This is a genomic window from Psychroserpens burtonensis DSM 12212 (genome assembly GCF_000425305.1).
Taxonomy (GTDB): Bacteria; Bacteroidota; Bacteroidia; order Flavobacteriales; family Flavobacteriaceae; genus Psychroserpens; species Psychroserpens burtonensis.
On the sequence record NZ_AUDE01000001.1, the window covers coordinates 288,358 to 346,028 of the forward strand.

At 33.4% G+C, this 57,671-nt stretch carries 48 protein-coding genes (2 of these 48 only partly in view); 28 read left to right on the plus strand and 20 right to left on the minus strand.

Translation table 11 applies throughout. From position 1 onward, the window contains the following. Window positions 1–225 carry the beginning of an aminotransferase class I/II-fold pyridoxal phosphate-dependent enzyme gene (locus H593_RS0101345; RefSeq protein ID WP_028870759.1) on the minus strand. The gene continues 927 nt to the left of window position 1, outside the view, so the window shows 225 of its 1,152 coding nt (coding positions 1–225); it begins with the start codon at window positions 223–225; its stop codon lies off the left edge, out of view. Window positions 226–233: 8 nt separating this feature from the next. After that, complete coding sequence (locus tag H593_RS0101350; RefSeq protein ID WP_028870760.1) at window positions 234–761, minus strand: hypothetical protein; 528 nt, start codon at window positions 759–761, stop codon at window positions 234–236. Between the two features lie 144 nt (window positions 762–905). Between H593_RS0101350 and H593_RS0101355 the strand changes: the two genes are divergently transcribed. The 5 genes from H593_RS0101355 (at window position 906) to H593_RS0101375 (ending at window position 3,224) form a co-directional block, all read left to right on the plus strand. Next, a complete protein-coding gene (locus H593_RS0101355; RefSeq protein ID WP_084142236.1) occupies window positions 906–1,415 on the plus strand; it encodes a DUF2975 domain-containing protein in 510 nt (169 codons plus the stop codon). A 2-nt stretch (window positions 1,416–1,417) separates the two neighbouring features. Continuing rightward, window positions 1,418–1,948: a DUF2975 domain-containing protein gene (locus tag H593_RS0101360; RefSeq protein WP_051229584.1), complete on the plus strand. Its 531-nt coding sequence runs from the start codon at window positions 1,418–1,420 to the stop codon at window positions 1,946–1,948. Window positions 1,949–1,950: 2 nt separating this feature from the next. Beyond that, the gene (locus tag H593_RS0101365) at window positions 1,951–2,430 is read left to right on the plus strand and encodes a DUF2975 domain-containing protein (RefSeq protein WP_084142237.1); all 480 of its coding nucleotides are present in this window, start codon (window positions 1,951–1,953) and stop codon (window positions 2,428–2,430) included. A gap of 2 nt (window positions 2,431–2,432) precedes the next feature. Continuing rightward, window positions 2,433–2,639, plus strand: a complete 207-nt coding sequence (locus tag H593_RS0101370) for a helix-turn-helix domain-containing protein (RefSeq protein WP_028870764.1) — start codon at window positions 2,433–2,435, stop codon at window positions 2,637–2,639. A 144-nt stretch (window positions 2,640–2,783) separates the two neighbouring features. Then, window positions 2,784–3,224 carry a LexA family protein gene (locus H593_RS0101375; protein WP_028870765.1) on the plus strand — a complete coding sequence of 147 codons (441 nt, stop codon included), beginning with the start codon at window positions 2,784–2,786 and terminating at the stop codon, window positions 3,222–3,224. 476 nt (window positions 3,225–3,700) lie between these two features. Here H593_RS0101375 and H593_RS0101385 read toward each other — a convergent pair whose 3' ends face one another. The 7 genes from H593_RS0101385 to H593_RS0101415 all read right to left on the minus strand — a co-directional run bounded on the left by H593_RS0101385 (window position 3,701) and on the right by H593_RS0101415 (window position 14,633). Continuing rightward, window positions 3,701–3,976 carry a FoF1 ATP synthase subunit delta/epsilon gene (locus tag H593_RS0101385; RefSeq protein WP_028870766.1) on the minus strand — a complete coding sequence of 92 codons (276 nt, stop codon included), beginning with the start codon at window positions 3,974–3,976 and terminating at the stop codon, window positions 3,701–3,703. A 78-nt stretch (window positions 3,977–4,054) separates the two neighbouring features. Beyond that, window positions 4,055–5,563: a F0F1 ATP synthase subunit beta gene (atpD, locus tag H593_RS0101390; protein ID WP_028870767.1), complete on the minus strand. Its 1,509-nt coding sequence runs from the start codon at window positions 5,561–5,563 to the stop codon at window positions 4,055–4,057. A 175-nt stretch (window positions 5,564–5,738) separates the two neighbouring features. Further along, complete coding sequence (locus tag H593_RS0101395) at window positions 5,739–7,328, minus strand: SGNH/GDSL hydrolase family protein (RefSeq protein ID WP_028870768.1); 1,590 nt, start codon at window positions 7,326–7,328, stop codon at window positions 5,739–5,741. A gap of 11 nt (window positions 7,329–7,339) precedes the next feature. Then, the gene (locus H593_RS0101400) at window positions 7,340–10,114 is read right to left on the minus strand and encodes a TonB-dependent receptor (RefSeq protein WP_028870769.1); all 2,775 of its coding nucleotides are present in this window, start codon (window positions 10,112–10,114) and stop codon (window positions 7,340–7,342) included. Between the two features lie 198 nt (window positions 10,115–10,312). After that, complete coding sequence (gene glmS / locus H593_RS0101405; RefSeq protein ID WP_028870770.1) at window positions 10,313–12,160, minus strand: glutamine--fructose-6-phosphate transaminase (isomerizing); 1,848 nt, start codon at window positions 12,158–12,160, stop codon at window positions 10,313–10,315. Window positions 12,161–12,165: 5 nt separating this feature from the next. Beyond that, entirely contained in the window at window positions 12,166–13,812 is a 1,647-nt protein-coding gene (gene bamH / locus H593_RS0101410; protein WP_028870771.1) for a BamH family beta-barrel-assembly machinery protein, read from the minus strand. A gap of 11 nt (window positions 13,813–13,823) precedes the next feature. Next, window positions 13,824–14,633 (minus strand): glycogen/starch synthase, encoded by an 810-nt coding sequence (locus H593_RS0101415; RefSeq protein ID WP_028870772.1) that lies wholly within the window; start codon window positions 14,631–14,633, stop codon window positions 13,824–13,826. Between the two features lie 109 nt (window positions 14,634–14,742). Here H593_RS0101415 and panC point away from each other — a divergent pair, with 109 nt between their 5' ends. The 12 genes from panC (at window position 14,743) to H593_RS0101475 (ending at window position 32,693) form a co-directional block, all read left to right on the plus strand. Next, on the plus strand, window positions 14,743–15,594 hold the full coding sequence (gene panC, locus H593_RS0101420; RefSeq protein WP_028870773.1) for a pantoate--beta-alanine ligase: 852 nt from the start codon (window positions 14,743–14,745) through the stop codon (window positions 15,592–15,594). 13 nt (window positions 15,595–15,607) lie between these two features. Beyond that, a complete protein-coding gene (gene panD, locus H593_RS0101425; RefSeq protein WP_028870774.1) occupies window positions 15,608–15,958 on the plus strand; it encodes an aspartate 1-decarboxylase in 351 nt (116 codons plus the stop codon). A gap of 4 nt (window positions 15,959–15,962) precedes the next feature. Next, complete coding sequence (locus H593_RS0101430; protein ID WP_028870775.1) at window positions 15,963–16,916, plus strand: lysylphosphatidylglycerol synthase transmembrane domain-containing protein; 954 nt, start codon at window positions 15,963–15,965, stop codon at window positions 16,914–16,916. A gap of 36 nt (window positions 16,917–16,952) precedes the next feature. Continuing rightward, window positions 16,953–18,092: an alpha/beta hydrolase gene (locus tag H593_RS0101435; protein WP_028870776.1), complete on the plus strand. Its 1,140-nt coding sequence runs from the start codon at window positions 16,953–16,955 to the stop codon at window positions 18,090–18,092. A 92-nt stretch (window positions 18,093–18,184) separates the two neighbouring features. Further along, the gene (locus H593_RS18300) at window positions 18,185–19,360 is read left to right on the plus strand and encodes an alpha/beta hydrolase (RefSeq protein ID WP_051229585.1); all 1,176 of its coding nucleotides are present in this window, start codon (window positions 18,185–18,187) and stop codon (window positions 19,358–19,360) included. Window positions 19,361–19,555: 195 nt separating this feature from the next. Further along, window positions 19,556–20,914, plus strand: a complete 1,359-nt coding sequence (gene radA, locus H593_RS0101445; RefSeq protein WP_028870777.1) for a DNA repair protein RadA — start codon at window positions 19,556–19,558, stop codon at window positions 20,912–20,914. Between the two features lie 307 nt (window positions 20,915–21,221). Next, on the plus strand, window positions 21,222–25,058 hold the full coding sequence (locus H593_RS0101450) for a LamG-like jellyroll fold domain-containing protein (RefSeq protein ID WP_084142238.1): 3,837 nt from the start codon (window positions 21,222–21,224) through the stop codon (window positions 25,056–25,058). A gap of 86 nt (window positions 25,059–25,144) precedes the next feature. Continuing rightward, window positions 25,145–25,777 (plus strand): hypothetical protein, encoded by a 633-nt coding sequence (locus tag H593_RS0101455; RefSeq protein ID WP_028870779.1) that lies wholly within the window; start codon window positions 25,145–25,147, stop codon window positions 25,775–25,777. A 408-nt stretch (window positions 25,778–26,185) separates the two neighbouring features. Further along, window positions 26,186–29,659 carry an isoleucine--tRNA ligase gene (ileS, locus tag H593_RS0101460; protein ID WP_028870780.1) on the plus strand — a complete coding sequence of 1,158 codons (3,474 nt, stop codon included), beginning with the start codon at window positions 26,186–26,188 and terminating at the stop codon, window positions 29,657–29,659. A gap of 3 nt (window positions 29,660–29,662) precedes the next feature. Continuing rightward, window positions 29,663–30,043, plus strand: coding sequence for a TraR/DksA family transcriptional regulator (locus tag H593_RS0101465; protein ID WP_028870781.1), 381 nt, complete (start codon window positions 29,663–29,665; stop codon window positions 30,041–30,043). Window positions 30,044–30,176: 133 nt separating this feature from the next. Then, window positions 30,177–30,794 carry a lipoprotein signal peptidase gene (locus tag H593_RS0101470; protein WP_028870782.1) on the plus strand — a complete coding sequence of 206 codons (618 nt, stop codon included), beginning with the start codon at window positions 30,177–30,179 and terminating at the stop codon, window positions 30,792–30,794. A 15-nt stretch (window positions 30,795–30,809) separates the two neighbouring features. Next, window positions 30,810–32,693, plus strand: a complete 1,884-nt coding sequence (locus tag H593_RS0101475; protein WP_028870783.1) for a hypothetical protein — start codon at window positions 30,810–30,812, stop codon at window positions 32,691–32,693. A 2-nt stretch (window positions 32,694–32,695) separates the two neighbouring features. Here the strand turns inward: H593_RS0101475 and H593_RS0101480 are convergent, their stop codons facing one another. From H593_RS0101480 to H593_RS0101495, 4 genes are read right to left on the minus strand one after another with little or no spacing between them, the layout of a single operon-like run. Further along, window positions 32,696–33,259, minus strand: a complete 564-nt coding sequence (locus H593_RS0101480; protein WP_028870784.1) for a 5-formyltetrahydrofolate cyclo-ligase — start codon at window positions 33,257–33,259, stop codon at window positions 32,696–32,698. Further along, window positions 33,246–34,229 carry a succinylglutamate desuccinylase/aspartoacylase family protein gene (locus H593_RS0101485; protein ID WP_028870785.1) on the minus strand — a complete coding sequence of 328 codons (984 nt, stop codon included), beginning with the start codon at window positions 34,227–34,229 and terminating at the stop codon, window positions 33,246–33,248. The genes H593_RS0101480 and H593_RS0101485 overlap by 14 nt, the downstream gene beginning before the upstream one ends. Window positions 34,230–34,231: 2 nt before the next feature. Next, a complete protein-coding gene (rimK, locus tag H593_RS0101490; protein ID WP_028870786.1) occupies window positions 34,232–35,101 on the minus strand; it encodes a 30S ribosomal protein S6--L-glutamate ligase in 870 nt (289 codons plus the stop codon). Window positions 35,102–35,147: 46 nt separating this feature from the next. Beyond that, window positions 35,148–35,582 (minus strand): ATP-dependent zinc protease family protein, encoded by a 435-nt coding sequence (locus tag H593_RS0101495; protein ID WP_028870787.1) that lies wholly within the window; start codon window positions 35,580–35,582, stop codon window positions 35,148–35,150. Between the two features lie 105 nt (window positions 35,583–35,687). Between H593_RS0101495 and uvrC the strand changes: the two genes are divergently transcribed. Together uvrC and H593_RS0101505 are read left to right on the plus strand one after the other, a co-directional pair. After that, the gene (uvrC, locus tag H593_RS0101500) at window positions 35,688–37,481 is read left to right on the plus strand and encodes an excinuclease ABC subunit UvrC (RefSeq protein WP_028870788.1); all 1,794 of its coding nucleotides are present in this window, start codon (window positions 35,688–35,690) and stop codon (window positions 37,479–37,481) included. Between the two features lie 44 nt (window positions 37,482–37,525). Then, entirely contained in the window at window positions 37,526–39,715 is a 2,190-nt protein-coding gene (locus H593_RS0101505; protein WP_051229586.1) for a patatin-like phospholipase family protein, read from the plus strand. 389 nt (window positions 39,716–40,104) lie between these two features. On the opposite strand, the gene H593_RS0101510 is transcribed toward H593_RS0101505, so the two are convergent. The 3 genes from H593_RS0101510 to H593_RS0101520 are packed head-to-tail and all read right to left on the minus strand — an operon-like array spanning window position 40,105 to window position 41,523. Then, complete coding sequence (locus H593_RS0101510; protein ID WP_028870790.1) at window positions 40,105–40,524, minus strand: hypothetical protein; 420 nt, start codon at window positions 40,522–40,524, stop codon at window positions 40,105–40,107. After that, on the minus strand, window positions 40,521–41,099 hold the full coding sequence (locus tag H593_RS0101515; RefSeq protein ID WP_028870791.1) for a hypothetical protein: 579 nt from the start codon (window positions 41,097–41,099) through the stop codon (window positions 40,521–40,523). The genes H593_RS0101510 and H593_RS0101515 overlap by 4 nt, the downstream gene beginning before the upstream one ends. After that, complete coding sequence (locus tag H593_RS0101520) at window positions 41,089–41,523, minus strand: hypothetical protein (RefSeq protein WP_028870792.1); 435 nt, start codon at window positions 41,521–41,523, stop codon at window positions 41,089–41,091. Before H593_RS0101520 ends, H593_RS0101515 begins: the two co-directional genes overlap by 11 nt. An 834-nt stretch (window positions 41,524–42,357) precedes the next feature. Here H593_RS0101520 and H593_RS0101525 point away from each other — a divergent pair. The 9 genes from H593_RS0101525 to H593_RS0101565 all read left to right on the plus strand — a co-directional run bounded on the left by H593_RS0101525 (window position 42,358) and on the right by H593_RS0101565 (window position 54,583). Continuing rightward, window positions 42,358–43,518, plus strand: coding sequence for a homogentisate 1,2-dioxygenase (locus tag H593_RS0101525; protein ID WP_028870793.1), 1,161 nt, complete (start codon window positions 42,358–42,360; stop codon window positions 43,516–43,518). 12 nt (window positions 43,519–43,530) lie between these two features. Further along, a complete protein-coding gene (locus tag H593_RS18305; RefSeq protein WP_037051156.1) occupies window positions 43,531–44,013 on the plus strand; it encodes a CCC motif membrane protein in 483 nt (160 codons plus the stop codon). Between the two features lie 64 nt (window positions 44,014–44,077). After that, a complete protein-coding gene (gene hppD / locus H593_RS0101535; protein WP_028870794.1) occupies window positions 44,078–45,238 on the plus strand; it encodes a 4-hydroxyphenylpyruvate dioxygenase in 1,161 nt (386 codons plus the stop codon). Window positions 45,239–45,494: 256 nt separating this feature from the next. Further along, the gene (locus H593_RS0101540; RefSeq protein ID WP_028870795.1) at window positions 45,495–46,274 is read left to right on the plus strand and encodes a DUF3108 domain-containing protein; all 780 of its coding nucleotides are present in this window, start codon (window positions 45,495–45,497) and stop codon (window positions 46,272–46,274) included. Between the two features lie 4 nt (window positions 46,275–46,278). After that, entirely contained in the window at window positions 46,279–47,211 is a 933-nt protein-coding gene (locus tag H593_RS0101545) for a tryptophan 2,3-dioxygenase family protein (protein WP_028870796.1), read from the plus strand. A gap of 11 nt (window positions 47,212–47,222) precedes the next feature. Beyond that, window positions 47,223–48,506, plus strand: a complete 1,284-nt coding sequence (locus H593_RS18310) for a M23 family metallopeptidase (RefSeq protein WP_037051216.1) — start codon at window positions 47,223–47,225, stop codon at window positions 48,504–48,506. Between the two features lie 2 nt (window positions 48,507–48,508). Continuing rightward, complete coding sequence (gene pgi, locus H593_RS0101555) at window positions 48,509–50,158, plus strand: glucose-6-phosphate isomerase (protein ID WP_028870797.1); 1,650 nt, start codon at window positions 48,509–48,511, stop codon at window positions 50,156–50,158. Between the two features lie 159 nt (window positions 50,159–50,317). Beyond that, window positions 50,318–52,894: a TonB-dependent receptor gene (locus H593_RS0101560; RefSeq protein ID WP_028870798.1), complete on the plus strand. Its 2,577-nt coding sequence runs from the start codon at window positions 50,318–50,320 to the stop codon at window positions 52,892–52,894. Between the two features lie 12 nt (window positions 52,895–52,906). Continuing rightward, entirely contained in the window at window positions 52,907–54,583 is a 1,677-nt protein-coding gene (locus H593_RS0101565) for a choice-of-anchor J domain-containing protein (RefSeq protein WP_028870799.1), read from the plus strand. Between the two features lie 273 nt (window positions 54,584–54,856). On the opposite strand, the gene gldD is transcribed toward H593_RS0101565, so the two are convergent. From gldD to mutY, 4 genes are all read right to left on the minus strand, one after another. Next, the gene (gene gldD, locus H593_RS0101570; protein WP_037051159.1) at window positions 54,857–55,438 is read right to left on the minus strand and encodes a gliding motility lipoprotein GldD; all 582 of its coding nucleotides are present in this window, start codon (window positions 55,436–55,438) and stop codon (window positions 54,857–54,859) included. A gap of 15 nt (window positions 55,439–55,453) precedes the next feature. Then, window positions 55,454–56,785: a gliding motility-associated protein GldE gene (gene gldE, locus H593_RS0101575; RefSeq protein WP_028870801.1), complete on the minus strand. Its 1,332-nt coding sequence runs from the start codon at window positions 56,783–56,785 to the stop codon at window positions 55,454–55,456. A 25-nt stretch (window positions 56,786–56,810) separates the two neighbouring features. After that, window positions 56,811–57,263 carry a single-stranded DNA-binding protein gene (locus H593_RS0101580; RefSeq protein WP_028870802.1) on the minus strand — a complete coding sequence of 151 codons (453 nt, stop codon included), beginning with the start codon at window positions 57,261–57,263 and terminating at the stop codon, window positions 56,811–56,813. 85 nt (window positions 57,264–57,348) lie between these two features. Continuing rightward, window positions 57,349–57,671 carry the 3' end of an A/G-specific adenine glycosylase gene (mutY, locus tag H593_RS0101585; protein ID WP_028870803.1) on the minus strand. 718 nt of this gene lie beyond the right edge of the window, so the window shows 323 of its 1,041 coding nt (coding positions 719–1,041); its start codon lies off the right edge, out of view; its stop codon occupies window positions 57,349–57,351.

Here is a 57,671-nt window from a genome sequence, read left to right on the forward strand (position 1 = left end):
TAAACTATGATTTCCAGTCAATAATCTTGAACCTGTTGCTCCATTTTGTATGAGATTATGGTTTATTAGATATTGATGTGCCTTCTCAAAAATGGTTGTAGACCTTGAAAACCCCAAATAGTCGTTAGAAGAAAAATCAACTAAGGTATTTCCTTGTCCTAGATGTCTAAATGCATTGTCCTGTGTTCTAGAGCTGAGTTTGTTTTGTAGTTTTTTAGGAAGCATGTTTGGATTTAATCTGTATAAACAATTTCACCTTTTTCTCTCAATGTGTCTTTGTCAACCCATTTATAATCATTTTTCACTGTAGCATCTAAAAGGTCAATGGCTAATGCATCTGCGATATGTGAAGCCACGTCAAAAGCGTCTTTAAGTTCTTCTGTTTTGTAAACAGTTATTTTTTTGTTTCTCTCATAAAAAATGTTCAATACAATTACGGGAAAGTTATTTGTGGTTTCTGCAGTTACAACTCTTACAGTAATATTCTCAGTTGTATTAAAGACAGAGATATATTCTGGGTTTTGAAGTGTTTGCCATTTTCCAATACTAAAACCTAGTAATGCATCTGTTTTTCTATAGGTTTTTGATTCTAAATCAATTTCAGAACCATCTGTTTTTAACATCATAAACCCAAAGAGAAGAGGAACTAAGGCTAAATATAGTAGAGATATTAAACCTAGAAGGCCTACAAGTATTGCAGCAAATCCTATAATAGTTTTCCATATAGGGACTTTTCTTGTATATCTAATAATTGCATCCATAGCCACAAATATAGATAATGAATGGAGTAATCCAATGAAACTTAAGAGACATTAAATATACATGTCTTGAATAAAAAATTATTGTTTATCAATAATTTTTGTACATTTGTTATTGTTAAACAATAATTATTAGCAAGTTTTATTATGAAAAAACTCCTCATTTTGAAATCATTAGTAGACTTTATATGGATAGTTACCTGTATACCGGTAATCCCTGTTTTACTATTTATAGCTGTCTATATGTTTATTGATCCTTCAATTTTAGAAATTCCTCTAGAAATAAATAATAGTAAGATTGAAGACTTAGGTCTTTCTTTAAAAATATCAACCTTAGTTTTATTTGTAATCGTATTTATAGGGATTTATTGTTTCTATGTATTTAGAAAAACGTTGCGTTATTTTCAAAAACATAATCCTTTTAGTGACTTTATTATAAATAGTTATAACACGATTGGAAATTTACTGGTGTTTTCTGGAATAACTGCAAGTGTTTTATTTTTTGTGATTAAGTTGGTGTTTGAGTCGAGGATTGAGGTCAGCTTAGGTTTAAGTCCTTACATCTTTATCGTTTGTTTAGGCTTATTTTTCATGGTCTTAAGTGAAGTATTTAAAGTTGCAAAGATTGCTAAGGAAGAAAACCAATTAACTATATAATCATGATACAAATAAAATCAGAACGAATTTTCAATATCATGAATGTAGTCTCTTGGATTGTATTTATAGGTTATTGTATTAAAGCAGGAGCGATAACCACCGTCTCTATTATTAGTCTATTTGGAAATAAAAGGGCTACCGAGAATTTGTATATGGGACTTGATCTGTCAACTCTTTATGATTTTAGTAGTACCCATTACACGATTGTAGTAATACTCCTTATACTGATTACGGGTTTGAAAGCTTATCTCTTTTATCTATTAATTTCAATTTTTAAAACAATGAATTTTAAGAAGCCTTTTAACAAGGTTGTTGTGAACTTAGTTTTTAAAATTTGCTACTTAGCGTTGAGTATTGGTATTATTGGTATTGCTTTTAATGCTTATATTATCGGGTTACAAGTTAAAGTAATGTTCACTCAGTTAGACATAAATACATCTGCATATATATTCATGGCTGGAGTTATTTTTATTGTAGCCACGTTATTTAAGAGGGCTACAGAGATTCAACAAGAAAACGAATTAACGATATAGCTATGAAGAAAATAAAATTCTTAGACGGTTTTGTATTGGTTCTCATTGTAATTTATTTTATCCAATTTATGGCTAATTTTTACTTAGTAGTTTATCCTCCAGACTTCATGAATTTCCCAAAAGGACATGAATTACATTTTGTATTTGGATATTATACACAGTTTGTAAGCTTAGCCTTTTCCGTAATATCATTTACAGGTTTATTTTTTGTAAAAAGTGGTTTAGGAGAAATCATCAGAAGTGGTTTTTTCAATTCTAAAAGCGCAACTAAATTCAAAACTGCTGGAAAATTATTTTTGGTATCAGGGTTCTTGAACATGGTTTTCAATATGGTATTACTTTTACGTTCAGAAGAGATTTTATTTCTGGGTGAAACGGGACAGAGTTCTCTTTTAGTGATTATAGGTTTTAGTCTCTATATCATTTCAGATATTTTAGAAAACGGAAATCTTTTAAAACAAGAAAACGATCTAACCATATAAGTATGCCCATAGTAGTTAATCTTGATGTAATGCTTACCAAGCGTAAAATGAAAAGTAAAGACTTGGCAGAAATTATTGGTATAACCACAGCCAATCTTTCTATCTTAAAATCAGGTAAAGCTAAGGCTGTTCGGTTTTCTACTTTGGAAGCTATTTGTGAAGCTTTGGATTGCCAGCCATCAGATATTTTAGAATATACGCAGGAATAAATTTTAACAATTCAACTATAATAGAGACTCAAAATTTAGAACGTTTGTTGTATATTCACGTTAGTGTTCGCATAAATAACAGTATCTTTTAATATGAATAGGACTAAGATATAACTTGAAATTCAGCAATAGTATTATAGTAAAATGGCATCAGACAAATCAGGAAGTTTAACGTTTTTCACTCCAGAAATTATTGAAGGGGCAGCAGCACAATTATTTGATGCAGGAATTTCTGCAGGTTTTCCATCACCAGCAGAAGATCTTCATGAGCAACATTTATCTTTAGATGAAGAACTTGTTAAAAATAAAGAGACCACCTTTTACGCACGAGTAAGCGGACAGTCTATGATTGGAGCAGGTTTAGATGATAATGATTTATTGGTCATCGATCGAAGTCTTGAGCCTGTTAATAATAAAATAGCAGTATGTTTTCTCGATGGAGAATTTACCGTAAAACGGTTACGTGTCTCAGATGGAGAGGTATGGTTACAACCAGAAAACCCAAGCTATCCAATTATAAATATTACAGAAGACAATAACTTTTTAATTTGGGGTATTGTGACCAATGTAATTAAGAAAGTTTAGCTTAAAGTAACATACCCTTTCTAGGGCTCGTCTCGTTATGAAGTTCATAATAAAACGAATCACAGCGGCTAGCCTAGCCTATTTAAGGATTTTAAAGTGGATTTAATAGATGTAATAAAATTATAAACAATTGAAAATCAGCATCTAAATATCACAAAAGTTAATAACTTGTTAAAATAATTTAGTATTTTAGTGGTGATATTAACCAACCACTCAACTAAAAATGGAAACAACTAAAAAAAATTTCCGGTTTTTAAGAACTTTAGACGTCACTGCATTTTTTCTATTAGTAGTCTTTGTAGTCTTCTTTGTTAAAACGATTATAACTGTTTTTAATACTTTCCAATTAGAAGTATTCAATAGTGCTTTCGTTGGATTAAATAGCATGTAATAGCTGTTTTAAATCCGGATTAAAAACAAAAAAACACCAAACAATTAAGTTTGGTGTTTTTTATTATTTATAAATTAAGTAGTGCCTAATCTGCTAATACAATAACTTTATTATCTTTCATTTCAAGTGTTCCAGAAACTATTGGCAACCAAAATCCTTTATCAGATTTAGTGAATAATTTTTCAACCGTTTCTTCTAACGTGATATTACCGTTTATCTTAACATTACCTTCTTTTAATAAAGAGATTACAGGTGCGTGATTGTTTAACAATTCAAATTCGCCGACTAAACCAGGAAGGATGACACTAGTCACTTCTCCACTAAATAATGTCGCTTCTGGTGATACAATTTCTAAGTACATTTCTTTTAAGTCTTCAGTTTGCAGTCTTCAGTTTTCAGTACTGCAAACTGCAGACTGTCAACTATCGACTAAAAATTTTTAAGCCTCAGCTAACATTTTTTCTCCAGCTTCAATAGCTTCTTCGATAGTTCCTTTAAGGTTAAACGCTGCTTCTGGTAAGTGATCTAATTCACCATCCATAATCATGTTAAATCCTTTAATAGTTTCTTTAATATCAACTAAAACACCTTTAAGACCCGTAAACTGCTCTGCGACGTGAAAAGGTTGCGATAAGAAACGTTGTACACGACGTGCACGGTTTACCGCCATTTTATCTTCTTCAGATAATTCTTCCATACCTAAGATGGCAATAATATCTTGTAGTTCTTTATAACGTTGTAATAGCTCCTTAACACGAGTTGCACAATCATAATGCTCATCACCTAAAATATCGGCTGCTAATATACGTGAGGTAGAATCTAAAGGATCTACCGCAGGATAAATACCTAACTCAGCAATCTTACGAGACAATACAGTTGTTGCATCTAGGTGAGCAAAAGTTGTTGCAGGAGCAGGATCAGTTAAATCATCTGCAGGCACGTAAACCGCTTGAACAGACGTAATAGATCCTTTTTTAGTTGATGTAATACGTTCTTGCATCGCACCCATCTCGGTTGCTAATGTAGGTTGGTAACCTACCGCAGAAGGCATACGACCTAATAATGCAGATACCTCAGATCCAGCTTGTGTAAAACGGAAGATATTATCTACGAAGAAAAGTACATCTTTTCCTTGTCCTTCACCAGCGCCATCACGAAAATATTCGGCTATAGTTAATCCTGAAAGTGCTACACGAGCACGAGCTCCAGGAGGCTCATTCATTTGTCCAAATACGAAAGTTGCTTTTGAGTCTTTCATAACTTCTTTATCAACTTTGGATAAATCCCATCCGCCTTCTTCCATAGAATGCATAAAGTCATCACCATATTTGATAATTCCAGATTCTAACATTTCACGAAGTAAATCATTACCCTCACGAGTACGTTCACCTACACCAGCAAATACAGAAAGTCCACCGTGTCCTTTTGCAATGTTGTTTATTAACTCTTGGATGAGTACCGTTTTACCTACACCAGCACCACCAAATAAACCAATTTTACCACCTTTTGCATAGGGCTCAATTAAATCGATAACTTTGATACCCGTAAATAACACTTCTGTGGATGTCGATAAATCTTCAAATTTAGGTGCTTGTCTGTGAATTGGTAGCCCGTGATCGCCAGTTTTTGGTAAATCTCCAAGACCATCGATTGGGTCACCAATGACGTTGAAAAGACGCCCGTAGATATCTCCACCAATTGGCATTTGAATAGGAGTCCCAGTTGTAGTAACTTCTGTTCCTCTACTTAAACCATCAGAAGAATCCATAGCGATTGTGCGCACAGTATCTTCACCAATGTGAGATTGTACTTCAAGTACTAAAAGAGTACCATCTGCTTTTTTGATTTCTAAAGAATCGTAGATTTTTGGAAGTTCAGAGCCTGCTTCGAATGCAACATCGATAACTGGACCTACTATTTGTGCAACTTTACCTGTAACTTTTGACATTACTTATGTGTTTAATGTTTAGATATTTCAATGGAAAAAACATACGTTTTTCGCGCTGCAAAGATATATTTTTTAATTTAAAACTAAAGTCTATTTTTTAGCTTTTTTCAGTATAAAAAAACGCCACCTTTATTAAGTTTATAAAGATGGCGTTTTGTAGGAATTAAAACTATAGTTAGTCTAAGTATACACCCGTATAATCAACAGAATTTACCGTTGGTAAATTTGAACCATATTTTGTATTAATAAGACCAATCATTTGATTAACAACCAAAGAATATCCTCTAGGTGATGGATGAAATCCATCTAATGAAAATGTTCCTCCTGTAACATAATCGGCAGTCAAGAATGCACTTCCCGATTGGAATCCATTCGTAGCAACACCATTAAAGAACGTATTCACATCAAAAAAGGCCAAATCAAATTGCGTTGCCAAATTACTTATGGTTTGATTAAATGCAGCTGTAGCATTTTGAATTTCAACAAGTTCAGTAGGAATAACAACCCATTTATCTTCTAAAGGTAATGATACACCCTCTACTGAAAATTGATTTGCTAGTGCTTCTGGTAACCCTGAAGTTTGTAGAAAAGTAGATTGTGCCTCGTTAACTGTACCAATCGTAGATCGACTTGGCAGTACTAATAAATCGTTAGCATTAGCTTGTCTTGCTTGACCATAGACAACTCCAAATAAATTAGCTACAATAGGAGCAGCAGCAGCTGGTAATCCAAAGGATTGTACAAATGCTGGGAATGTAGGACTCGCGTTTAAAACACCTGTTATTTGAGCAGATAAATTCGCTAAACTTTCATCATTAATAACCACTGCACTTGCTGCTGTTTGAGAGAATACGATAGAACGCTCAGGTACTCCTAAAAAGGCAAATACTTGATTTAATTGTCCAAAGATACCGTTCAATGTTGGAATTTGAGATCCAAAATTTGGATCACTTGGGTCTAATGGTGCAAATGGTACTGTTGTAAAATAGGGGGCATCTGTGACATTTGGAATGTTAGAAATGATACCATTTGGACTGCTTGTAGCTAATGAAGAAACTATTGCAGTCATAGCGCCATCAAATGTTGCCTGATCTGTTATTGGGTTTGTGCCGTCTGCACCCGAAGTTGCATATCCTAAGACATCGTTAGCACCAATCCATAGTGAAAAGAATGTTGGGTTTTGCGCTAATGCATCTTCTAAAACTGTTGCATTTGGTGAAGATGCCATTCTAATAAAGTAAGGGTTTGCTGCTGGGAAATTAGCAACATTTCCATATCCAGGTGCTAATAAATGAAAACTTTTTGCAGATGGAACTCCCATGTTGTTATATGGGCCAGGAGTTATAGATGTAACCTCCGTTGTTGGCGTACCATTTATTGGTTCAGGTGCTTGAGCTGCAGGATTAAATATTAATCTTGGCCCTGCAATTTGTGTACCTCCAAATAAAAGGCCTCCTATATCGTCACCAATTAAGGGTTGTGTAAAAGTTCCTCCTCCTGCTAATGCAAATTGCTGAGATAACACATTAGGAAACGAAACGTCTTGTCCCCTTTTAAATAGTGTACCATCAGATACTCCTGCAGTTAAAGAGTTACCTATGGCAACAAACGTTGAGAAATCTGCCGTTCCACTTGTGTAAACAGGCGTTGGTCCCGTTTGTGGATCTTCTATTAATGGGTCTGAAAGTGAATCATCATCACTCTCACATGCTGTAAAGCCTATTAAAATGAGAGCTAACAGCCATATATTATTATTTAATTTCATAGTGGTATTTTTTATTGATTTATAGTCCATGATACGAAGTACTGTGCTCCTACTTGTCCGGCACCTGGTGCACTTACGTAGTCATGTGAAAGAATATTTGCGCCACCAACTTTGAAAATTGACTTAATTGATGGTACTGCTAAGTTTATTTGTGCGTCTATAATGTTTCTCGCAGGTAAAATACCATCAGCAAATGTAGATTCCCATAAAAAAGTATCATTCCATCTCCAGTTGATATTGAATCCAAAGTTTTTTACCACATTGTTTTTACCAAAAGAGGCTTTTACTTTATGCTCAGGCGTGTTAAAACTCGTTTCAAAATCAGGATCTTCTGATTGATCAAAATCTAATTTAGCATAGGTATAACTTAAACCAACATCAAAACCATTTAAGATTCTAGTTTCAACACCGATAGATGCTCCATATGAATTAATATCAGCATCGGTATTTGTGTAGGTTTGATACGCCTGAACATCACCATTTTGTAATGCTAACAATGACAAAGAGTTATCTCCAACTTCTCCATAAAGCGGTGTTAATACCGTTTTATTTGAGATAAAGTCTTGATAAGCATTGTAGTAAACACTCATGTCGATTACAAATCTGTTGACTTTACCTCTATATCCGACCTCATAGGCTGTAACTTGTTCTGGTTTTACTAAGTCAACATCGGCAGATTCAGGAGCTCCAGCGTTTACTGAGGCTAAACTAAATGCATTAGAATAGGCATCTCCACCATTAAGTTGTACCGTGTTTGATCCCACTATATCTTGTCCTGCGGTACTTAATTCTGAACTTGTTGCAGTATAGCGATTTAAGTTATCAGGAGAAGAACCAACTAATATAGCACGTCCGCCGTCAAGTCCAATAAATAAATCTTGTGTCGTTGGGTTTCTAAACCCTGTTTGAAAAGACCCGCGAATGTTATGGTTATCGTTTTGATCAGCGGTATAGTTAAAAGATGCTCTAGGGGATACGAAACCATCGAAAAATTCAGACTTGTCATATCTTACAGATCCTGTAAGTTTTAGTCTGTCATCCATTAATTTTTTCTGTATTTGTGTATAGGCACCAAATTCGCTGTATTCAATAGGGCCATCAGTATCTGTGTAAATAGTTCCTCCAGAGTTCAATGAATACTGTCTCCAAGACCCTCCTACTTGAATCTCTGCAAAATCTATTAAATGACCAAGATTATAGTTAACGTCAGCATGATAAAGCTTAGAATTATCAACGAATTTAGAACCTGTTGTTACATCTCCATCGGAGGTTACGGTATCAAAAGCTTCATTAAACTCTGGAGTTCCAGGAATAAGACGTCCTGTATCTGCAGCACCTCTAGCTGCTATATGTGCAGCATCTATTTGAGCTTCTGTTGGAGTTCCAAAAACCCCTTGTCCAGCTAGATTACCAATAAATCCACCAGCATAGTCTCTAAACCACTGTGTGTCTCCTTTCCATAATCTATTCATATTAACACCTGTTAAACGAGTGTCATAAGAGTTCCCTGCTTTTTCTGCTGTGGTATAGACTCTTGCAAAGAAATTATCATTTTTTATTTCTAATTTATGTTGTTGCATAAAAAAGTCTTGTATCGCATATCTATTTGCACCTTGATATATTGTATTTCCTCTACCAATTTTAGAGTTTAAAATAATTTCAAAGTCATCAGCCCAAGGTTTAAAATGTAAAGAGAAATCTGCTTTTAAACTTTCAGCTTCATAGTTCATCAAATCACGTTCCGCATATCCTGTTCTGCTTACAGTTTCAGCACCATAATCAGTCAATACAGGAATAGGTAACACGCCCGCTGCGATTTCATCAAAGTCTAAAGACGTGGATACTTCATCACCGTAAGTATTTAAACCATCGTATGATGGGTCTAATCTTGTTTGGCCAGGATTTGCAAAATCGGTTTGGTCCGTAGCATACCATTCTGTTCCGTTAAGAAAAGATACAGAAGCCTTAGCTGCAAATTTATCAGAGAATGCTTTGGCAACTCTGATGCCTGCATCTACGAAATTATTGTCACCTGCATTATCACTAGACGTTATTCCTGTTTTTGCATAAAAACTAACACCTTGATCATCAAATGGATTTTTACTAGTCATAAACATAATACCATTAAAAGCATTCGCTCCATATAAGGCAGAAGATGCACCTGGTAGTAATTCAACACTGTTAATGTCTAGTTCAGACATTCCTAATAAGTTTCCTAAAGCAAAGTTTAAGGCAGGAGAAGAGTTGTCCATACCATCAACCAATTGCATAAAACGCGTATTAGAAAAAGCAGCAAAACCTCTAGTGTTAACCGATTTAAAGGTTAAACTACTAGTATTCATATCGACACCTTTTAAGTTCTCAATACCGTCAAAGAACGATGGTGAAGACGTGTTTCGAATTTCTTTAATACCAAAACGCTCTACTGTAACAGGAGATTCAAAAATACGTTCTGGAGTTCTAGAAGCAGAAATAACGATTTCATCAAGAGATGTTCCTTCCATCATTATGATATCGATGGTTTGTGGATTTGTAGTCACATCTTTGCTGATGCTTTCAAAACCAACGCTACTCACTGCTATAGTGAATGGAGGCGCTTGATTTACAACTAAGGTGTAATTACCATCAAAATCTGTAATTGTACCTGTTGTGGTTCCTACTACAATAATATTTGCACCTGGTAATGGAATACCATTATTGTCGATGACTTTACCTTTCACTGTCGTTGATTGCGCAAAAGTTAAAGCGCAAAAAAACAGCATCATAATTTTGAAAATTGTCTTCATTTTAGGGAATTAGTTAATTTTATAAGAGCAATATATATATAATTATGACAGTCTAATTAAAAAAAATGAAAAAATTATGCGTGCATAGTAATTTTTAACAGAAAACGGAGGTGATTGTTGAGTAATTGATAAAAAATAAAAGCTGAAAATGCGTAATTCACATTTTCAGCTTTATTTTTAACACAGTTAAGAATTTCTCTATTCTACTGTAACTGCTTTTGCTAGATTGCGAGGTTGATCTACATTTCTGCCGAGCATAAGCGCTATATGATATGATAAAAGTTGAAGCGGGATTGTGGTTAATAAAGGCGTTAGACACTCTATAGTCTCTGGAACTTCAATAACATGATCTGCTAGATTTTTTACTTGTTCATCGCCAGCAGTAACTATACCAATTATTTTACCAGATCTAGATTTAATTTCTTGAATATTACTTACTACTTTTTCGTAGTGCCCCTTTTTTGTAGCGATTACGACTATTGGCATGTTTTCATCAATTAATGCAATAGGACCATGCTTCATTTCTGCAGCAGGATAACCTTCTGCATGAATATAAGAAATTTCTTTAAGTTTTAAAGCCCCTTCGAGGGCTACAGGGAAATTATAGCCTCTTCCAAGATATAAGAAGTTTTTAGCATTTTTGTATATGTCTGCAATAGTTTTGACATATGCATCAGACTCAAGAGCAATTTTAACTTTATCTGGTATGAGCTCTAATTCTATTAAATGATGTCTATAATCTGAACTTGAAAGCGTTCCTTTTGCTCTTGCTAAACGCAGAGCAATTAATGTTAATACTGTGATTTGAGTTGTAAATGCCTTAGTCGAAGCAACTCCAATTTCTGGTCCTGCATGTGTATATGCACCTGCGTGGGTCTCTCTAGCAATTGAAGATCCTACTACATTACAAACACCAAAAACAAATGCACCTTTAGATTTAGCAAGTTTTATAGCCGCAAGTGTATCTGCTGTTTCACCAGATTGAGAGATGGCTATAACTACGTCATTTTCATTAATGACTGGGTTTCTATATCTAAACTCTGATGCGTATTCAACTTCAACAGGAATTCGAGCTAAGTTTTCAAAAATATATTCTGAAACTAAACCAGCGTGCCATGATGTACCGCAAGCAACTACAACAATTCTATTTGCATTAAGGAATTTTTTCATGTTATCTTCAACGCCTGCCATCTTTATGATCCCTTCGTTTGATAATAACCGTCCTCTAAAAGTATCTAAAATAGCTCTAGGCTGCTCGTAAATCTCTTTAAGCATAAAGTGATCATAGCCGCCTTTTTCGATTTGCTCAAGATTTAATTGAAGCTCTTGGATGTAAGGAGCAACTAGAGAATCATCTTTAATTTTTCTTATTTTAACGCCTTTATGTCGACGTACAATAGCCATTTCTTCATCTTCTAGATAAATAGCATTTTTTGTATACTCAATAAAAGGAGATGCATCGCTGGCAATAAAAAACTCATCTTTTCCAACACCTATGGCAAGAGGGCTTCCAAGTCTAGCGACTACAATTTCATTTGGCTTATTTTTGTCAAACACGGCAATTGCGTAGGCGCCAACAACTTGGTTTAGTGCAATTTGTACTGCTTTGCCTAATTTTATGTTTTCTTTTTTCTTAACGTCTTCAATTAAATTAACTAGAACTTCGGTGTCTGTGTCAGACTTAAAAGTGTATCCTCGTTTAATTAATTCTTTTTTTAGAGACTCATAATTTTCTATGATGCCATTATGAATAATTACTAAATCTCCAGAATTTGAATAGTGTGGGTGTGAATTAACATCATTTGGTACACCATGGGTTGCCCATCGCGTGTGTCCGATTCCTAATGTGCCATTAGTAGAGATTTCTTTTTCAAGCCTCTCTTCTAAATCAGCAACTTTGCCTTTAGTCTTGGATAATTTAATGTCATTACCATCATAAATAGCAATACCTGCACTATCATAACCTCTATACTCTAAACGTTTTAATCCTTTTAGAATTATTGGGTAAGCTTCTCTATGACCAATATAGCCAACTATTCCACACATATTTTTTAGTTGTTAGGTTCGGTGAAAAATACTTCTAAATATAATTTTTTTTCTTCTTCTAAGGTATTATTACCATACAAAACAGTCCCTCTAGGGGTTAATATTGAACTTACCGGGACTTTATCATCATCATTATCATTGAGTAAATCGTATTGTACTGAGGCCCCTTCAAGATTAACATTTACAGAAACGGATAAGCCAAGTTTCACATTTGTAGAGTCTCTAAGAATTAAATTATTAAGATGTTCTGTTATTCTAATTTTATATCTAATGCCATCTCCCGTAGCTTCATTGTCCTCTCTTTCTAAGGGAACTAAATGATTGCTTCTTGAGAATTCTGGAAATATTGTATTTGCAGTATCAAAGAAATAATCTGCTAAAGCAATATTGTTATTCATATCATATATGTAGATACGATTGGGTTCACCTTCGTTAACCTCATTTTGATTAACGTAAAAAATAAGATTAGCCTCATTAATTAGTTTTTTTGAACTAATAAAATTCCCATTATCATCAGTTTCTACAAATTCCTTTTTAAACAATTCAAAGGTATTATCTGTCAAATTATCTGAATCTAAATCATCGCCACCAAATAGTTTTATTTCTGCGATAGAACCCTGGCCACCTTTTAAAAATAAATTTTCATCTCCCGTAGTTTCATTTCCATTAGAAATTGTAAAATCGTTTGCGATAAAGTTGACTCTGTTTCCTGTAAAGTTGAATGTATATGCTGTCTTAACTCTATCGGCACCTTCTGTGAATGCATCTTTTGTGTAGTAAATAATTATACTGGATGAATTAGAGGTCATATTTAAAAGCATTAGTTGACCAGGATCATCAGTGATATTTGGTTCTGCTTTAAAGTAAATACCTCTAAAATAATCATTAAAATTATTGATATTACTTAATTCTGTTTGACCAGCCATATCAATAATTTTTTCTTGCCAGAATTGCTGTACTATAACATCATCAAATTTGATTCTCATAGCAGGCGATAGTCTCGCTTCTATTTCGTCTTCACCTTCAGTTAGAATAATTTGTATTGGATCTGCTTTAAAGTTTGTGTTTTGATATAATAATTGACCTTCCAATTGTTCGTTGCTAATTAGGTTTGAACCTGTCGATTTATTAGCATAGTAGTTTTGTGGACTGCCAAGTTCTGGCGCATTAGGATCAAAATCTCTTAAAAAATAATTGCTTTCGTAAATTGAAAGATTTATTGGTGAATTTCCAAATATAGAGTCTAAGTTAAATTCCGTTCGACCATTAGAGTCAACACCCGTAGGTGTGCTAAAGTAAGGTACTGTAAGGACTACAGAATCAATAATTGGGTTTGTGCCAAAATCTGGATCAGTAGTGTTGCCACGTATTTGTGACACAAAGCTCGCTGTACTACGACCATAATTCGAACCTGGATCCTCTGTATAAACACCTAAAAGATTTAGAGGCAGGGCATTGGTTTGAATAGGCTCTAAAGCTTTAGTATAGGCTATAACATCAAATTTTCTTGAACCTGTTTCAAAATGTGTAGCATTATCATTATTGATAATATCTGAGTCGATATTGGCAAAATCTTTGTCGCAAGCAATAAAGGAGCTTAACAAGAGGGTTAGTAATGTTAAATTTCTTAAGGCAATTTTTATTTTTTTCATAAACTTGTTTTCTAATCTAAAACTTTTGTTTTGTAGAATTCTGTATAATGCTCAGCGAAATCTTCAATTGGAAAATAATCTAAGACAGGTTTTTCAGACGCATCTAAATACTCATTTAATTCTTTTGGTAATTCGTCTGAGCCTCTAATAAGAGCATCAGAATTATCAATCGCAATTTTCATGAGATTATTGTAGGTTGGTTTCTCTAAATCTTTAATCTTACTGTCGTCTATGTTATCAAATTTAACTTTACTAATCATGTTCTTATCTAACGTTCCTTCAAAGCTTTGATTGTATACAGACGTTACAATTTTACTTTCAGTAAATAAAGGTTCGTTTTTATAGAATTCTTTCAAGTATAGCGGTAATAAAGATGCTAACCATCCATTAACATGGATAATGTCTGGAGACCAATTTAATTTTTTTACTGTTTCAATAACCCCTTTTGCAAAGAAGATTGCACGTTCGTCATTGTCGCTAAACAGCTTTCCTTCTTCGTCAGTTAATGTTGCTTTTCTTTTGAAGTACTCTTCGTTGTCTATAAAGTATACTTGTATTCTTTCCTTCGGAATAGAAGCTACTTTAATAATCAAAGGCATATCTAGGTCGTTTATTACTAAATTAATACCAGATAATCGTATCACTTCATGGAGCTGATGCCGTCTTTCATTGATGTTTCCATAACGAGGCATAAATATTCGTATTTGCCCTCCTTGTTTGTTTACCATTTTTGGAGCTTCAAATGACATTGAAGAAATCTCTGTTTCTGGTAAATATGGTACAACCTCAGATGACACATACAATATTCTCTTATCTTTCATAAATCTTTCGTTTTTGGAATTAAAAGTAAAAAACAGGCAAAAGTACAAAAATTTATGCAAATTGCCAGTAAAATATTAAGTTTGCAGGCTGTTAAACTTTTGTTACTATATGAATATTTTTGAAAATAAAAAAGAATTAATCGCGCATGTCGATGCACTAAAATGTGAAAAGAAAACACTTGGATTTCTTCCTACTATGGGAGCATTGCACCAAGGTCATGCTTCATTAATTAGAAAAGGCTTGGATGAGAATGATGTTGTAGTAGTCAGTATTTTCGTGAATCCTACTCAATTTGATAATCAAGAAGATTTGGTAAAATATCCAAGAACTTTAGATAGTGATGTTGAGTTACTTGAGACGATTTCCGAAGAGAAAGTCATAGTATATGCACCTTCAGTGGACGATATTTATGGTAATAATGTCATATCAACGTCTTTTTCATATGATGGATTAGAACATGAAATGGAAGGACGTTTTAGAGATGGCCATTTTGATGGTGTTGGTACAGTGGTTAAAAGGCTTTTTGAAATAGTGAGACCTGACAAGGCTTACTTTGGAGAAAAAGACTTTCAGCAGCTTATGATTATTAAGAAGTTAGTAGAGAAGTATAACATACCAGTTAAGGTTGTTGGTTGTAAGATATATAGGGCCAAAGATGGTTTGGCAATGAGTTCTCGCAATTTGAGATTAAAACCAGAATATCGTAAGGCTGCGCCTTTTGTGTATAAAACGTTAAAAGCTGCTAAAGATAAATTTGGCACAAAAAGTGCCGATAAATTGACAGAGTGGGTGACTAAACAATTTGCCGGACATGATTTATTGACCCTAGAATATTTTATTATCGCAAATATTAGTACTCTAAAAACCGTTAAACGAAAAACAAACCAAAAATCATATAGAGCATTTATTGCTGTGTATGCAGATGATATTAGACTAATAGATAATATCGCACTAAATTAATTATCTTTACCTCATGCAAATTCAAGTAGTAAAATCTAAAATTCACCGAGTAAAAGTTACAGGTGCAGAGTTAAATTACATTGGTAGTATTACTATTGATGAGGATTTAATGGAAGCTGCAAATATAATTCAAGGTGAGAAAGTTCAAATCGTTAACAATGATAATGGTGAGCGTTTAGAAACATATTGTATTCCTGGGCCACGAAATAGTGGAGAAATCACATTGAATGGAGCAGCTGCTCGTAAGGTAGCAGTTGGTGATACACTTATTTTAATCACTTATGCGTTTATGGATATTGAAGAGGCTAAAGTGTTTAAACCTTCTCTAGTGTTCCCAAATGAAGCTAATAATCTCTTAAAATAAGCTTTTGAGTCCTAAGCTTAAAAAAAGTCTAAGGTTAATAATTCCGCTAGCTTTAGCAGTATTCTTTGGGTGGTATACATTTTCTAAATTACCACTCTCAACAATAATCCCTTTTATTAAATCAGCAAATTATTGGTGGATTGCTTTAGGCGTTTTCTTTGGATTACTAAGTCATTTATCAAGAGCTTATCGTTGGAAATATCTTTTGGAGCCAATGGGGTATCAAATAAAATTACCAAATAGTGTCATGGCCGTTTTTATTACTTATTTAGCGAATTACGGAATTCCAAGATCTGGAGAAGTTTTGAGAGCTGCTGTACTTACAAATTATGAGGACGTCCCTTTTGAAAAGAGTTTTGGGACGATAGTAGCAGAGCGAATAGCAGACCTGTTAGTCATGTTAGGGATTATAACAATGACATTGATTTTGGAATTTGATTTCATAGTGGAACTTCTTCAAAGGGCATTTCAACCTAATAAACTCATATTATTTGGGTCGGTTGGAGGCCTTATATTGATCCTCGTTTTTTTATTTATAAATAGAAGCCAATCTAAATTTGCCATAAAAGTTAAAACATTTCTCAAAGGCTTAATGGAAGGGATGTTAAGTATTTTTAAGATGAAACATAAATGGGCGTTTATTGCGCATACCTTATTTATTTGGGGAATGTATGTCTTGATGTTTTACGTTACAACTTTTGCATTACCTGATTTAAATAATGTAAGTATTGGTGCAATATTAGTAGCTTTTATTTCAGCAAGTTTTACAATTGCAGCGACTAATGGAGGCATCTTTGTGTATCCAGTAGCAGTTATGGCTGCATTTACAGTTTTTGGAATTGCTAAAGATCCAAGCTTCGCTTTTGGTTGGATTATGTGGTCCTCACAAACAATTATGGTTATCATTGCTGGAAGTTTATCGTTTATATATTTACCAATCTACAATAGAACTAAATAATTTTTTACCTTGCTTTATTATTAATCCGAGCTTATCATGAATAAATTTATCTTATTTCTATTATTTGGTTTCTTGTTCCACATAGCAAACTCTCAAGTGGCCTATGAGACAATTGAATCGTCTAAACTTGGTGATACAAGAGAAATTAAAATTCAATTACCAAGAAATTATGATCCTGAAGGCGATATTTTATACCCTTTAGTCGTCGTACTAGATGGTGATTATTTATTTGAGCCTGTAATTGGTAATGCAGATTATCACTCATATTGGGGAGATATGCCAAGGTCTATAGTTGTAGGTGTTAATCAAGCCCAAAAAAGAGATGTAGATTTATCTTTTAGTGGGACTACTTATTTTCCGTCAGACGAAGGAGGTTCTCAGTTTTTTGAGTTTATAGGAATGGAGTTGATACCCTATATAAATGAGAATTATTTAACTTCAAATTTTAGAATTGTTGTAGGCCACGATCAAAGTGCAAATTTTATTAACTATTGGTTGTTTAAGGATAAACCTTTATTTAGAGGTTATATTGCTTTTAGTCCAGATTTATCCCCAGAAATGGTAAATCGTCTACAAGAAAAACTATCGATTACTACTGAAGATACATTTTACTACTTGGCTACAGCAGATAATGATATCAAGGGATTAAGAGATGATATTTTAGCTTGTAACGCAGCATTAAGTGCTATTGAAAATGAGAAGTTACATTACCGATTTGATGATTTTAAAGATGCAGATCACTATTCTCTTGTAGGGCTGGGAATACCTAAAGCCATTAATGAAATTTTTGGTTTATACAAGCCTATAAATAAAAAAGAATATAACGAAAAAGTACTCACTTATGAAGAGGGGCCTTTTGCTTATTTGATAAAAAAATATGAAGATATTGAGTTTTTCTATGGCTTTGAAAAAAAAGTAGTTGAAAATGACCTTAGAGCAATACTAGCGGCAACGAAGAAAAAAGATGATATAGAATCTATGAAAAGCTTAGCTAAGCTTACTCAAAAAGAATACCCAAAATCAATGATAAGTTCTTATTATTCCGGGATCTACCATGAGATGAGTGGTAATGCGAGAAAAGCTTTGATAGAGTATCAATCTGGATTACTTTTAAAAGAATCTGAGTTCGTTAATAAGGATATGTTATTGGATAAAATCTATGATCTCCAAGAGTAAAATTGAATTAAATTATGCATTTCATCGAATAAATTAGTACTTAAACCTAATTTTAGGTATCTTTACAGTCCCCAAATTAAAACCTACTTAAGATGAAGAATGCCCTTCTTTTTATCTTCTCATTATTATTTTGCGAATTAATTTTTGCGCAAGTTACTTATGAGAAGTTTGAATCTCAAAAACTCAACGCTACGAGAGAGTTAAAAATTAGACTTCCGGATGATTATAATCCCGACTCAGATTTAAAACATCCTGTAATTATAGTCTTTGATGCTGAATATCTATTTGAACCTGTAGCAGGTCAAGTGAGTTACCAAACGTATTTTGATGAAATGCCAAAATCAATAATTGTGGGAGTCGTTCAAGGCAAAGAACGTTTTTATGATAGTTATTTTGATGAGGTTACTGGACTTCCATTTGAATCTGGTGATCGTTTCTATAACTTTATAGATCAAGAATTAATTCCGTATATAGATTCTAAATATAATACGAGTAAATTTAAAGTGGCCGTTGGTCATGACTTAATGGGGAATTTTATCAATTCATTCTTATTCCATGACACTCCAATTTTTCAAGCGTACATAAATTTAAGCCCTGATTTTAAAGGAACCATGAGTGAAAACGTTAAAACTCGACTGGAGTGGTTGGATAGTGATGTTTTTTATTATTTGGCAACGGCAGATGGAGATATTAAATCTATAAGAGACAGAATTAGAACGACAAATGACAATTTAAAAACGCTTGATAATCAAAACTTGACTTATTATTTTGATGAGCTCATTGGTGACTCTCACTATACATTGGTAAGTGGAGCTTTATCTAAAGCACTCGACAGGATTTTTGAATTATACAAACCTCTTGACGATAAGGAATTAAGAGAGAAAGCACTTCCATATGAAGGCACCTTAGATGATTATATTGTAGATAGATATAAGCGGATTGATGATTTATTTGGGATTTTTAAGCCTATTTCCGAAGAAGAATTACAACGATTAATCACTTTAGCAGATCAACGGGAAGACATAGAATCTGTCTATAAAATTGGGAAATTAGCTAATAAGCTCAATCCAAGTTCTTCCTTTGGAACTTATTATATGGCCCTTCATGCTGAAAAATTAGGTAAAACTAAAAGGGCAGTAAAATTATATCAATCTGCACTTGACTTAAATGAAATGTCTCATATAAATAAGGAATTTATAATGTCTCACGTGGAAGATTTAAAATTTGTAGAAGACGACACAGAAACTGAAGATGATGAAGAAAACTAAACTAAGTATTTACTCAACAGACTATGTTTTTGTCTACTTGTTTCGTAAATTTAAAGAGTTTTTTATATCCAATTTAAATTTGAAACGGGTGGCGCTTAAATTTATAGCGGCAATAAGTTTGTTCAAGGATATCAATTAAAATATATTAATTTAGCTGAAATTTTAACTGCGGAAAATTCTTCCGAAGAAAGAAATATGGCTAAACTAAAAACAACATTTTTTTGTCAAAATTGCGGCAGTCAGTATTCTAAATGGCAAGGTCAGTGTTCCGCTTGTAAAGAGTGGAATACGATTACAGAGGAGGTCATCGAAAAGCCTGAAAAAAGTAATTGGAAAACACCTACTAATACTGCTAAGAGAGCTTCAAAGCCACTCCTAATAAATGAGATAGATACCTCACAAGAAGCCAGATTAGACACCCAAGATAATGAGTTTAATCGTGTGCTCGGAGGAGGTTTGGTTCCAGGGTCTTTAACACTTCTAGGCGGAGAACCAGGAATTGGGAAAAGCACATTGTTACTTCAAATCTCACTAAAATTACCATATAAAACCTTGTATGTTTCTGGAGAAGAGAGTCAAAAGCAAATAAAAATGCGTGCTGAGCGCATCAATCCTAGCTCAAGCAACTGTTACATCCTTACCGAAACTAAAACTCAAAATATTTTTAAACAAATTGAATCACTAGAGCCAGATATTGTGGTTATAGATTCCATTCAAACGCTCCATAGTGATTATATAGAATCATCATCTGGAAGTATATCTCAAGTAAAAGAGTGTACAACAGAACTTATTAAATTTGCAAAAGAAACTGCCACACCAGTTATTTTAATTGGACATATTACAAAAGATGGTAATATCGCTGGGCCAAAAATATTGGAGCATATGGTGGATACTGTTTTACAGTTTGAAGGAGATCGTAATCATGTGTTTAGAATCCTTCGCGCCAATAAAAATCGTTTTGGTTCTACAAATGAATTAGGAATCTATGAAATGCAAGGTTCTGGTTTAAGGGAAGTTTCTAATCCATCAGAAATATTAATCTCTCAAAAAGATGACGATTTATCTGGGAATGCTATAGCAGCCACTTTAGAAGGTATGCGTCCATTGATGATAGAAGTACAAGCTTTAGTAAGTACAGCAGTTTATGGGACTCCTCAAAGAAGTGCGACAGGCTTCAATGCAAAACGTCTTAATATGTTATTGGCAGTTTTAGAGAAGCGCGCAGGTTTTAGATTAGGTGCTAAGGATGTCTTTTTAAATATTACAGGAGGAATTACAGTTGATGATCCTGCAATAGATTTAGCGGTTGTAGCTGCAATCTTATCTTCTAATGAAGACGTAGCGCTACAGAAAGATTATTGTTTTGCTGCTGAGGTAGGTCTTTCTGGAGAAGTACGCCCTGTTCAAAGAGTTGAGCAGCGCATTTTGGAAGCCGAAAAATTAGGATTTTCTACAATTTTTGTATCTAAATACAATAAGATTTCTTTAAAAAACACAGTGATTAAGATTCAATTAATTTCTAAGATTGAAGATGTGGTTGATTTAATTATATGATAAAACACAAAAAAGGAAGTTTTTAAATTGCTTTTTCTGTATTATAGTTTTGTTTAAATACGACCAATTTAGAGAGTCTTCTAAAGTGTTTTTTTGCTTTTTTATTATGGTAGTTTGCTATTCATCTGATTTCCCAAACATTTCATCTAAATTAACTTTTATCTAATTTTTAAAACTATAACTAATACGTAATATTGTGTTGGATATGAGATGAATTGTATTACATAATTTATAATATAACCAATAGATATCCCCTCCAAAAATCTATCTGACTAAGACATTAGTCTTTAAAATTAATCATTACGCTATGAAGCGAAAACTACTATATATAGTATCATTTTTAATCCTTTTTTCTGTGCCTCAGTGTGCTTTTTCCCAAGACACAGATAATGATACTTATGTAGATACTTCAGATTCTGATGACGATAATGATGGTATTCTGGATAGTATAGAACAAGGCAGTTCCATAACCACCGCCAATGAGTGTGGCAGTGAAGAAGATTTTGATTTTAGTAGTATACCTACAGAGATTTCAGGTGATGGAAATGTAAACACTTTGTTAGACGGTGAAGTTTTTAGATTTACTAATATTGGACCTGGAATAGATGGGCTCTTAACAATAAACACGCGAGTTAATGCGACTTGTGATTTGTTAGATGATAATTCATCACAGGCTGAGTATCTCAAGCCAGGGGTTAGATCAACGAGTTTAATAGCTGGACAAGAAGGATACATAGAATATACTCTTCAGTTTGTAACTAGTGGCACTACTACAGCTGTAATTGTGCCCGAGTTTTTCATGAATCTCAATGACATTGATGGAGATAACGAAAAGTTTGAACGTATTAAAATCCCTACACCTAACAGTTATGTGATTGATAATCCTACAAATGTTACAATTACCCAGGAGAACAATTTTTTAGTTACTACTTCTGGTAACGTAAATTACCAAGGTACATCAAACGCATTTTCTACAATTAATGTAAAAGCACGTTATTTTAATCTTTCAAGTTTGACCTTTCAAATGGGAGTTCTTGCTAATACAAACGTGAGTAACGTCGTGCGATATTTCAGTTTAGAATTTTCATGTGTAAATAATTTCACAAATCCAGTGATAGTTTATAGTGATGCAGATAATGATGGCATCCCAAATTATAGAGATATAGACAGTGATAATGATGGTATTCCAGACAATGTAGAAGCACAGTCAACAACAGGCTATATGCAGCCATCAGGAAGTATTAATGCTTCAGGGGTTACAGATAACTACGCAACAGGATTAACACCTCAAGATACAGATGGCGATGGAATTCCAGATTATCTCGATGCAGATTCAGATAATGACGGGACACTAGACATTTTAGAAAATGGTATGGTAAATACCGTTTCAGGTATAGACACAGATAACGATGGCCTAGATGATAATTTCGAGACTAATGGCATAAATGATGCTGTTTTCGATGTTAATGAAGATATCGATAACCCTTCAACTTTACCTGACGCTGACGGTGATTTACTAAGTGGAGGAGATGTGGATTATCGTGATTTATTTGATAGTAATCCACCCATAAATGCAGCATTAGAATTTGATGGAGTAGATGATTATGCAACAGGCCGTGGCTTTGTTGATGGCTTAGATCAGGTTACTATAATGGCTTGGGTGAAAATAGACAATTCTGCTTCTGGAACTATGACCATAGTGGGAGAGGATTTAAGTTGTAGACTATTTGTTGAAAATGGAAATACAATTGGATTTTTAATAAAGACAGTTGGGAATACCACACGTTCGGTTTTGAGTGCTGCTATAAATACTGATGAATGGCATCACGTAACAGGAGTATTTTCTTCAATAACGGGTCGGAACGAATTATACATAGATGGTGAGTTAGTAGGTTTTAATGCTGGGCCCACTGGAGCTAATATTGAAGTAACTTCAGGCAGTAACGGTGCTTTTGAGATAGGAAGGCGTTCTAGTAATTTAAGTAATAAAGAGTATTTTAATGGAGAGATAGATGAGATAAGAGTCTTTAATAAATCCTTATCTACGAATCAGATTCAGCAGATGGTTTTTCAGGAGATTGCTAATATCTTCGGAAATGTTAGAGGAACAATAATTGATAAAGATATTATAGAATTTTCGAATTCTAACAATGTCTTATGGGCAAATCTATTGGCATATTATCCAATGTCTGAACTAAGAGGAAATGATTTAATCGATTATTCACAGTACTCAAGAACTTTTAAACTTACTAATATTACATCAATACAAGTTCAAACTGCGCCAATGCCTTTTCAAACAAATGCTAATGGAGATTGGAGTGCAGAGAATACATGGTTATATGGTGATGTTTGGGATATTGAAAATGTGTTAACTAATAAGGATTGGAGCATTGTTCAAATCAATAATGAAGTAACTTCTTCAAGTTCACATACCAATTTAGGATTATTCATTAACCATAATGAAAAACTTATTATTAGTGGAGATCATAAAGTTGAAAACACATGGTATTTAGAACTTAATGGGACTTTAGATTTAAGTAATGATTCACAACTAATACAAAGTACTAATAGTGATTTGGTAACATCATCGCAAGGGGGAATATTACGACGACAAGAAGGAACTTCCAGTGTGTATTGGTATAATTACTGGGCTTCTCCAGTTGGTGAATTACGTGCAACTGCCTTAGTTGATAATAATACCAGCGTCAACAATGCAAATAATACGAATTATCAATTAAACATGCTTCAAAAAGGAGACGGAACCAACGTTCAGTTTACTAATGCGCATGATGAAGTTGGTAAAGTAAGTACACGATGGATGTATGTTTACCAAAACGGTGTCACTTATTTGGATTATGCGTCAATAAACGAGAATACTAACCTTCAGCCAGGAATGGGTTACACACAAAAAGGAACTGGAAATCCAGGTACTGAGCAACAATATGTTTTTGAAGGAAAACCAAATAATGGTACTATTTTAGTGAATGGAGTTGATACTGGTGGTTTTGGATCTGTGCCTGCGGTATCTAAAACAGATTACTTATTGGGTAATCCCTATCCTTCTGCAATTGATCTTCATCAATTTATTCTTGACAATTCTACGGTTATAAATGGATCTATTCAGCTTTGGCAACAATGGAGCGGATCATCACATTTTTTGGATGAATACAATGGTGGTTATGCAACCGTTAACCTTAGTGGTTCAGTTAGAGCATCTCAGTTTTTGGGGTTTGAAGGCGGAAACAGTGGCGGATTTGAAGGCACAAAACTACCAACACAATACCTTCCGGTAGGTCAGGGTTTCACTACAGAAATCGTCGCTAATGGAAACGTCGTCTTTAACAACAGTCAACGTATCTTTATAAAAGAAACAGATGCAGACGGAACTTCAGACAATGGTTCTACATTTTTAAGAACTAGCGAGGTTTTTCAAGACGCTACAATTTCCGAAGAAAACAGCATGCAGAAAATACGCTTAGAGTTTAATTCTGTTGATGGTCCAGACGCAAGACGTGAATTGTTATTAGCCTTCAGTAATTATACTACAGACGATTATGATTATGGTTACGAAGCAGAAAACTCAGGGATTAGCAATGACGATATGAGCCTTATATTGGAAGATAAATTAATGCTCATTCAAGCGTATAGTGAAATCACTTTAGATAAGGTCGTTCCATTATCTGTTAAAACGTCTGGAACTTATAATTACGAAATTAAGATCACAGACCTCGAGAATTTTGATGACGAGCAAGACGTCTATTTAAAAGATAATTTTACTGGAGATGTTTTTGACTTGAGAAGTAATCAGAGATATGAATTTTTTTCGGAAATGGGAACGTTCAACAACAGGTTTGAACTTGTTTTTCAACCAGGAGAAGCCTTGTCTACAGAAGATCAAGACCATCAATATAACTTGATTTATTTTAATAGCGACACGAATAAATTGTTTGTAAAAGGTCTTCAAACCGATGTAAAACAAGTTCTGGTTATTAATATGATGGGGCAAACTGTTCAAGAATTTACAGATGTAAATGATCAAGATTTGAATAACGGTTTACAACTTTCAAAATTAGCTACAGGTGCTTATGTGGCCTATTTTAAAACTAATAATGGTATAAAAACCAAAAAGATCCTAGCAAAATAATGACTAGATGAATTAATAAGGAAAGGCCTGCTCTCGTTTTTACTGAAAAATATTTCTTTTCAATATCCTTTTCTTAGCTTTGAATCATGAAAAGTTTTTTACTGTTTGTGGCCTTCTTAATATCTACAGGTTTATCTGCTCAAGATTTGAGCATTTTTGTGCCAGATGTATTTAATTCATACGAAGAGGCGACTATTAATTTTAACGACGGTACTACAATTAGAGGTTATGCTAAAATCACATTCAACTCCTCAATTAAATTTAAGGTGAATGATGATAGTAAACCAGATGTATGGACTGATTTGATGCTTAAGGGAGTAATCTTCCATGGTGCACTTGATGATGTTGGTTTCATGTATGTCAATGTGAAAAATCATTCAATGATGCAACTTTTAGAAGTAATAGAATTAGGTGAAATATCCATTTTTGCTGACGTAAGTTCCAATTGGGTATCAATAGGTGGTGAGTTTAATAACAAACCAGAAAATTTAGATATGAGAACTTATAATAAAAAGACATCCTATACGTTTTTTTTTAAAAAAGAAAGTGAAAAGGAAGCTATCAAACTTTTTGGAATATTCAATTTTAAAAAAGAGGCTATAGCTTATTTTGAAAATTGTACACAAATAGTGGATCGCCTTAATGAAAGAAAATATAAAAGAGGAGACATTATAGACATGGTCTATTACTACAATGACTATTGCGCAGCTCTTGATTAGAGAAAAGAAAAAGCAGCTCTTATTACCTAAATAGTCAGGTGACTTTTTAGACGTTATAGTGTCTTCGTTAATGAACATTTATTCCCTAAACATAAAATGAAAAACACAAAAAGAATAGTATCCTTAGTCATATTAATAATAGCTCTAAAAATGTTGTTTTTCTAACCGGTTTTAAGAACTAGAACAACACAAATTAAATCTAGAGCTGTTATACATATGTCATAGTTCCTTAAGCAATGTATTCTTTATCTCTAATAACTTCAGTAGCCATTGCCGTTGTTGGTGTTTTAATCAACAATTTCAGGTTAAAAAAGCAATGAGAATTTCGACGTCCCTTTTTTAAGCAATCCACTACCACATTTTTCCTAAAATTCCTTAATTTCGCGACTCGACTACAATATAGATATCATGAGCGCTAAATTTCCTGAATATAAAGGACTTGACTTACCAAAAGTAGCAGAAGAAATTCTTAACTATTGGGAGGAAAACAACATCTTTGAAAAAAGTATTTCCACTAGAGAGGGCAATGAGCCATTTGTGTTTTTTGAAGGTCCTCCTTCTGCAAATGGATTGCCTGGAGTGCACCACGTTTTAGCGCGTGCTATTAAAGATATTTTTCCACGCTACAAAACCATGAAAGGATTCCAAGTAAAGCGCAAAGCTGGTTGGGATACGCATGGTTTACCTATTGAGCTTGGTGTCGAAAAAGAATTAGGAATCACTAAAGAAGATATTGGTAAAACCATTTCTGTTGAAGATTATAATGCAGCTTGTCGTAAGGCAGTCATGCGCTATACAGATGTTTGGAATGACCTCACGCAAAAAATGGGCTATTGGGTAAATATGGATGATCCATACATTACTTACGATCCTAAATATATGGAAAGTGTTTGGTGGTTACTCAAAGAAATTTATACTAAAAAATTAATGTATAAAGGCTACACGATTCAGCCTTATTCGCCAAAAGCAGGAACAGGGTTAAGTTCACATGAGCTTAATCAACCAGGAACGTATCAAGATGTTACAGATACAACTATTGTTGCTCAGTTTAAAGCGAACGCAAAGTCATTACCAGACTTTTTGCAAAATGAAGGGGATATCTATTTCTTAGCTTGGACGACAACACCTTGGACATTGCCAAGTAACACAGCGTTGACCGTTGGAGCAAAGATTGATTATGTGTTAGTAGAAACATACAATCAGTATACATTCCAACCGATGAATGTGGTTTTGGCTAAAAAATTAGTGAATAATCAGTTCTCTGGAAAGTTTAATTTGGTAGAAGAAAAAGCAGAACTATTAGAGTACAAATCTGGAGATAAGAAGATCCCATATTATGTTGTTAAAGAATTTAAAGGCGTTGATTTAGTTGGGATTACCTATGAGCAATTATTGCCTTACGCCTTACCAAATGATAATCCGCAAGATGCTTTCAGAGTTATTTCTGGAGATTTTGTGACCACAGAAGATGGTACAGGAATCGTACACACCTCACCAACTTTTGGAGCAGATGATGCTTTAGTTGCAAAACAAGCAACACCACAAATTCCACCATTATTAGTTAAAGATGAGAATGATAATTTAGTGCCTCTTGTTGATTTACAAGGGCGTTTTAGAAAGGAAATTAAAGATGATATTTACGGTTTTGCTGGAGAATATGTGAAATCTGAATATTTGAGTGATGACGAATTAATTACTGAATTTGAGAAGCAAAAAGTATATTTGAGTGCTGTCATCTCTGATCTCAAAGCGTATTTAAGTGTTGATGAGCGCTTAGCGCTTAAGTTAAAAAATGAAAATAAAGCCTTTAAGGTTGAAAAATATAAGCACAGTTATCCAAATTGTTGGAGAACAGATAAACCTATTTTATACTACCCTTTGGATTCATGGTTTATTAAAGTGACAGATGTTAAGGATAGAATGCACGAGCTTAATAAAACCATTAACTGGAAACCAGAATCTACGGGTACTGGTCGCTTCGGAAATTGGCTAGCAAACGCCAATGATTGGAACTTATCACGATCTAGATATTGGGGAATTCCATTGCCTATTTGGAGAACTGAAGATGGAACTGAAGAAATATGTATCGGTTCTGTGGAGGAATTAAAATCTGAAATGGCGAAAGCAGTTTCAGCAGGTGTACTCGCTAAAGATATCTTTGACGATTTTGAAGTGGGCAACTTTTCCGAAGAAAATTACGCTAAAATTGATTTACATAAAAATATTGTTGACGAGATTATGTTGGTGTCTCCAAGCGGACAACCAATGCAGCGTGAGAACGATTTGATTGATGTGTGGTTTGATTCTGGTTCTATGCCTTATGCGCAATGGCATTATCCTTTTGAAAACAAGGAGCTTATTGATGACAAAAAATCATTTCCTGCAGATTTTATAGCAGAAGGTGTTGACCAAACTCGCGGATGGTTCTATACTTTGCATGCGATTGGAACGATGGTGTTTGATTCTGTAGCCTACAAAAATGTGGTGTCTAACGGATTGGTTTTAGATAAAAACGGACAAAAGATGTCCAAACGTTTAGGTAATGCGACAGATCCATTTACAACTTTAGATACTTATGGTGCAGATGCGACGCGTTGGTACATGATTATGAATGCGAATCCTTGGGATAATTTAAAATTTGATCTCGAGGGAATTGAAGAGGTGAAGCGTAAGTTTTTTGGAACATTATACAATACATATTCATTCTTTACATTATATACTAATTTAGATAAATTCACATATAGTGAGACCGATATCCCTTTAGCAGAACGACCAGAAATTGATCGTTGGGTGTTGTCTGAGTTACATACTTTGATTCAAAAAGTAGACGATTATTATGCGGATTATGAACCTACGAAAGCCGCAAGAGCGATTTCAGAATTTACACAAGATTATTTGAGTAATTGGTACGTGCGTTTAAGTAGAAGACGTTTTTGGAAAGGGGATTACCAGACGGACAAAATTTCAGCTTACCAAACGTTGTACACTTGTATGGAAACTATCGCTAAGTTAGGAGCACCTATTGCACCTTTCTTTATGGATCGTTTATATATGGATCTAAATTCTGTAACCCATAAAGAATTATTTGAAAGTGTGCATTTAGCAGATTTTCCAAAATTTGATGCGTCTTATGTAGATAAGAGTTTAGAACATAAAATGGAGAGTGCTCAAACAATTTGTTCATTGGTATTATCGCTAAGAGCTAAGGAAAAGATTAAAGTGCGCCAGCCATTACAAAAAATCATGATCCCTATAGACTCAAAAGAGCAAAAGGATGAGATTATGGCGGTTGCAGAGTTGATTAAATCTGAGGTTAACGTCAAAGCAGTTGAGGTTTTAGAAGATGCAAGTGGTATTTTAGTGAAACAAATTAAACCTAATTTTAAGGTCTTAGGGCCTCGTTTTGGACAAGACATGAAATCTGTGGCTCAAGCAGTTAACAGTTTTACTGCAAGTGATATAAAAAAAATAGAGCAAAACGGTACTTTAGGTGTGGAAATCAATGGAAAAAGTATTACTTTAGAACTATCAGATGTAGAGATTACATCAAAAGATATAGAGGGTTGGCTCGTAGCAAGTTATGGAGCATTAACAGTAGCTTTAGATGTGACGCTAACAGAAGAATTAAAGAAAGAAGGTATCGCAAGAGAAATTGTTAATAGAATTCAAAACTTGCGAAAAGATTCAGGATTTGAATTGACCGATAGAATTAGTGTACAGTTTCAAAAAGATGCGCATATTGAAAATGCGATAGAAACAAATTTAGAGTATATCAAAACAGAAACTCTAACCGATAAATTAGAGATTGTAGAACATTTAAATAATGGTATAGAAATCGCCTTTGATGATGTAAATACCAAATTATTTATCCAAAAATTATAAAATATGGCAAGTAATAATACAGTAAGATATTCAGATAAGGACTTAAGCGAATTTAAAACCCTTATCCATGAAAAGATAGAAAAAGCGCAACATGATCTAGAATTGATTAAAAGTGCATATATGAATGATGGCAATAATGGTACAGATGATACCTCGCCAACGTTTAAAGCCTTCGACGAAGGGAGTGCTGTAATGAGTAAGGAGTCCAATTCGCAATTAGCAATTAGACAAGAGAAATTTATTAGAGATCTTAAAAATGCGTTGATCCGTATTGAGAATAAAAGCTACGGTGTTTGTCGAGTTACAGGTAAACTCATTAATAAAAAACGTTTAGAATTAGTGCCTCATGCAACATTAAGCATTGAAGCTAAAAACTTGCAGTAGTAACAGATTTCTATTAAAAGTTATTTTATTCAAAGTAAGCGTCTCAATTGAGGCGTTTTTTTGTTTCTAGAGACTTGATTTTACATCTTCATTTACAATAATAACCTTATTTTTGTTTTACAAAATTCTAATGATGTCATTAAAAAAAGCTACAATTCTAATTGTAAGTATTCTGCTTATTGATCAAATAAGTAAATTTTATATTAAGACACACTTTGCGCTTAACGAGAAATTAGAGATTTTTAGTTGGTTTCAAATTGTCTTTGTTGAAAATGAAGGTATGGCTTGGGGAACAAAAATTAGCGATTTTGTCTCATTTATATCAGATAGAACAGCAAAAGTTAGTCTAACAATTTTTAGAATTGTGGCAGTCGTTGGAATTGGGTATTGGTTAAAGAAATCAATAGCAGATAGAAGCTCTAAAACCTTAATTTTTGCAATTTCGTTAATACTCGCAGGAGCTTTAGGGAATATCATTGATTCGGTCTTTTACGGGCTGATTTTTGACTCAAGTTTAAGTCAAGTCGCAACCTTTCTTCCAGAACAAGGTTACGATACAATATTTCATGGTAAAGTAGTAGATATGCTTCACTTTCCAATGTGGAGTGGTGTGCTGCCTGAGTGGATCCCGTTTTATGGTGGTGAATATTTCACCTTTTTTGATCCTGTATTTAATATCGCAGATATGGCGATTAGTACCGGTATTGGGATTTTAATTTTCTTTAATAAGCGTGCGTTTAAAAACTCTTAAAGCTACATACTAGTTATGAAATTCAAATATTTTTTTATAGCACTTTTAGTCTTTTGCTTCTCTAACATAATGACTGCTCAAAACCAATATGGAATTGACTTCACTAATTATGACAGCCAAGTTTGTCAAAAGTTTAATCAAGCCTTTTCTAATAGACCAAAAGAGATGAAATTTGGTATTAAGCGAGTCAACGCTAGTTTGTTTTTTGAAACCAACGACGAAGACTGGTTTAATAGTTTATTCGTTGATGCCTATGATGGAATAGCTATTGACATAGTAGATAAAGATCGGTATGCTTGCAATGTTGAACACATAGAAAGTGTTCAAATAAAGGGTGAATTATTACCACCTGTGTATTCAAAACGACTTAAAGGTGGACTTAAAAAATCAGATAACACATTATATCGTGTTTTGGTTGGACGTATTCCTGCTCATTTATTGAATAAAGACCTTGAGTTTAATACGTTGTTTTTAAGTAATAAAAACCTATGTCAGTATTACGTGATTTATGATTTGGAGTCTTACCCATGGGATTTATTGGATATGGGAATGTATCTAGATTCAATTACGTACAAGGAGAAACAAATAAAAACTGCCTCAAGCGACAGTTATGTAATAAAAAACAAATCGCTGAAGTTTAAAATTCCATTTAAAAAAAATAAAGCAGAGTATTCGCAAGATGATATAAGACCGCTTTACGATTCTTTGCGTCTAACAGATTTTAATATAAAATCAATTAATATAAAAGCGTATTCGTCTATAGAAGGAAGTTTGGAGCGCAATGTCAAACTTCAAGAACAAAGAGCATTAAGCATTGTAAAGGCAATTCAAAGTTTTCAAAAACCATCTATAAAAAATGAGATTTCATCTTCAGAGAACTGGGTAGAGTTTTTAAATGATATTGAAAACACAAAATATGAAGATTTAAAAAGGTTGAGTAAAAGCCAAATAAAAGCAAAGCTTGTTGGCGTATTATCTTCGGAAATGGAACCTATTTTAAAGAAACATAGAAAGGCACTAGTTACTTTAGAACTAGAAAAGAAGGATGTCTACAAGGATTTGAATGATACAGAACTTCTGAGTAAATTTAATTCATCCATAGCGTCTAATGATTTAGATGAAGCGTTGAAAATTCAAAACTCTTTGTTTGAGAAGCTTAAAAATAGAGAAGTGTCTCCAGACGTATTGGATAAAATGCAAGTGCCAAATCAGTTAAAATACATGACTTTTTTAAATAAAAATGCGGCATATAAATATGTGTTAGAAGAGCCTCAGGTTTTAATGGTTTATAATGAATTACTGAAACTTGAAAAGTTAGCACCCAAAGATAAACGTGTCAAATATAATATTGCTGTTACTAAATTAAAACTATGGAGATTAAGGGCGATTGATGTTGATGATAAGAAACTGAAAGCAGAAATCAGCGCCTTGAAAAATTATGGAATAAGCGATGTTCTAATAACCAGATTATTAGTGAATTATCATGTTATTACTGCCGAAAACTTAATGCGTAAACGAGATTACACAAATAAGGATAAAGCAGTAAAGTTTATAGAAAAAAATTATAAGAAATTTGATTTGTTAGATTATGATTATTTGAGTTTAGCACAATTTTTTAGCTACTATGCCAATACAGATTTATCAGTAACGCTTTTAAAAGACAAGGTTAAGCAGATTGATACTGACGAAAACTTGTTATTCTACTATTTGAATTTAACGATTATTAATCCAGAATTAACAAAAACTTCAGATTATAGAACGATTATGTTGAATGCATTAAATATGAATAAAATGCGTTATTGTAAACTGTTTAATCCTTTTGGAGAAGGAGGAGTTACTTTTCAATTGTTAGAAGATGATTATTTGAGAGAGACCTATTGTGAAAGTTGTATGAACTAGTTTTAGAACGTATAAATGTTATTGGGAGTTACACAATACTCCAAAGTAATATCACCTTCAAATATATCTGATATTTTTTTTTCGCTTTCAAAAAATGATACTCCAATTTTAAGAGTTTCTGGTTTGCACTTGGCTAAGAATTTATCATAAAAACCTTTGCCATAACCCACTCTATGACCTTGTTCGTCAAAGGCTAATAGAGGTACGAATACAACATCAATTTGTTTTGGAGTAATAGTAATACCATTTACAGGCTCTGGAATATGCCATTTATTTTTTTTAATGGTTGTACCATCTGTAAGCAGAATATGTGACATCTCTCGTGTAGAAAAATCACTTTTAGAAATAATAATGTTTTTGTCTTTGCCTGAGAGAATATTTAAAATATAATCGGTATTGACTTCTTTATGTTCAATAATAGATAAGAATATATGATAGAACTCATGGTCCCAAATAGGAAGAAGAAGCAATTGATTAGCAATTTTTAAACTATAGTCTTCTATTTGTTCTTCAGAGAGCGCTTTCCTAAGTGTTTTGTAATGTGTTCGTAATTTAGCTTTGGTCATGATCTAAATCTATTGAAATATGAAAAATAGCATCACCTTGATAAATAATTGGAGACTCGTTGACATTGAAAATATAACCTGCATTGGGAGCTTTTACAAAATGATTGAAACTACCATAAGGATCTGTAATATTACCGATAACATCATCTTTTTCTACATACGAATTTATAGCCACTGTTGGTTTATACATCCCAGAAAACTTAGCCCTCAACCATTTGCTCTCCCCAATTATTAGGGCTTGAGTTTTAGGTTTAGATACTTTAAATTTGCTATTTAACATACCCAAGTGATGTAACACACGTTTAGCACCATTAACACCAGTATTTGTTATGTTATCGTGAATATTAAAAGATTTCCCACCTTCAAACAAAAGCATTGGAACACCAACTTTACTGCAAGCATTCCTAAATGATTTATTTAAATTTTGCGAATAATAGATGAAAGGAGCTCCAAAAACATGAGCTAATTCGGTAAGTCTTGGATCATCTTTTACGATGCGAATTTGAGCTGCATTAAAACGATCTGCACCACCAGTATGAAAATCCATCACAAAATCAACATGAGGTACAATTTCTGTCATTACAAAATGTGCAACTCTGCTAGCTAAAGAACCATTTGAGCTTCCTGGGAACACACGATTGAGGTCTCTGCCATCAGGAAATAAGCGATCCATGTTTAAAAACCCAAAAACATTTATTACGGGGACACAAATAATGGTTCCTGTTTTAGGTTTATTAATACCTTTTGCAATAATTTGTCTAACGATTTCTACGCCATTAATTTCGTCACCATGAATACCTGCAGTAATTAAAACTGTTGGCCCAGGTTTTCTTGAGCGCTCAATAATTATGGGTACATCTAAGGTGTTACGAGTATGTAGTTTCGCAACTTCAAAAGTAACAGTCGCACTTTTTCCCAAGGCAATTTTTTCGCCTAAAATATTTAAATAATCTTTATTTTCAATTTTCATATTTACACATTTCGTTCTATAAAACGAATAATAGTGGATGCAATATCTTTTTTGGTAGCAGTTTCAATACCTTCTAATCCTGGAGAGGAATTAACTTCTAAAACTAAAGGACCACGAGCCGATTGTAGTAAATCTACACCACAAATACCTAAACCAAGAGATTTAGCAGCTTTTAAAGCCGCATTTTCTTCTTCGTCTGTAAGTTCAATGATATTAGCGCTTCCACCTCTGTGTAAATTAGACCTAAATTCGCCTTCTTTACCTTGTCGTTTCATAGCGCCAACGACTGTGCCATCAACGATGAAGACCCGAATATCTGCTCCCTTAGACTCTTTAATAAATTCTTGTACAATAACACGTGCTTGTAATCCATTAAACGCTTCGATAACAGATTCGGCTGCGTTATTTGTTTCAGCTAATACAACACCTAACCCTTGAGTTCCTTCCAATAATTTAATGACCAAAGGCGCTCCGCCTACATAGTCAATCATGCTTTGTACATCTTTAGCATAGTTAGAAAAGACCGTTTTTGGCATCCCTAAACCCGCTCTAGATAAGACTTGTAAACTGCGTAACTTGTCTCTGGATCTCACTAAAGCTTGAGATTCTACAGCCGAAAACACTTTCATCATTTCAAATTGTCTTACTACAGCTGTTCCATAAAAAGTTACAGAAGCACCAATTCTAGGTATGATAGCGTCTGCCTCCAAAGTTCTACCTTTAAAAATAACTTTTGGGTTTTTTTTCTCGATAATAATATCGCACATCAAAGGATCAATAACTTCAACTTCATGCTTCCGTTTTTTTGCAGCTTCAATGAGACGTTTTGTAGAATAAAGATGAGGGTTTCTTGATAGAATTATAATTTTCATTATGTAAATCGATTTATATTTAATACTTAATTAAGAGTTGGTGAATTTATTCTTGGTTATACAACTTTTGTTGATAAGATAAGTTTTTTAGACTTATGTCTACAATAAATTTTTTGGAAAGAAATTTTCGGCCTATTAAAATAGGATACTTCATTTCATCTCTGGTGCTTAAGGTGAGATTAATGTTGTATTTTTTATCAAATAGAATAATGCTCGTTTTAACCATGTATCTATTTTGTACCATACCATTACTGCTTTTAACTTTGGCTGTAGAGTAATTTTTAAAAACAATGATCTTTTTATTATAATTAGGATGTTCTTTATCAAAAAATAAGCATTTCAATAAATTGTCTTCTTCAACAACTTTATGGCAGTGCATAGACGATGTGTAAGCACCTGTATCGATTTTTATATCAATATCAAACAAATCAAGAGTAGAAAAATCTGCTTTATCTATTCTGCCTATAGTTTTTTTTGGCATTTTAAATTTTAAAATATGGATGCAAAGTAACAAAAACTTCAGTTATATTAATCTTGTTATAATAAATTCTATTGAAAATATTTTTTAAAGATTACCTTTGATAAAATGGATAAACCCACACTAGACATACAATTAAAAACCTTACCTCAAGAGCCTGGTGTATATCAATATTTTGATGCCGATGATAAGTTGATCTATGTAGGAAAAGCAAAAAACATAAAAAAAAGAGTAAGTTCTTACTTTACAAAAACTCATGAAAATGGTAAGACTAGAGTTTTAGTAAAAAAGATTGCTAGCGTTAAACATATTGTTGTAGAGACTGAGACAGACGCGCTTTTGCTAGAAAATAATCTCATAAAAAAATATAAGCCACGATATAACGTGCTACTTAAAGATGATAAGACCTACCCTTGGATTTGTATTAAAAATGAACGTTTTCCAAGAGTGTTTCCAACACGACGTATTTTCAAAGATGGCTCAGAGTATTATGGACCATATACCAGCATGAAAACGGTTTGGACATTGCTTGATTTAATTAAAGGGTTGTATAGTTTGCGAACGTGTAATTACAATCTTTCTAAAGATAAAATAGAAGCAGGAAAGTACAAGGTCTGTTTAGAATACCATCTAGGTAACTGCAAAGGACCGTGTGATGATTTACAAGGTGAAGAAGAATACAATGCACATATTATTGCCATAAGGGAAATAATTAAAGGGAATTTCAAAGATTCACTGTCCCAATTTAAAACCCAAATGAAACAGTTGGCTCAAGACATGGAATTTGAACAAGCCCAGCGTATTAAAGAAAAAATTGAGGTTTTAGAAAAATACCAATCAAAATCAACGATTGTAAATCCAAAAATTAGCAATGTTGATGTGTTTAGTATTATGAGTGACGAAGGCTATGCGTATATCAACTTTTTACAGTTATCCTACGGAAGCATCATTAGGTCGCACACTTTAGAGATTAAAAAGAAATTGGATGAAACCGATTTACAATTATTAGAATTGGCGATTACCGAAATTAGACAACGCTTCAATTCCACATCAAAAGAGATTTATGCGCCTTTTCCTCTAAAGTTAGGTAGAGATATAATGGTAACAGTTCCTAAATTAGGTGATAAAAAGAGAATTTTAGACTTATCACTGCGTAATGCAAAATACTACCGTATGGAGCGTTTTAAACAAGTAAAAATTGTAGATCCAGATCGTCATACCAATCGCATAATGGCGCAAATGAAAGTAGATTTAGGACTGCCTGATGAACCTCGCCATATCGAATGTTTTGATAACTCAAACATACAAGGTACGAATCCTGTCGCTGCATGTGTGGTTTTTAAAGATGGGAAACCAAGCAAAAAAGACTATCGCAATTTTAATATTAAAACGGTTGTAGGTCCAGACGATTTTGCGTCTATGGAAGAGGTGGTTTATCGCAGATATAAACGTTTGCTTGACGAGAAGCAGCCCTTACCACAATTAATTATTATTGATGGAGGTAAAGGGCAATTATCATCATCTTTGAAAAGTTTGGATGCTTTGGGTCTTCGCAATACAATAGCAATCATCGGAATAGCAAAACGTTTAGAAGAATTATTTTATCCAGATGACCCAATTCCCTTATATTTAGATAAAAAAAGTGAAACCTTAAAGGTGATTCAGTATTTGAGAAATGAGGCACACCGTTTTGGGATTGAGCATCATAGAAATAGACGAAGTAAACAGGCGCTTAATACAGCGTTGGAAACCATACCAGGAATTGGAGAGCAGACGGTTGTAGCATTGATGAAGCAATTTAAGTCGGTGAAGCGCATTTCCGAAGCAAAAAAAGAAGAATTAGAAAAAGTTGTTGGAGTATCAAGAGCTCAAAAAATAATAGCGTATTACAGTAAAAAGTGATTTATAGATACATCATTATAATAGGTTTGTTTTGCACGTTTTCAATGAAAGCGCAAACAAACAGTAATACCCAAAAGCCAAAAGTAGGATTGGTGTTAAGTGGCGGTGGAGCAAAGGGTTTTGCTCATATAGGTGTTCTTAAAGTGATAGACAGCCTTGGTGTTAAAGTAGATTATATTGCTGGTACGAGTATGGGAGCCATCATAGGGTCTTTATATGCTTCTGGCTATTCAGGTAAGCAGTTAGATACTATTTTTAGTAGCTTAGATTTTGATGCAGTGATCAATGATGATTTACCGCGCTCAGCTAAAACATTTTATGAACGGGATAATACAGAGAAATATGGTGTTATACTTCCATTCGATAGATTTAAACTCAAGTTGCCTTCGGCCTTATCTAGAGGTCAAAATATTTTTAATTTATTAACTAAATTAACGCTTCATGTAAGTGAGATAGATGATTTTGCGGAGTTACCAATTCCTTTTTTTTGCGTTGCTACTAATGTAGAAAACGGAAAACCAGTCATTCTCGATTCTGGTAATTTACCACTGTCTATTACTGCTAGTGGAGCGTTTCCGTCGTTATTTCAACCTGTAGCAATAGGTGATGAGTTATTAATTGACGGAGGTGTGGTTAATAATTATCCAATTGACGAGCTTAAAGCAAAAGGTATGGATATTATTATAGGTGTTGATGTACAAGATGAGTTAGCAACACGAGATGATATGGTATCTGCTCTGGACGTACTCTCACAAATTAATAATTTTAGAACTATCAATGATATGAAATTAAAGTCTAAAAAGACAGATATTTATATAAAACCAAATATTATAGGCTTCACAGTCGTGTCATTTAGTCAAGGAAGAGAAATTATTAAAAATGGTAAAATTGCTGCTTTAAAAGAGTTAGGGGCCTTAAAAAAATTACCAAAAATTAATAGAGATACTAATAGTAGGTCTATTGATGTAATTCCTGCAGATAGTATTGCTATAAATGGAATTAGTATCAAAGGTAATGAGCGTTACACGCGATCTTATATTTTAGGTAAGTTAAAACTCAAAGGGAAAGAGACGTTAAGTTATGCCGATTTCAATAAAGGTGTAAACAATTTGATAGCGACCAATAATTTTGATTCCTTTCAATATAGTTTTAAAGAATCAAAGGGTACAGACGGTTATGAGTTTGCAGCAAATCTTCGAGAATCTAGAACAACAACGTTTTTGAAGCTAGGCATACATTATGATGAGGTGTATAAAAGTGCGGCACTTGTAAATTTGACCACAAAAAGATTATTCTTTAATAATGACATAGTATCACTAGATATTATTTTAGGAGATAATGTGAGATATAATTTTGAATATCTTATTGATAAAGGATTTTATTGGAGTATTGGTTTATGCTCAAGATATAATCAATTTGAAAAAAGCATTAATAGTGAGTTGCTTTTGGATGAAGCACAAATTACTCAAACAGGAATTAATAAGTTAGATGTAAAACTAAGAGATCAAACCAATCAATTTTATTTGCAAACCTTATTTAGAAAAGATTTTGCTCTTAGTCTAGGTGCAGAGCATAAACGGTTAAACATTAAATCTGAAACCATCACTATTGATACCGAAACTGATGAATTTTTATTCGAAAATACCGATTATTTTAGTGTCTTCGGAAATTTGAAACTAGACACTTACGATGATAAATATTACCCGTCAACTGGAGTGTATTTTAGTGGCTATTTGCACACCTATTTATTCGCTTCAAGTTTTAATAAAGATTTTGAACAGTTTTCTATCGCAAAAGCCGATTTGGGTTACGCATTTAGGCTTTCACAAAATATGAGTTTAAATTTTCAAACAGGAGGAGGTTTTAAATTTGGAGATAACGCTACCAATGCATTAGATTTTGCACTAGGAGGTTATGGTAATAATTTTATAAATAACTTCATTCCGTTTTTGGGCTATGACTATATTTCACTTACGGGTAATAGTTATGTGAAAGCCCATGTAAAGGCAGATTATGAAATTTTTAATAAAAACCACATTACTTTAGAAGCTAATTGGGCTAATATTGGGAATGATATTTTTGAGTCTGGAGAGTATTTCACCTTACCAGATTACAGAGGCTATGCATTAGGTTATGGTCTTGAAACCTTTTTAGGACCAATACAGGCTAAATATAGTTACTCACCAGAAGAGGGACAAAGCGTTTGGTATTTTAATATTGGGTTTTGGTTTTAAAAAAAGTAGTAAATAAAAAATTACTCGCTGCTTTACTATTTTTCTAAAAATTCACTCTTTTTTATTACTCCTTAGATAGCAGGCGCTATTCCAAAGGAAAAAGGCTAGCCAGCTTATTTGTAAAGAAAAGGCTCGTAAAGAAAATTCCTTTTTATTTACAAAATCATCTAAAAATCCTGCGGTTATTATAAAGACACTTGCAAAACAACAAATGAATATGAATATGGATTTTGGAATGATTATTGGTGCGCTGAAAATGATTAATTTGAAGGTTTTCATGATTGTTGACGTTTTTTAGAAGACAATTAAGAAGATTAACTATCCTATTAATGAATTAAACAATTATGATTTAACCTTAATTCCTTAGCGCATCTAAAGTTATATTGTGTTTATTTTTTGAGTATTATTTTTTGAATGATGTATTCATTCAAAAAATTATCTAAAATGTTAGAGATAAATATGTCTGAGGTTGCAGTATAATATGTGATTCCATCACCCAAAGGACCGCATTGGTTTCGAAAAAATGTTTTGTGCTGATTGTGCATGCTCATATTGTCAAATAGAAATTTTTGTTTTATTAAAGGTTCATGTTTAATATATAATGGTTCATTTAATCCAATAATTGCTGCTGTTTCAAATTTTAGATTATAATTAATATCCTTTACTCTTAAATCTGTATAAAAAATCTGAAAATCGTGAGGCCAACTTGCCTTATCAAATTCAACATATTTTGTGCTAAATGTTTCAGTTTGCGAGTAGGATATACTGCCAATAATTAAAAAAAATAGGATAACAATTACTTGTTTCATCTTTTGGTTCTATTTTTAAATTTTAACTGATTTATTTTTGAATAGTCATCGATATTTGAAATATAAGGAATATCCATAGTTAATATAATGGATTTGATTCCTAATTTATTTAATCTGCTCCTGTGTTTAATGTACTGTTCTCCATGTTTGCCTAATCTCGTAGAATAAATTAATAAGGCAACCAATTCATTATTTTGAGTGAAAATTGAATTATTATGCAATTCTTTTAAAATTAAACGCCCATTTGATTCTTTTTTATCTATATAATCTATTATTAAATCTTTGGATAATTTTCTTAAAAGTTTTTTGGGAGGACAGGACGTTTTTAATTTCAGGGATATTTCGTCTATTGAGATAATCTTATCTGCTTGTACAAAGAAAACTAATGATGGAAATTTAATAATATTAGTTTTAGTCAAATCTGAAATATAATAAATTTGATCACTTTTTAATTTTTGTGTCTCATTTAAATATTCAATATACTCAGATTTATTTTTAAAATTATCCTTAGCTTGCCCATAACTTAAATAAGCAAAAAAGCAAGCTAAGAATATAAATGTAGTTTTAATTTTCATCGACGTATGGTACTGTATAAGTGTAATAATCACCATTTATCACCCTATTATAAGTTCCTGCCACTAATTTATAATTACTACTTATATAAACACCATCTTCGATGTCCATAATTAAAAAATCTGTGGCATCATGATCTGAGGAGTCCATTATATCTTTGTGATAATAAAATGTTAGTCTATCAATATTTCTATCACCAACAGCAACCGCATCAATTTTTTCGGTTGTTGGGTCAAAAGTGACTCTGCTTATAACTGGCACATCATCTAAACTATTTCGAACACAGTCAAACGCCCAAACCGCTCCTACTGAAAAGCATAGTCCAAATCCACTCTCACAGCCAGATTTTTTAAAAATTCTAATTGGAGTATCTACTAATTCCCATTCTAAATGATATCCTGGGCCACAAAGAAAACCTCGTTCCATTTCATTATCTGAAACCTTTGAATTCTCGACATTTTGAGTATCATCGTAAGTTTGAAAGTCTTCTATTTGAGAATCAATACTGCATGACGAAAAAGCAACTGCTGTAAGAATTATAATTATTAATTTTATTGTTTTTATAATTTCTTGATTTTTGACCTAAAGAAAAGGTCGATTAAACTAATTTTGCAAGAAGTCAAGAAGTCAAGAAGTCAAATTTTAGAAGTAATATTAAAAACAAGCACTTGTTTAAGTTGCAACAGTTGTTGTCAATTCAATTTTGAGCGACTTCTATTTCTCTCAAAATCTTCATTTACAACACATTAAATAAATAGAATATAATCGATATAACCAAATATTTCAAAAAAACAAAAATCACCTCTCAACCCATGCTAATCCTTGAGACTACGGAAAAACCGTAATCAAAACCTCAAAATTCTCCAAACTTTAACATTTGACTGTTAAAGCCTGTTTTTATCTTTGAAAAGTGTTTTTTTTTTTCGTAAGTAGTTGTCAATGTGTAGTAAATAGAATTATTTTGTGATTTAGATGAGGTTTTGTGCGCTCAAGAATCTCCCAAGATATAATCCATGTAAATCTCATCTTCAAGGATTTGTTAAGTCACCCTCAGTTTCTTATTAAAAGAAACACATCCAGTAATTTATCGTATATAATGTTTCTAATTGTATTTGTGCTCAATCTGTAATCTATGTAACAATATAAATGATTCAGTTTAAATTCTGAATAATCCCACATATTTGTATCTTTATATCAAGTTAAAAGTGAGTGCGTTTTTACGTCAAACTTTTAAAATCTAATATTTAATATCAACAGAATATGCCTTTCTATCATAAATTAGGAAAAATACCACCAAAACGACACACTCAATTTCGCAAAGAAGATGGGAGTTTATATGCAGAACAGTTGTTTGGTACCATTGGTTTTGATGGTATGTCCACTAATAGCTACCACGAGCAAAGACCAACGCAAGTAAAAGCTATCAAAAGACAATACAGCGTTGCGCCTAAAATTGCAAAAGCAAATCATATCCAATCGTATCGGTTAATAGGGTTTCAAATCAAACCAGAAAATGATTACTTAGAAAGCAGAAAAGCGGTACTTACTAACAGCGATTGTACTATTATTTTAGCAGCACCAAAAAATAAAACAACAGACTACTTTTATAAAAACACAGATGCAGATGAGCTTATTTTTATCCATAAAGGCTCTGGAAAATTAAGAACACATTTAGGAAATCTAGATTTCAAATACGGAGATTACTTGGTTGTTCCTCGAGGTGTGATTTATAAAATGGATTTTGATACCGAAGACAACAGACTTTTCATCGTAGAATCTCGCCGACCAATTTACACACCAAAACGCTATAGAAATTGGTTTGGTCAACTTCTGGAGCACTCGCCTTATTGTGAGCGTGATATTCGCCAACCTTATGAGTTAGAAACCAACAACGAGTCTGGAGAATTTTTGATGAAAGTCAAAAAGCAAGACGATATATTTGATATGGTGTACGCCTCGCATCCTTTTGATGTCGTGGGGTATGACGGTTTTAATTATCCGTATGCGCTTTCTATTCACGATTTTGAACCTATTACAGGTCGCATTCACCAACCACCACCAGTACATCAAACGTTTGAAACAGATGCCTTCGTGATTTGTAGTTTTGTACCGCGTTTATACGATTATCATCCAGATGGTATTCCAGCACCTTACAACCATAGCAATATAGATAGTGATGAGGTGTTGTATTATGTAGATGGTGATTTTATGAGTAGAAATGATATTGATGCAGGACACATAAGTTTACATCCAGCTGGTATACCTCATGGTCCACATCCTGGAGCAACAGAGCGTAGTATTGGTAAAGTAAAAACAGAGGAACTTGCTGTAATGGTAGATACGTTTAAACCTTTACAATTAACAGAAGAAGCTTTAAAAATAGCCGATGAAGAGTATTATAAATCTTGGTTAGAGCATTAAATAGAACAATTGATGCATAATAAATTACCCGCAGATCCTACTGCCATGATTTTAGGAATAATCGCACTAGTCATATCCTTTGCAGGATGTTGCTGTGGTATATTTGCATTTATCCCTATAATTATTAGTATCATTGGGTTGGTGATGTCAAATAAAAGCTTGAGAATATATCAAATAAATCCAAGTATTTATGAGCCTCAAAGTAAAAGTAATGTGTCAACAGCAAAGGTTTTAAACATCATTGCTTTAGTTGTAAGCTCTTTAGTGACACTATTTTATATCGCGTATTTTATAATTTATGGTGCATTAATTTCTACGGCGATTTTGGAAGGTATTGAGATGCAAAATAATCCAGATGATTTCAATTATGAATGGGAAAACGACAGTATTTATAAGGACACTGATGCTTCTGAAAGAGAAGAAGACAGCATGAGAGTAGACTCCATTAATATGGAGGAGTTAATAAAAATAGAGATAGACAGTTTAAATAATTAAAATAATAAATTTATTTTCTTCGGAAATATGAAGACTCCCAAGAAAGTTCTAAAATAAAGTCACTATGGCAAAAGAAGTAAAAAGTGTCGATTATGGATTAGAAAAAATATTCGAAGGCGCACAAGATTTTTTACCACTTTTAGGTACAGATTATGTGGAGTTTTACGTAGGTAACGCTAAGCAGTCTGCTCATTTTTATAAGACAGCATTTGGTTTCCAATCGCATGCTTATAAAGGACTAGAAACTGGATCACGAGACTCTGTAAGCTATGTCCTAAAACAAGATAAGATTAGATTGGTGCTTACAACACCACTAAACAGTAAATCGCCAGTCAATGACCATATTGTAAAGCATGGTGATGGTGTAAAAGTAATTGCTTTATGGGTCGATGACGCTAGAAAATCATACGAAGAAACTACAAAAAGAGGGGCTCAATCTTATATGGAGCCCACTGTTGAAAAAGACGAATTTGGTGAAGTCGTGAGAGCAGGGATTTATACCTATGGTGAAACGGTTCATATGTTTGTAGAACGCAAAAATTACACAGGTACATTTATGCCAGGATTCCAAAAATGGGAGTCAGACTATAATCCAGAACCTGTAGGGTTAAAATATATAGACCACATGGTTGGTAATGTAGGTTGGGGACAAATGAATACTTGGGTAAAATGGTATGAAGATGTGATGGGATTTGTAAATTTCTTGTCTTTTGATGACAAACAAATCCACACAGAGTATTCGGCACTCATGAGTAAAGTGATGAGTAATGGTAACGGTCGTATTAAATTTCCAATAAATGAACCAGCAAAAGCTGCAAAAAAATCTCAAATTGAAGAGTATTTGGATTTTTATGAGGATTCTGGTGTACAACATATCGCAGTAGCAACAGATGATATTATTAAAACCGTTGCACAATTAAAAGCGAGAGGTATAGAGTTTTTACCACCACCACCTCAAGCCTATTATGATGAGATTCCACAGCGATTAGGAGAACATATGGAGATGATGAAAGAAGATATTGGTGAGCTTCAAAAATTGTCTATAATGATAGATGCTGATGAAGAAGGCTACTTACTTCAAATTTTTACGAAGCCAGTAGAAGATAGACCAACACTATTTTTTGAAATCATTCAAAGAATGGGAGCTCAAGGTTTTGGTGCAGGTAATTTTAAGGCATTATTTGAATCTATTGAAAGAGAACAAGCAAAACGAGGCACGTTGTAATAAATGTTTGAAATTGATCTATTTAAAAGCTCAATCTTTATAAAGATTGAGCTTTCTTTTTAGAGACAAGCTTTGGATGTTGTACATTTCCGAAGTAAAAAAAGAACATTAAATTTTTTATAAAAACTAACACAACTATAACACCTTTATATATAATGGTTTCAATAAAATTTATATTTTTGGAATAGTAATTGTAATTCTACCTACTGTACAATAAAATGGAACAGTAAAAGTTTCATTTATAATAATTACGACAATGAAAAACGTGCTACTTATATTTAGTGTTCTGTGTTGTCTGCAAACTTCTTTTGCCCAAGAGAAAAGTGCATTTCAAGATGGAGAATGGTTTAAATTTGAGATGAGTTATAGTGGGATGCTAAAAGCAGGGAATGCAACACTATCTGTTGATGAAACGATTTTAGAGGGTAAGCCTGTGTTTCATGTAACAGGTAAAGGTTGGACCACAGGTGCGATTAAATGGATTTTTAAAGTTAAAGATAGATATGAGAGCTATTTTGATAAACAAACAGGAGTTCCTTATAAGTTTATACGAAAAATTGATGAAGGTGGTCACACTAAAAATATTGAGATTGCCTTTGATCATAATAAACGAGAAGCACTAGTAGAAAATAAAAAGTATAAAACAATAAAGACTGTAGTAACAGAGCCCAATGTTCAAGATATGGTATCTGCCTTTTATTATCTTCGAAATAATTATGATACCGATGATATTAAAGTTGGAGAGGTTATAGAATTAGACATGTTTTTTGATGAAGAGAATTTTGGTTTTAAATTAAAATTTTTAGGGCGAGAAACTATAGAAACCGAATTTGGTAAAATAAAAACCTTAAAGTTTAGACCTTATGTTATGGCTGGACGTGTTTTTAAGGAGCAAGAAAGTTTGACACTTTGGGTAAGTGCAGATGAAAATAAAATTCCGCTAAAAATAAAAGCAGACCTAGCGGTAGGTTCTTTAAGAGCAGACTTAATACAATTTAAAGGTCTTAAACACTTTTTCCCAATACAATTTGACTAACGAAATGGAGGATTTACGAAGCTTTGACGATATCGTTGAGCAGTTACAAGAGAAATATAATAAAATAGGTCAAAAGACAGATGACCACCTACAAGGCTTGCTTCACAGTAAGCCAATTACATATTGGGACTATATACAAACTGATGCCTTACTAAATCTTCAAATTCAGCGTACGACGCTTCCAGATGAGATGGTATTTATTGCCTATCATCAAATAAATGAACTTATTTTTAAGATGATTTTATGGGAAATTCAACAAGTCGCAGAAGCAGAAGAACTCAATGTCGCTTATTTTGAAGATAAAATTATGCGCGTAAGTCGTTATTTTGATATGCTGACGACGTCTTTTAATATCATGAGAGAGGGTATGGCAGTTGAGCAGTATATGAAATTTCGCTATACACTGACTCCTGCTAGCGGATTTCAAAGCGCACAATATAGAATGATAGAATTTGCCTCTACAGAGCTCATCAATCTTATAGATTACAGGTTTAGAAAAACAATAGATAGAGAGACACCTTTCGAGCATGCTTTTGAACATTTATATTGGCAAGCCGCAGGAAAAGATTATAAGACAGGTGAAAAATCAACACTCTTAGTTAATTTTGAAAAACGATATAAAGGAGACTTTATTCGCTTTATGCAAACCTATAACACAAAGAATTTATGGTCTAGATTTAAAGAACTTCCTATAGAAGATCAAAAAGGCGAAAGTATAATTAAAGCAATGAGGCATTTTGATCATACAGTTAACATTACATGGGTAATGGCACATTACAATACTGCACGTCACTACATAGAAAGTGGAACAGGTGATGGTGAAGCCACAGGTGGAAGTGATTGGAAAAAATATATGCATCCAAAATATCAGAAACGTATATTTTTTCCAGAACTTTGGAGTGAAGAAGAATTAAAAAATTGGGGAGAAAATATTTAACAGACTACATAATGCAATCAAAACAATTATTAATAGCACTTATATTATGCGTTTGTGTTTTTTCGTGTAAACAAGAAGAAAAACCAAAAGTAGAGCCAGTAGAAGTAATCATAGAACCAGAACCAATTACAGAATTTGGTTTTATTCTTAAAGATTTCATCGTTAAGCGAGATACCATTAAAAGTGGTGATAGTTTTGGAGAAATCTTAGAGCGCAATCACATTGGATATCCTAGAATTTTTAATATTGCTGAAAACGCAAAAGATAGTTTTGATATTAGAAGACTTCAAGTTGGGAAACCATATACCTTATTGTGCACAAATGACTCTCTACAAACACCTGAGTGTTTTATTTATCAACCCAATAATATTGATTATGTTGTTATTAAGTTTACAGATTCAATAGAAACTTATAAAGGTAAAAAACCCATAACTTTAGTAGAAAGAATCGCGTCTGGTATTGTAATGAATAACTTATCTGAAACCATGGAGTCTCAAGGTTTACCATATCAATTAATTAATGATATGAGTGATATCTATGCTTGGACAATTGATTTCTTCAGACTTCAAAAAGGTGACCGTTTTAAAATTGTGTACAAGCAACGCTTTATTCAAGACTCTATTTATGCAGGAATCGAAAGTATCGATGCTGCTTATTTTCAACATAAAGATGAGCATTTTTATGCCTTTAATTTTGAGGTGGATAGCACAAAAAATATATCAGATTATTTTGATGAAAACACAAAGAGTTTAAGGCGAACATTCTTAAAAGCGCCTGTACAGTTTAGTAGAATATCATCTCGTTATAATTTAAACCGTCGTATTAAATATTATGGTTATAGACTAAGGCCTCACAAAGGCACTGATTTTGCTGCACCTATTGGAACTCCCATTTTAGCGACAGCTAACGGAACTGTTACGGAGTCTACAAGACGCGGAGCAAACGGGAAATACGTAAAAATCAAACACAACGGCACTTATAGCACGCAATATCTACACATGCAAAAGCAAAATGTAAAAAAAGGTGCTTTTGTCAAACAGGGAGATGTGATTGGATATGTTGGTATGACAGGAAATACGGGCGGACCACATGTGTGCTATCGATTTTGGAAGAATGGAAAACAAGTAGATCCATTTAGAGAAAAATTACCAGCTGCAGAGTCTATTCCAGATGCACTAAAAGCAAAATATACAGAGTTTATTAAGCCTCTAAAACTACAACTTGATAATATTCAATTTGAAGACCATATAACAGATATTGCTTCGCAAGGAAAAACAATTACTAGTAAAATTTAATAATGGCATTAAAAACAATCAACCCTACAACAACCAAAGCTTGGAGCAAATTACAAGCCCACTTTGAAACGATAGAACATAAACATATCAAAGATTTGTTTGCGCAACATAGTAATAGGGTCAATGATATGACAATTAAATGGGATGATTTTTATGTCGATTATTCAAAACATAGACTATCTAAAGAAACACTTGATTTGTTAATAGAATTGGCAAATGAAGTCGAACTTAAAGATGCTATGGCTAAGTATTTTAGCGGAGATGTTATCAATAAAACAGAAGGTCGTGAAGTCTTACATACTGCATTGAGAAATCCTGAAAGTGCAGAGGTTCTTGTTGATGGAGAAAATGTAATGCCAGAAATTTTCAAAGTCAAACGTAAAATCAAAGACTTCTCTAACAAGGTGATTGGAGGGGTTTTGAAGTCGTACACAAACAAAGCTTTTACAGATGTCGTGAATATTGGGATTGGTGGATCAGATCTAGGTCCAGCAATGGTTGTAGATTCTTTGGCTTTTTATAAGAATCGCTTAAAAACTCATTTTGTAAGTAATGTAGATGGAGATCATGTTAACGAGGTCATTAAAAACTTAAACCCAGAAACAACACTCTTTGTGATTGTTTCAAAAACATTTACCACACAAGAAACCTTGTCTAATGCCAATACGCTTAGAGAGTGGTTTTTAAAACACGCACCTCAAGAAGCAGTTTCTAAACATTTTGTAGCGGTTTCTACTAATATTGAGAAGGTTAAAGCCTTTGGAATTGATGAAAATAATATTTTCCCAATGTGGAACTGGGTTGGAGGACGATTCTCGTTATGGAGTGCCGTAGGTCTTTCTATCAGTTTAGCAGTAGGTTTTGATAATTTTGACAGCCTTCTTTTAGGAGCGCATAAAATGGATGAACATTTTAAAACCGAAGATTTTGATAAAAATATCCCTGTAATTACTGCGCTAATAAGTGTTTGGTATAATAATTTTTTCAATGCCGAAAGTGAAGCAGTCATTCCATATTCGCAATATTTAAATCAATTTGCGACCTACCTTCAACAAGGGATAATGGAAAGTAATGGAAAAAGTATCGATAGAAATGGTGATAAGATTAATTATCAAACAGGAACTATCATTTGGGGAGAACCAGGTACAAATTCACAACATGCCTTTTTTCAATTAATTCATCAAGGAACAAAATTAATTCCTGCAGAATTTATTGGATTCGTAAAATCATTACACGGTAATCAAGATCACCAAGATAAATTGATGTCAAACTTTTTTGCGCAAACAGAAGCATTGATGAATGGCAAGTCTGAAAAAACAGTTATAGATGAGTTGAAGACGCAAGGCGCTTCCGAAGAAAAAATTAAAGACTTGACACCTTTTAAGGTGTTCGATGGGAATAAACCAACAACAACATTTTTAATAGAAAAGTTAACACCAGAAAGTTTAGGGAAGCTAATTGCCATGTATGAACACAAGATATTTGTTCAAGGTGTTATCTGGAATATTTTTAGCTATGACCAATTTGGTGTCGAGTTAGGAAAGCAACTCGCTAATACAATTTTAAAGGAGCTTCAAGACGTAAATGTTATTAACAATCACGACGATTCTACGCAAAACCTTATTAAATACTACCAAAACTCGCATAGGTAGTGTTAAAGACTTAGTTCGTATTTAATATTCTAATTTCAAATTTTAAGAAAATTTTAAGTAATTTTACATGTTAATAAATGTTAACGTTATGGTAATATAGTATTGTCTAAACAGATGTATTTTTGCCGAAAATTAAAACTCTTTAATAAAATTGAAACAATGAAGAAATTTTCAAAATGTTTATTGGTGTTTGTAGTCCTTTTGTGCACTACGCTTGCCTTTTCTCAAAGCACAATAACGGGTAAGATCTTAGGATCTGATTTTAACGAGCCTTTACCGGGAGCCAACGTTGTTGAAAAAGGAACATCAAACGGTACAACAACTAATTTTGATGGAAACTTTACCTTCAAAACAAATGCGTCTTCAGGAGAACTAGTTATTACTTTTGTAGGTTACTCATCTAAAACGATCTCTTTTTCTGGAGATCAAGATTTAGGAACTATTAGTTTAGCATCTAGTGACATTGGCTTGCAGGAAATTCAAATTATTGCATCTGTTGCAGTAGATAGAAAAACGCCTGTTGCTGTATCTACAATTAGAGCTGCAGAAATTGAGTTAAAATTAGGGACACAAGAATTTCCTGAGATTTTGAAATCTACTCCTGGTGTATATGCTACAAAGCAAGGTGGTGGTTTTGGTGATGGTAGAATTAACCTTCGTGGATTTAGTTCTGAAAATGTTGCAGTAATGATTAACGGTGTACCAGTAAACGACATGGAAAATGGTCGTGTATTTTGGTCTAACTGGGCTGGTTTAGGTGATGTAACAAGTTCTATGCAAGTGCAAAGAGGGCTTGGAGCTGCTAAAGTAGCTGTGCCCTCAATTGGTGGTACAATTAATATTCTTTCTAAAACGACTGATGTTGAAGCTGGTGGTAATTTGTACACAACGATCGCAAATGATGGTTATAAGAAATTTGGTCTAACCTATTCGACAGGATTAATGGAAAATGGGTTTGCTGCAACAGTATCTGCTGCGAAGATTGATGGTAATGGTTATGTAGACGGTACAGAATTTACTGCAGTGAATTATTTTGTAAACATTTCTAAGCAAATCAATGAAAATCATAAAATAGCTTTAACTGCTTTTGGTGCAAAACAAACGCACGGTCAAAGACAAAATCGTCATACCATTGAAACGTTTAGAGATAGTGAAAGAGGTATAAAATTTAACTCAGATTGGGGTTATAAAGATGGCCAAGTCACAAACTCAGAAGATAATTTTTATCATAAACCACAGATTTCTTTAAATCACTATTGGACAATCAGTGATAAAACGAACCTATCCACAGCTGCTTATGCCTCATTTGGTTCTGGTGGTGGTGGTGGAACTGCCGGCGATAACTCTAAGTTCTTTTTAGAGAACGATGATTATAGAGTTGGTGTTTTAGGAACTATCGATTTTGATAAGATAGTTGATGAAAATGTGGCTGCTGGTGTAAGTGGTTCTGAATCCATTTTAAGAGCGTCTCGTAATGATCACAAATGGTATGGTATTTTATCTACGTTAAAAACAGACATTACAGATGAGTTAGTGCTTTTGGCTGGTTTAGATTATAGATATTACAGAGGTTTACACTTTCAAGAAGTTACAGATCTTTTAGGAGGTCAGTATCATTCAGATGATAATGACGTTAATAATCCAAACAGACAAACACAGGTTGGTGATAAAATAGGATATAATAACGATGGTCTTGTAAACTGGCTTGGTGGATTTACGCAATTAGAGTATTCTAAAGATAAGCTGTCAGCTTTCGTAGCACTTAATGCATCTAATACATCTTATAAGCGTATTGATTATTTTAACTACTTAGACACAGATCCTTTACAAGAAACTGACGCCTCTAACTTTTTTGGTTATGGAGCAAAAGGTGGAGCAAATTTTAATATCGATGATAATCATAATGTGTTTGCTAACTTAGGTTATTTTGAAAGAGCACCATTTTTTAGAGCTGTTTATCCCAACTTTAACAATGATGACGTTAATGATGGTCAAGAAAATGAAAAAATTACAAGTTTTGAATTGGGTTACGGTTTTAGAGGTGAAAAACTATCTGCAAATGTCAATGTATATCATACAACTTGGAATGATAGAACGGAGTTCGCAGGCTTCCAACGTCAAGATGGAACGTTAGCATTCGCAAATATTTTAGGTGTAAATGCTTTACATCAAGGTCTTGAGATTGATTTTGTATATAGAGCGACAGATGCTCTTAAATTGACAGGTATGGCATCTTTAGGTGACTGGACTTGGAAAAATAATATCGAGGGTGTAGAGATTAGAGATGAAGAACAAAACGTTATTGAGACTGTAGATATTATTATTAAAGATCTACATGTAGGTGATGCCGCTCAAACAACGTTTGCTTTAGGAGCAAATTATAATTTAGGAGCAAACACTATAGTCACATTAGATTATAATTATTTTGCAGATTTATATGCAGATTTTGATCCTAGTGATAGAGGAACTGCTGGTCCTGATGCATGGAAAGTTCCTGCATATGGTATTTTTGATACAGCTGTAAGACATAATTTTAAATTTGGTGAATTTGATGCAATTCTTACAGGTAGAATAAACAATATCTTAAATACAACACATATTACAGATGCTTTAGATGGTTCTGGAAGAGGTAATGTTGGTGATGCTGATTATATTGCACCGTCATCTGCAAGATCTGCAAGAGTATTTTACGGTTTTGGAAGAACATTTAGTGTTGGAATGAAACTTAATTTTTAAAAAAAAAGAAAAATGAAAAAAGTAATTTATTTATTCGCTTTAGTGGCCGCAATCTTTACAGGTTGTAACCCATTAGAAGATATCAATGCAGAAATTGACGCCCTTCCTGATGAACCAAATATTGGTGCATTTGAATACACACTTATCGATGCAGATTATGATCGTTTTGATTTAAGCTTTGGAAACTTTGGATCTGAGCAACAAGCAAAAGATTCTATCCCATTTTTATTAAACGATTTGTATCCTCTATATGGTGAAGGTTCGTCTGTCTTAGTTAACTATGACCTTTTTGTAGGTCAAGCTGAAGGCTTAGGTGATTACACTGGAGCAACAACATATCAATTAACTAATGATGACTATGCTACAACAGGAAGTGATGCTTTTGGGTTTTATCCAGATGTAAATGCTACTAATGAAATTCCTGATATTTTGGCGGCACAAATAGCGGATCCAGTTGACGGGCAATTAGTGCTTGCGACTTACAAGCAATACTTTGAAAATCCCGTAGTAGGTTTAGCAAATGTATATCAAGCAGCATTTCCTGGTGACTATGATAATTTTGAGTTAATCTCAGTATCTGGACCAGACGAATTAGGATGGACCGTAGGTGCTGCAAATGTTCAGGGTTCTGCTTTTGATGGTTCTGCAAATGCATTGGAAGAATGGTTAATTTCTCCGGAAATTGATTTATCAGGAGAGTCTGATCTTTTATTTCAAATTACACAAGAAATAGATTTCTTAGGAGATGATGCTTTAATTGACATTTTAATCTCTACAGATTATAATGGTGGTGGAACTGTAGCTGATGTTACAGCTGCTAACTGGGATGCAATTGATTTTGATAAAACTGCATTTGAGGAATTAACTTCATTAGAAAATATTGACTTTTCAGCTTATGACGGACTTCAAGTTTATGTTGGTCTGAAATATAGCTCAACAGATAATGATTCTCCAAGATGGAGAGTACAAGATTTCGCTGTACAAAAAGTAGGTATCGCGGGCGATACAAATTCTAAAGGAGAGTATTTTGTTTATGATGGTGGTTCTTGGGAAGAAGTAGATGATGCTTATTATTTAAGTAACTCTGATTATGACTCAATGGGAGAGTCTAGTGGTCAACCAGGCGCTTTTAATAACTTTGGGAGTTCTACACCTGCAGATAATTACTTACCAACATTCTTAAGTCTTAAGTACCCATTTGCACAAGAGGAAGATCAACTATTTGTTATTTACAAATACTTCTCAAGTAGTAGTGGGGCAGGAATTAGAGGTGATTTTTATACCTTTATGAATGGTTCTTGGACTGCGAGTGAATCTGTGATTTCTACATCATTACAATTTGGTTTCTCTGATGGTGAATGGGTTCCAGATAACACGGTGAGGTATATGATTACAGCTGGAGATTTTGATTATATAACAGCTAACTACGGGGCAACAGACGGTTTTGTTGATGCAGTATCAAGCATGTCTAACTTTGGTAATTTTGATAGAAGACCATCAAATGCAGCTTACTGGAGTAATGATATGATACTAACTGTTTTTGCAGATCTTTTAGATAATGTTATTGCTACTGGAGCTGCAGACGAGCAAAAGTATGTGATGTCTGTCGATATCTATGACGGTAGTAACGCTGTTGAAGATTTCCGCTTAATAAAACTAGCTGGTGAATGGATTTACAATCTAGATTAGTAATTCATAAACTTTAAGTTATAAAAAAATGCCTATCGATATTCGATAGGCATTTTTTGTATTTCCTATTTTTTAGAAGATTAAAGTTATGTATTATTTGAAGATGTCAATAGGAAGAAGCCGAGGTTCTTCAGTTAGGGACTAAATTTATAATAAGTAATAATTTTGGTGATTTTTTTATTTGAAATGAAGAGAATGAGAATTAAAGCGAACTTTATTATGGTGTTCAGAATCAATAAATAGTACAATTTGTTTTCGCTAACTGTTAACTGCTTATTCTTTCCATTCCACAGTTTCCATAATGTGCTTTATATCGTTTTTAAGATAGGCTGCGGCTGGTAATATAGAATCGTAGTTAGGTTTTGCGTAGAAGTATAAGGAGCCCGTTAAAAAATGATTAATACTATCTGTTACATAGAATTGAGATTGTGATGCTGCATTACCACCAACTTCGTAAAACATTCCAAATACATTGTGCTTAAGGTTTTCATAAAGAACGCTTTCAATAGCATCTGCTTTCATGGTGTGCTTTTGAGTTAGAGCTTGGGCATCTCTAAGTAAAGACGTTAAATTAGTGTCATTAACAGTCTTGTATGTAAGATAGATAGTTCCTTTCATATTTGGGTAGTTAATATTAACGCCAGAGATGTTGTTGACACCATCTAATTTTATAGTTGAGATCTTGTCTGCAAGTTCATTCTTTTCGAAAGTAAACGGTAATCTTACATCTATTTTAGAATATTTAGGGGTGTCATATTCTAATCGTAACATCGCCTTTGGTTTGGGTAATGGGTCGTTTCCACACGAAAAACAAGCAACAGCGAGAAAAGGTAGAACTAGTTTTTTAATGCTCATAATGGCGAGATTATTTTAATCTAAAATGGTAAACTTAATTTGTTTAATACGCTTCTTGTCTATAGTTTCTACAGTGAAAACATAATTTTTAAAATTTATTTTACTGTCACGTCTTGGGAAAATTCCAGAAATTTCTAAAACAAACCCAGCAATTGTCTCAGCTTCACCTTTTTTTTCTTCAAAATCGGTCTCGTCGTTAAGCTTTATAATTTTATAAAAATCTTTTAATGTCGTTTTACCTTCAAAAGAATAGTTATTGTTATCAATTTTAGTGTAGACGATATCGTCATCATCAAATTCATCACTAATATCACCTACAATCTCCTCAATAACATCCTCTAGCGACACTACTCCAGATGTTCCACCATATTCATCTACGACAACAGCAAGATGCACTTTCTTCTCTTGAAACTCCAACATAAGGTCATCTAATTTTTTGTTCTCTGGCACAAAGAACGGGTCACGCAGTAATGTTGTCCAGTCAAATTCTTCTCTGTCAATATAAGGGAGTAAATCTTTAACGTATAAAATACCAGTGACTGAGTCAATACTATCTTTATAGACTGGTATTCTCGAATAACCATTTTTAATAACCTCTGTTATGATGTCTGTATATTTTGAATCTTCATTAAGTGCAAAAATATCCATCCTAGGACGCATAACTTGTTTAGTATCTGTGTTTCCAAAAGACACAATTCCTTTTAAAATTTTATGTTCTTCATCTGTAGTGTCACTATCACCTGTTAACTCAAGCGCTTGTGATAACTGATCAACACTAAGGTTTGATTTTTGTTTTCCTAATTTGTTGTGTATGCCTAAAGTTACTTGGCGCATTGGTAAGCTCACAGGAGAAAAAATCACATCTAAAACTTTTAAAGGAATGGTCATAAAAACCGAAAATTTAACACGATTTCTACTCGCATATATCTTAGGTACAATCTCACCAAAAAGTAAAATTAAAAAGGTGATGACCACGACATTTAAAAAGAAAATAAGGTCTATTTCAAAAAAATAGAAATCAATTACAACAACAATATCTTTAAAGAGGATATCACTAATTGATGCAAATAAAAGTACAATAGCAATATTTATAAAGTTATTGGCAACAAGAATCGTTGCTAATAATTTTTTTGGTCGCTCAAGAAGTTTAGAAATTATATTAAATGTTTTAGAGTCCTCTTCAAGACCTAAGTCAATATCAGACTTACTTAAAGAGAAAAAAGCGACTTCCACGCCACTTACAAGTGCAGAACAAAAGAGTAAAATAAAAAGCACAATAAGCCCAAAAACGAAAGACACGTTTCCATTGAGCATAGTAATAATTAAACTTGTGGGTTCAGGGTCCAATGTGAATAATTTAAGTTTATTTTAATTAAAACGGAAGATCATCAGTGTCTTCAGTTGGTGTTTCTACTACAGGATTACTAGCTGGTTTTTGAGTAGCTTGTTGAGGATTTGGAGTTGGCGCAGGTCCGCTTTGACTATCATTTTTTGTAGATAAAAAAGTGAAATCTGTACACTGTATCTCTGTAGAGTAACGATCCATCCCTTTATCATCCTGCCATTTTCTAGTTTTAAGACGACCTTCTATATAAACCTTGTCGCCTTTAGACAAGTATTTTTCACAAATCTCAGCAGCTTTATTTCGCACCACAATATTATGCCACTCTGTATTAGTAACACGCTCGTTAGTTTGCTTATTTGTATACGTTTCATTAGTAGCCAATGGAAAACGACCAACGCAGTTGCCACCATCAAAATAATGCATCTTTACTTCATCTCCTAAATGCCCAATAAGCATCACTTTATTTAATGTTCCCGACATAATTATGTTTGTTTAAGACTACAAAATTAAACATTTTGAAATCAAAATAGATTGATTAATAAAAGTATGAAAAAAATATAAATTATTAGAAACCAAAGGCATCTATAAAATTGCTTATTAAAACAGGTGTGGGATAGTTTTTTACTTCGGAAATTGGAATCCCTTCCGTCTCAAGTCGTTTAACTTCAATAATCCAAAACTTGGCATATAAATGTTGATGTGATAACTTGTGTACAATAGGTTTAGGGTTAAATACACTAAATGAATAGTCTAGAGTTTTAAAGTAGTCCAGAACTGAAGGATGGCTTTTAAATGATTTAAGAGGGATCTCAGTCTCACTTTCAATCAATGGGAATTGATATAGGTTTTGCCAAATGCCTTTTGAAGTGCGCTGCTCGAAAACTGTTT

Excerpts from the sequence above, each read along its gene's own strand:
- H593_RS0101350 (WP_028870760.1), bottom strand. The coding sequence starts at position 761 with ATGGATGCAATTATTAGATATACAAGAAAAGTCCCTATATGGAAAACT.
- H593_RS0101355 (WP_084142236.1), top strand. The coding sequence starts at position 906 with ATGAAAAAACTCCTCATTTTGAAATCATTAGTAGACTTTATATGGATA.
- H593_RS0101360 (WP_051229584.1), top strand. The coding sequence starts at position 1,418 with ATGATACAAATAAAATCAGAACGAATTTTCAATATCATGAATGTAGTC.
- H593_RS0101365 (WP_084142237.1), top strand. The coding sequence starts at position 1,951 with ATGAAGAAAATAAAATTCTTAGACGGTTTTGTATTGGTTCTCATTGTA.
- H593_RS0101370 (WP_028870764.1), top strand. The coding sequence starts at position 2,433 with ATGCCCATAGTAGTTAATCTTGATGTAATGCTTACCAAGCGTAAAATG.
- H593_RS0101375 (WP_028870765.1), top strand. The coding sequence starts at position 2,784 with ATGGCATCAGACAAATCAGGAAGTTTAACGTTTTTCACTCCAGAAATT.
- H593_RS0101385 (WP_028870766.1), bottom strand. The coding sequence starts at position 3,976 with ATGTACTTAGAAATTGTATCACCAGAAGCGACATTATTTAGTGGAGAA.
- atpD (WP_028870767.1), bottom strand. The coding sequence starts at position 5,563 with ATGTCAAAAGTTACAGGTAAAGTTGCACAAATAGTAGGTCCAGTTATC.
- H593_RS0101395 (WP_028870768.1), bottom strand. The coding sequence starts at position 7,328 with ATGAAATTAAATAATAATATATGGCTGTTAGCTCTCATTTTAATAGGC.
- H593_RS0101400 (WP_028870769.1), bottom strand. The coding sequence starts at position 10,114 with ATGAAGACAATTTTCAAAATTATGATGCTGTTTTTTTGCGCTTTAACT.
- glmS (WP_028870770.1), bottom strand. The coding sequence starts at position 12,160 with ATGTGTGGAATAGTTGGCTATATTGGTCATAGAGAAGCTTACCCAATA.
- bamH (WP_028870771.1), bottom strand. The coding sequence starts at position 13,812 with ATGAAAAAAATAAAAATTGCCTTAAGAAATTTAACATTACTAACCCTC.
- H593_RS0101415 (WP_028870772.1), bottom strand. The coding sequence starts at position 14,633 with ATGAAAGATAAGAGAATATTGTATGTGTCATCTGAGGTTGTACCATAT.
- panC (WP_028870773.1), top strand. The coding sequence starts at position 14,743 with ATGAATATTTTTGAAAATAAAAAAGAATTAATCGCGCATGTCGATGCA.
- panD (WP_028870774.1), top strand. The coding sequence starts at position 15,608 with ATGCAAATTCAAGTAGTAAAATCTAAAATTCACCGAGTAAAAGTTACA.
- H593_RS0101435 (WP_028870776.1), top strand. The coding sequence starts at position 16,953 with ATGAATAAATTTATCTTATTTCTATTATTTGGTTTCTTGTTCCACATA.
- H593_RS18300 (WP_051229585.1), top strand. The coding sequence starts at position 18,185 with ATGAAGAATGCCCTTCTTTTTATCTTCTCATTATTATTTTGCGAATTA.
- radA (WP_028870777.1), top strand. The coding sequence starts at position 19,556 with ATGGCTAAACTAAAAACAACATTTTTTTGTCAAAATTGCGGCAGTCAG.
- H593_RS0101450 (WP_084142238.1), top strand. The coding sequence starts at position 21,222 with ATGAAGCGAAAACTACTATATATAGTATCATTTTTAATCCTTTTTTCT.
- H593_RS0101455 (WP_028870779.1), top strand. The coding sequence starts at position 25,145 with ATGAAAAGTTTTTTACTGTTTGTGGCCTTCTTAATATCTACAGGTTTA.
- ileS (WP_028870780.1), top strand. The coding sequence starts at position 26,186 with ATGAGCGCTAAATTTCCTGAATATAAAGGACTTGACTTACCAAAAGTA.
- H593_RS0101465 (WP_028870781.1), top strand. The coding sequence starts at position 29,663 with ATGGCAAGTAATAATACAGTAAGATATTCAGATAAGGACTTAAGCGAA.
- H593_RS0101470 (WP_028870782.1), top strand. The coding sequence starts at position 30,177 with ATGTCATTAAAAAAAGCTACAATTCTAATTGTAAGTATTCTGCTTATT.
- H593_RS0101475 (WP_028870783.1), top strand. The coding sequence starts at position 30,810 with ATGAAATTCAAATATTTTTTTATAGCACTTTTAGTCTTTTGCTTCTCT.
- H593_RS0101480 (WP_028870784.1), bottom strand. The coding sequence starts at position 33,259 with ATGACCAAAGCTAAATTACGAACACATTACAAAACACTTAGGAAAGCG.
- H593_RS0101485 (WP_028870785.1), bottom strand. The coding sequence starts at position 34,229 with ATGAAAATTGAAAATAAAGATTATTTAAATATTTTAGGCGAAAAAATT.
- rimK (WP_028870786.1), bottom strand. The coding sequence starts at position 35,101 with ATGAAAATTATAATTCTATCAAGAAACCCTCATCTTTATTCTACAAAA.
- H593_RS0101495 (WP_028870787.1), bottom strand. The coding sequence starts at position 35,582 with ATGCCAAAAAAAACTATAGGCAGAATAGATAAAGCAGATTTTTCTACT.
- uvrC (WP_028870788.1), top strand. The coding sequence starts at position 35,688 with ATGGATAAACCCACACTAGACATACAATTAAAAACCTTACCTCAAGAG.
- H593_RS0101505 (WP_051229586.1), top strand. The coding sequence starts at position 37,526 with ATGAAAGCGCAAACAAACAGTAATACCCAAAAGCCAAAAGTAGGATTG.
- H593_RS0101510 (WP_028870790.1), bottom strand. The coding sequence starts at position 40,524 with ATGAAACAAGTAATTGTTATCCTATTTTTTTTAATTATTGGCAGTATA.
- H593_RS0101515 (WP_028870791.1), bottom strand. The coding sequence starts at position 41,099 with ATGAAAATTAAAACTACATTTATATTCTTAGCTTGCTTTTTTGCTTAT.
- H593_RS0101520 (WP_028870792.1), bottom strand. The coding sequence starts at position 41,523 with ATGGAACGAGGTTTTCTTTGTGGCCCAGGATATCATTTAGAATGGGAA.
- H593_RS0101525 (WP_028870793.1), top strand. The coding sequence starts at position 42,358 with ATGCCTTTCTATCATAAATTAGGAAAAATACCACCAAAACGACACACT.
- H593_RS18305 (WP_037051156.1), top strand. The coding sequence starts at position 43,531 with ATGCATAATAAATTACCCGCAGATCCTACTGCCATGATTTTAGGAATA.
- hppD (WP_028870794.1), top strand. The coding sequence starts at position 44,078 with ATGGCAAAAGAAGTAAAAAGTGTCGATTATGGATTAGAAAAAATATTC.
- H593_RS0101540 (WP_028870795.1), top strand. The coding sequence starts at position 45,495 with ATGAAAAACGTGCTACTTATATTTAGTGTTCTGTGTTGTCTGCAAACT.
- H593_RS0101545 (WP_028870796.1), top strand. The coding sequence starts at position 46,279 with ATGGAGGATTTACGAAGCTTTGACGATATCGTTGAGCAGTTACAAGAG.
- H593_RS18310 (WP_037051216.1), top strand. The coding sequence starts at position 47,223 with ATGCAATCAAAACAATTATTAATAGCACTTATATTATGCGTTTGTGTT.
- pgi (WP_028870797.1), top strand. The coding sequence starts at position 48,509 with ATGGCATTAAAAACAATCAACCCTACAACAACCAAAGCTTGGAGCAAA.
- H593_RS0101560 (WP_028870798.1), top strand. The coding sequence starts at position 50,318 with ATGAAGAAATTTTCAAAATGTTTATTGGTGTTTGTAGTCCTTTTGTGC.
- H593_RS0101565 (WP_028870799.1), top strand. The coding sequence starts at position 52,907 with ATGAAAAAAGTAATTTATTTATTCGCTTTAGTGGCCGCAATCTTTACA.
- gldD (WP_037051159.1), bottom strand. The coding sequence starts at position 55,438 with ATGAGCATTAAAAAACTAGTTCTACCTTTTCTCGCTGTTGCTTGTTTT.
- H593_RS0101580 (WP_028870802.1), bottom strand. The coding sequence starts at position 57,263 with ATGTCGGGAACATTAAATAAAGTGATGCTTATTGGGCATTTAGGAGAT.